The organism is Burkholderia sp. HI2500, assembly GCF_002223055.1.
GTDB lineage: Bacteria > Pseudomonadota > Gammaproteobacteria > Burkholderiales > Burkholderiaceae > Burkholderia.
On sequence record NZ_NKFL01000006.1, the window covers coordinates 630,051 to 685,872 of the forward strand.

General features: G+C 67.0%; 52 protein-coding genes and 1 pseudogene (2 of these 53 only partly in view). 25 read left to right on the plus strand and 28 right to left on the minus strand.

Translation table 11 applies throughout. The annotated features are described in order from the left end of the window. A protein-coding gene (locus CFB45_RS20580; protein ID WP_089427122.1) for an ABC transporter permease crosses the window boundary here: on the plus strand, positions 1-651 show its 3' end. Its footprint begins 1,104 nt before the window's first position; the window shows 651 of its 1,755 coding nt (coding positions 1,105-1,755); its start codon lies beyond the left edge, outside the window; the stop codon is at positions 649-651. Between the two features lie 11 nt (positions 652-662). Continuing rightward, positions 663-2,009, plus strand: a complete 1,347-nt coding sequence (locus tag CFB45_RS20585; protein ID WP_089427123.1) for an ABC transporter ATP-binding protein — start codon at positions 663-665, stop codon at positions 2,007-2,009. A gap of 50 nt (positions 2,010-2,059) precedes the next feature. On the opposite strand, the gene CFB45_RS20590 is transcribed toward CFB45_RS20585, so the two are convergent. Continuing rightward, complete coding sequence (locus CFB45_RS20590; protein ID WP_089427124.1) at positions 2,060-3,043, minus strand: ImpA family type VI secretion system protein; 984 nt, start codon at positions 3,041-3,043, stop codon at positions 2,060-2,062. A gap of 9 nt (positions 3,044-3,052) precedes the next feature. Between CFB45_RS20590 and CFB45_RS38515 the strand changes: the two genes are divergently transcribed. Continuing rightward, on the plus strand, positions 3,053-3,757 hold the full coding sequence (locus CFB45_RS38515) for a hypothetical protein (RefSeq protein WP_144025215.1): 705 nt from the start codon (positions 3,053-3,055) through the stop codon (positions 3,755-3,757). Here the strand turns inward: CFB45_RS38515 and CFB45_RS20595 are convergent. Beyond that, positions 3,736-4,614, minus strand: a complete 879-nt coding sequence (locus tag CFB45_RS20595; RefSeq protein WP_089427125.1) for a MurR/RpiR family transcriptional regulator — start codon at positions 4,612-4,614, stop codon at positions 3,736-3,738. The genes CFB45_RS38515 and CFB45_RS20595 overlap by 22 nt on opposite strands. Before the next feature lie 362 nt (positions 4,615-4,976). Between CFB45_RS20595 and ggt the strand changes: the two genes are divergently transcribed. Further along, positions 4,977-6,728, plus strand: a complete 1,752-nt coding sequence (gene ggt, locus CFB45_RS20600; protein ID WP_089427126.1) for a gamma-glutamyltransferase — start codon at positions 4,977-4,979, stop codon at positions 6,726-6,728. A 234-nt stretch (positions 6,729-6,962) separates the two neighbouring features. After that, complete coding sequence (locus tag CFB45_RS20605) at positions 6,963-8,291, plus strand: dicarboxylate/amino acid:cation symporter (protein WP_089427127.1); 1,329 nt, start codon at positions 6,963-6,965, stop codon at positions 8,289-8,291. A 29-nt stretch (positions 8,292-8,320) separates the two neighbouring features. On the opposite strand, the gene CFB45_RS20610 is transcribed toward CFB45_RS20605, so the two are convergent. Beyond that, complete coding sequence (locus CFB45_RS20610; protein WP_089427128.1) at positions 8,321-8,719, minus strand: DUF3331 domain-containing protein; 399 nt, start codon at positions 8,717-8,719, stop codon at positions 8,321-8,323. A 44-nt stretch (positions 8,720-8,763) separates the two neighbouring features. Continuing rightward, positions 8,764-10,056, minus strand: a complete 1,293-nt coding sequence (locus tag CFB45_RS20615) for an NAD(P)/FAD-dependent oxidoreductase (RefSeq protein WP_089427129.1) — start codon at positions 10,054-10,056, stop codon at positions 8,764-8,766. Between the two features lie 149 nt (positions 10,057-10,205). On the opposite strand from CFB45_RS20615, the gene CFB45_RS20620 reads away from it, so the two are divergent. Then, entirely contained in the window at positions 10,206-10,859 is a 654-nt protein-coding gene (locus CFB45_RS20620) for a TetR/AcrR family transcriptional regulator (RefSeq protein ID WP_089427130.1), read from the plus strand. Positions 10,860-10,881: 22 nt separating this feature from the next. Here CFB45_RS20620 and CFB45_RS20625 read toward each other — a convergent pair whose 3' ends face one another. After that, the gene (locus tag CFB45_RS20625) at positions 10,882-11,793 is read right to left on the minus strand and encodes a LysR family transcriptional regulator (protein WP_089427131.1); all 912 of its coding nucleotides are present in this window, start codon (positions 11,791-11,793) and stop codon (positions 10,882-10,884) included. 108 nt (positions 11,794-11,901) lie between these two features. Between CFB45_RS20625 and CFB45_RS20630 the strand changes: the two genes are divergently transcribed. After that, positions 11,902-12,663, plus strand: coding sequence for an SDR family NAD(P)-dependent oxidoreductase (locus CFB45_RS20630; RefSeq protein ID WP_089427132.1), 762 nt, complete (start codon positions 11,902-11,904; stop codon positions 12,661-12,663). Positions 12,664-12,721: 58 nt separating this feature from the next. Here CFB45_RS20630 and soxR read toward each other — a convergent pair whose 3' ends face one another. Beyond that, positions 12,722-13,201, minus strand: coding sequence for a redox-sensitive transcriptional activator SoxR (gene soxR, locus CFB45_RS20635; RefSeq protein ID WP_089427133.1), 480 nt, complete (start codon positions 13,199-13,201; stop codon positions 12,722-12,724). Between the two features lie 80 nt (positions 13,202-13,281). Here soxR and CFB45_RS20640 point away from each other — a divergent pair, with 80 nt between their 5' ends. The 3 genes from CFB45_RS20640 to CFB45_RS20650 are packed head-to-tail and all read left to right on the plus strand — an operon-like array spanning position 13,282 to position 19,212. After that, the gene (locus tag CFB45_RS20640) at positions 13,282-14,508 is read left to right on the plus strand and encodes an efflux RND transporter periplasmic adaptor subunit (RefSeq protein WP_089427134.1); all 1,227 of its coding nucleotides are present in this window, start codon (positions 13,282-13,284) and stop codon (positions 14,506-14,508) included. Positions 14,509-14,521: 13 nt separating this feature from the next. After that, positions 14,522-17,695 carry an efflux RND transporter permease subunit gene (locus CFB45_RS20645; RefSeq protein WP_089427135.1) on the plus strand — a complete coding sequence of 1,058 codons (3,174 nt, stop codon included), beginning with the start codon at positions 14,522-14,524 and terminating at the stop codon, positions 17,693-17,695. Beyond that, complete coding sequence (locus CFB45_RS20650; protein WP_089427136.1) at positions 17,692-19,212, plus strand: efflux transporter outer membrane subunit; 1,521 nt, start codon at positions 17,692-17,694, stop codon at positions 19,210-19,212. Before CFB45_RS20645 ends, CFB45_RS20650 begins: the two co-directional genes overlap by 4 nt. Before the next feature lie 59 nt (positions 19,213-19,271). Here CFB45_RS20650 and aceE read toward each other — a convergent pair whose 3' ends face one another. Then, positions 19,272-21,956 (minus strand): pyruvate dehydrogenase (acetyl-transferring), homodimeric type, encoded by a 2,685-nt coding sequence (gene aceE, locus CFB45_RS20655; protein WP_089427137.1) that lies wholly within the window; start codon positions 21,954-21,956, stop codon positions 19,272-19,274. 173 nt (positions 21,957-22,129) lie between these two features. Here aceE and CFB45_RS20660 point away from each other — a divergent pair, with 173 nt between their 5' ends. Next, the gene (locus CFB45_RS20660; RefSeq protein WP_089427138.1) at positions 22,130-22,585 is read left to right on the plus strand and encodes a MarR family winged helix-turn-helix transcriptional regulator; all 456 of its coding nucleotides are present in this window, start codon (positions 22,130-22,132) and stop codon (positions 22,583-22,585) included. Between the two features lie 18 nt (positions 22,586-22,603). On the opposite strand, the gene CFB45_RS20665 is transcribed toward CFB45_RS20660, so the two are convergent. Then, positions 22,604-23,611 (minus strand): transketolase-like TK C-terminal-containing protein, encoded by a 1,008-nt coding sequence (locus CFB45_RS20665; RefSeq protein ID WP_256978294.1) that lies wholly within the window; start codon positions 23,609-23,611, stop codon positions 22,604-22,606. Between the two features lie 217 nt (positions 23,612-23,828). Here CFB45_RS20665 and CFB45_RS20670 point away from each other — a divergent pair, with 217 nt between their 5' ends. Both CFB45_RS20670 and CFB45_RS20675 read left to right on the plus strand, forming a co-directional pair. Continuing rightward, positions 23,829-24,476, plus strand: coding sequence for a glutathione S-transferase family protein (locus CFB45_RS20670; protein ID WP_089427139.1), 648 nt, complete (start codon positions 23,829-23,831; stop codon positions 24,474-24,476). A gap of 202 nt (positions 24,477-24,678) precedes the next feature. Further along, positions 24,679-26,193, plus strand: coding sequence for a purine-cytosine permease family protein (locus CFB45_RS20675; RefSeq protein ID WP_089427140.1), 1,515 nt, complete (start codon positions 24,679-24,681; stop codon positions 26,191-26,193). A 182-nt stretch (positions 26,194-26,375) separates the two neighbouring features. Here the strand turns inward: CFB45_RS20675 and CFB45_RS20680 are convergent, their stop codons facing one another. The 3 genes from CFB45_RS20680 to CFB45_RS20690 form a co-directional block, all read right to left on the minus strand. Then, entirely contained in the window at positions 26,376-27,131 is a 756-nt protein-coding gene (locus CFB45_RS20680) for a glucose 1-dehydrogenase (protein ID WP_089427141.1), read from the minus strand. A 40-nt stretch (positions 27,132-27,171) separates the two neighbouring features. Beyond that, positions 27,172-27,708, minus strand: coding sequence for a VOC family protein (locus CFB45_RS20685; protein ID WP_089427142.1), 537 nt, complete (start codon positions 27,706-27,708; stop codon positions 27,172-27,174). A gap of 207 nt (positions 27,709-27,915) precedes the next feature. Further along, positions 27,916-28,833 (minus strand): LysR family transcriptional regulator, encoded by a 918-nt coding sequence (locus tag CFB45_RS20690; protein ID WP_089427143.1) that lies wholly within the window; start codon positions 28,831-28,833, stop codon positions 27,916-27,918. 337 nt (positions 28,834-29,170) lie between these two features. Between CFB45_RS20690 and CFB45_RS20695 the strand changes: the two genes are divergently transcribed. The 3 genes from CFB45_RS20695 to CFB45_RS20705 all read left to right on the plus strand — a co-directional run bounded on the left by CFB45_RS20695 (position 29,171) and on the right by CFB45_RS20705 (position 32,679). Beyond that, positions 29,171-30,487: an MFS transporter gene (locus CFB45_RS20695; protein WP_089429067.1), complete on the plus strand. Its 1,317-nt coding sequence runs from the start codon at positions 29,171-29,173 to the stop codon at positions 30,485-30,487. 156 nt (positions 30,488-30,643) lie between these two features. After that, entirely contained in the window at positions 30,644-31,894 is a 1,251-nt protein-coding gene (locus tag CFB45_RS20700; RefSeq protein ID WP_089427144.1) for an MFS transporter, read from the plus strand. 173 nt (positions 31,895-32,067) lie between these two features. Continuing rightward, positions 32,068-32,679: a cysteine hydrolase family protein gene (locus CFB45_RS20705; RefSeq protein ID WP_089427145.1), complete on the plus strand. Its 612-nt coding sequence runs from the start codon at positions 32,068-32,070 to the stop codon at positions 32,677-32,679. Between the two features lie 23 nt (positions 32,680-32,702). Here CFB45_RS20705 and CFB45_RS20710 read toward each other — a convergent pair whose 3' ends face one another. From CFB45_RS20710 to CFB45_RS20720, 3 genes are all read right to left on the minus strand, one after another. Then, a complete protein-coding gene (locus CFB45_RS20710; RefSeq protein WP_089427146.1) occupies positions 32,703-34,328 on the minus strand; it encodes an amidohydrolase in 1,626 nt (541 codons plus the stop codon). Between the two features lie 419 nt (positions 34,329-34,747). Continuing rightward, positions 34,748-35,563 (minus strand): helix-turn-helix transcriptional regulator, encoded by an 816-nt coding sequence (locus CFB45_RS20715; RefSeq protein ID WP_089427147.1) that lies wholly within the window; start codon positions 35,561-35,563, stop codon positions 34,748-34,750. A 234-nt stretch (positions 35,564-35,797) separates the two neighbouring features. Then, positions 35,798-36,274, minus strand: a complete 477-nt coding sequence (locus CFB45_RS20720) for a nuclear transport factor 2 family protein (RefSeq protein ID WP_089427148.1) — start codon at positions 36,272-36,274, stop codon at positions 35,798-35,800. Between the two features lie 329 nt (positions 36,275-36,603). Between CFB45_RS20720 and CFB45_RS20725 the strand changes: the two genes are divergently transcribed. Further along, positions 36,604-36,990 carry a winged helix-turn-helix transcriptional regulator gene (locus tag CFB45_RS20725; protein ID WP_089427149.1) on the plus strand — a complete coding sequence of 129 codons (387 nt, stop codon included), beginning with the start codon at positions 36,604-36,606 and terminating at the stop codon, positions 36,988-36,990. A gap of 491 nt (positions 36,991-37,481) precedes the next feature. Here CFB45_RS20725 and CFB45_RS20730 read toward each other — a convergent pair whose 3' ends face one another. After that, positions 37,482-37,856 (minus strand): YXWGXW repeat-containing protein, encoded by a 375-nt coding sequence (locus CFB45_RS20730; RefSeq protein WP_089427150.1) that lies wholly within the window; start codon positions 37,854-37,856, stop codon positions 37,482-37,484. A gap of 588 nt (positions 37,857-38,444) precedes the next feature. Here CFB45_RS20730 and CFB45_RS20735 point away from each other — a divergent pair. Continuing rightward, entirely contained in the window at positions 38,445-39,563 is a 1,119-nt protein-coding gene (locus CFB45_RS20735; protein WP_089427151.1) for a porin, read from the plus strand. 176 nt (positions 39,564-39,739) lie between these two features. Here CFB45_RS20735 and CFB45_RS20740 read toward each other — a convergent pair whose 3' ends face one another. Continuing rightward, positions 39,740-40,138, minus strand: a complete 399-nt coding sequence (locus tag CFB45_RS20740) for a GreA/GreB family elongation factor (RefSeq protein ID WP_059239999.1) — start codon at positions 40,136-40,138, stop codon at positions 39,740-39,742. Between the two features lie 513 nt (positions 40,139-40,651). On the opposite strand from CFB45_RS20740, the gene CFB45_RS20745 reads away from it, so the two are divergent. Beyond that, entirely contained in the window at positions 40,652-40,981 is a 330-nt protein-coding gene (locus CFB45_RS20745) for a DUF4148 domain-containing protein (protein ID WP_089427152.1), read from the plus strand. Positions 40,982-41,134: 153 nt separating this feature from the next. Here CFB45_RS20745 and CFB45_RS20750 read toward each other — a convergent pair whose 3' ends face one another. Next, complete coding sequence (locus CFB45_RS20750; RefSeq protein ID WP_069252006.1) at positions 41,135-41,596, minus strand: CBS domain-containing protein; 462 nt, start codon at positions 41,594-41,596, stop codon at positions 41,135-41,137. Between the two features lie 177 nt (positions 41,597-41,773). Between CFB45_RS20750 and ribA the strand changes: the two genes are divergently transcribed. After that, entirely contained in the window at positions 41,774-42,424 is a 651-nt protein-coding gene (gene ribA, locus CFB45_RS20755; RefSeq protein WP_069260282.1) for a GTP cyclohydrolase II, read from the plus strand. Between the two features lie 147 nt (positions 42,425-42,571). Beyond that, positions 42,572-43,138 (plus strand): GNAT family N-acetyltransferase, encoded by a 567-nt coding sequence (locus tag CFB45_RS20760; protein ID WP_089427153.1) that lies wholly within the window; start codon positions 42,572-42,574, stop codon positions 43,136-43,138. Between the two features lie 21 nt (positions 43,139-43,159). On the opposite strand, the gene CFB45_RS20765 is transcribed toward CFB45_RS20760, so the two are convergent. Continuing rightward, positions 43,160-43,546 carry a VOC family protein gene (locus CFB45_RS20765; RefSeq protein ID WP_089427154.1) on the minus strand — a complete coding sequence of 129 codons (387 nt, stop codon included), beginning with the start codon at positions 43,544-43,546 and terminating at the stop codon, positions 43,160-43,162. A gap of 297 nt (positions 43,547-43,843) precedes the next feature. Between CFB45_RS20765 and CFB45_RS20770 the strand changes: the two genes are divergently transcribed. Continuing rightward, on the plus strand, positions 43,844-44,134 hold the full coding sequence (locus CFB45_RS20770) for a hypothetical protein (RefSeq protein WP_089427155.1): 291 nt from the start codon (positions 43,844-43,846) through the stop codon (positions 44,132-44,134). 173 nt (positions 44,135-44,307) lie between these two features. On the opposite strand, the gene CFB45_RS20775 is transcribed toward CFB45_RS20770, so the two are convergent. From CFB45_RS20775 to CFB45_RS20785, 3 genes are all read right to left on the minus strand, one after another. Then, a complete protein-coding gene (locus CFB45_RS20775) occupies positions 44,308-45,072 on the minus strand; it encodes a hypothetical protein (RefSeq protein ID WP_174972310.1) in 765 nt (254 codons plus the stop codon). Between the two features lie 51 nt (positions 45,073-45,123). Next, positions 45,124-45,732, minus strand: coding sequence for an acyl-homoserine-lactone synthase (locus tag CFB45_RS20780; RefSeq protein WP_089427157.1), 609 nt, complete (start codon positions 45,730-45,732; stop codon positions 45,124-45,126). A 214-nt stretch (positions 45,733-45,946) separates the two neighbouring features. Beyond that, on the minus strand, positions 45,947-46,390 hold the full coding sequence (locus tag CFB45_RS20785) for a DUF4902 domain-containing protein (protein ID WP_089427158.1): 444 nt from the start codon (positions 46,388-46,390) through the stop codon (positions 45,947-45,949). A gap of 72 nt (positions 46,391-46,462) precedes the next feature. Here CFB45_RS20785 and CFB45_RS20790 point away from each other — a divergent pair, with 72 nt between their 5' ends. Next, on the plus strand, positions 46,463-47,182 hold the full coding sequence (locus CFB45_RS20790; protein WP_089427159.1) for an autoinducer binding domain-containing protein: 720 nt from the start codon (positions 46,463-46,465) through the stop codon (positions 47,180-47,182). Between the two features lie 46 nt (positions 47,183-47,228). On the opposite strand, the gene CFB45_RS20795 is transcribed toward CFB45_RS20790, so the two are convergent. The 6 genes from CFB45_RS20795 to CFB45_RS20825 form a co-directional block, all read right to left on the minus strand. Then, the gene (locus tag CFB45_RS20795) at positions 47,229-47,936 is read right to left on the minus strand and encodes an MgtC/SapB family protein (RefSeq protein ID WP_089427160.1); all 708 of its coding nucleotides are present in this window, start codon (positions 47,934-47,936) and stop codon (positions 47,229-47,231) included. Positions 47,937-48,241: 305 nt separating this feature from the next. Then, entirely contained in the window at positions 48,242-49,786 is a 1,545-nt protein-coding gene (locus CFB45_RS20805; RefSeq protein WP_089427161.1) for a TolC family protein, read from the minus strand. Continuing rightward, a complete protein-coding gene (locus CFB45_RS20810; RefSeq protein WP_089427162.1) occupies positions 49,773-51,902 on the minus strand; it encodes an FUSC family protein in 2,130 nt (709 codons plus the stop codon). The genes CFB45_RS20805 and CFB45_RS20810 overlap by 14 nt, the downstream gene beginning before the upstream one ends. After that, positions 51,883-52,932 (minus strand): multidrug transporter subunit MdtN, encoded by a 1,050-nt coding sequence (mdtN, locus tag CFB45_RS20815; protein ID WP_089427163.1) that lies wholly within the window; start codon positions 52,930-52,932, stop codon positions 51,883-51,885. Before mdtN ends, CFB45_RS20810 begins: the two co-directional genes overlap by 20 nt. Further along, complete coding sequence (locus tag CFB45_RS20820; protein ID WP_011354664.1) at positions 52,929-53,222, minus strand: hypothetical protein; 294 nt, start codon at positions 53,220-53,222, stop codon at positions 52,929-52,931. Before CFB45_RS20820 ends, mdtN begins: the two co-directional genes overlap by 4 nt. A gap of 266 nt (positions 53,223-53,488) precedes the next feature. Further along, positions 53,489-53,830 carry a hypothetical protein gene (locus CFB45_RS20825; protein WP_089427164.1) on the minus strand — a complete coding sequence of 114 codons (342 nt, stop codon included), beginning with the start codon at positions 53,828-53,830 and terminating at the stop codon, positions 53,489-53,491. A gap of 234 nt (positions 53,831-54,064) precedes the next feature. Here CFB45_RS20825 and CFB45_RS20830 point away from each other — a divergent pair, with 234 nt between their 5' ends. Next, positions 54,065-55,213, plus strand: a complete 1,149-nt coding sequence (locus CFB45_RS20830; protein ID WP_089427165.1) for a metallophosphoesterase — start codon at positions 54,065-54,067, stop codon at positions 55,211-55,213. 71 nt (positions 55,214-55,284) lie between these two features. On the opposite strand, the pseudogene CFB45_RS20835 reads toward CFB45_RS20830, so the two are convergent. Then, positions 55,285-55,476, minus strand: a pseudogene (locus tag CFB45_RS20835) (malonic semialdehyde reductase); the annotation flags it as partial. 98 nt (positions 55,477-55,574) lie between these two features. Between CFB45_RS20835 and CFB45_RS20840 the strand changes: the two are divergent. Further along, on the plus strand, positions 55,575-55,822 hold the 5' portion of the coding sequence (locus CFB45_RS20840) for an alpha-ketoglutarate-dependent dioxygenase AlkB family protein (protein ID WP_179255085.1). The gene runs 358 nt beyond the window's last position; only the first 248 of its 606 coding nucleotides appear in the window; it begins with the start codon at positions 55,575-55,577; its stop codon lies off the right edge, out of view.

The following is a 55,822-nucleotide window of genomic DNA, read 5'->3' on the forward strand; positions in this document are numbered from 1 at the left end:
ATGGGCGAAGTCGGGCACGTGCTCGTACTCGGTCTCATCACGCTGCTGCGCGTGCTGGTGCTGATCGCGATCGCGTCGGTGATCTGGGTGCCGCTCGGCGTGCTGATCGGGCTGCGCCCCGCGCTGGCCGAGAAGATCCAGCCGCTCGCGCAGTTCCTCGCCGCGTTCCCGGCGAACCTGCTGTTCCCGGTGTTCGTGATCGTGATCGTCCACTTCCACCTGAACGCCGACATCTGGCTGTCGCCGCTGATCGTGCTCGGCACGCAGTGGTACATCCTCTTCAACGTGATCGCCGGCGCGATGTCCTATCCGAACGACTACAAGGAAGCGACGAAGAATTTCCGCATCCGCGGCTGGCAGTGGTGGCGACAGGCGATCCTGCCCGGCATCTTCCCGTACTACGTGACCGGCGCCATCACCGCATCGGGCGGCGCGTGGAACGCGAGCATCGTGTCCGAGTTCGTGCAGTGGGGCGACACGAAGGTCGTGGCTCACGGCCTGGGTTCGTATATCGCGCAGACCACCGCCGCCGGCGATTTTCCGAAGATCATCCTGGGCATCGCCGTGATGTCCCTGTTCGTTACCCTGTTCAACCGTCTGTTGTGGCGTCCGATGTACGCCTATGCGGAATCCCGGCTCCGTCTCGATTGAGAGTAAGCGCGATGCAAAATTCGACCGTTATCAACGCCCCCGCCAAGACGTCCCAGCCGCTGCAGCCGCCGCGCCTCGGTGACGAAATCCTGCGCGTCGAGCACGTGAACCGCGGCTTCAACAAGTCGCAGGGCGAATTGCTCGTGCTCGACGATGCGAACCTGTCGCTGCGCGAAGGCGAGATCGTCGGGCTGCTCGGCCGTTCCGGCTCGGGCAAGTCGACGCTGCTGCGCATCATCGCCGGGCTGATCGAACCGACCGGCGGCGAAGTGACCTATCTCGGCCAGCCGCTGCGCGGCCCGGCCGAAGGCGTTGCGATGGTGTTCCAGACCTTCGCGCTGTTCCCGTGGCTCACCGTGCTGCAGAACGTGGAAGCCGGCCTCGAGGCGCTCGGCGTCGGCGCCCGCGAGCGGCGTGAGCGTGCGCTGGCCGCGATCGACCTGATCGGTCTCGACGGCTTCGAGAACGCATACCCGCGCGAGCTGTCGGGCGGCATGCGCCAGCGCGTGGGCTTTGCGCGCGCGCTCGTCGTCGATCCGACGATCCTGCTGATGGACGAGCCGTTCTCCGCGCTCGACGTGCTGACGGCCGAGACGCTGCGTACGGACCTGCTCGATCTGTGGACACAGGGCCGGATGCCGATCAAGTCGGTGCTGATCGTCACGCACAACATCGAGGAAGCGGTGTTCATGTGCGACCGGATCCTCGTGCTGTCGTCGAACCCGGGCCGTGTGATTGCCGAGATCAAGGTGCCGTTCAAGCATCCGCGCAACCGGCTCGACCCGGCGTTCCGCAAGCTCGTCGACGACATCTACGCGAAGATGACGGCCCGCCAGACCGGCGAGGCGACGAAGAAGGGGCTCGAGCTCGGCAGCTGGCTGCCGCAGGTATCGACCAACCTGATGGCCGGCCTGATCGAGACGCTCGCGATGGCGCCGTACCACGGCCGCGCGGACATGCCGGAAATCGCGCGCACGCTGCATCTGGAAGTCGACGACCTGTTCCCGATCGCCGAAGTGCTGCAGTACCTCGGCTTCGCGGACGTGCGGGAAGGGGACGTGTTCCTCACGCCGCCTGCACGTGTTTTCGCGGAATTTGGCACGCAGGAGCGCAAGCTGATGTTCGCCGATCACCTGCTGAAGCACGTGCCGCTTGCTGCGCGTATTCGGAAGGTGTTGAACGAGCGCCCGGGCCATCGCGCGCCGCGCGTGCGGTTCGAGCAGGAACTGGAGGATTTCCTGTCGGACGAAGCGGCTGAGGAAACGCTCGATGCAGTGATCGACTGGGGGCGTTACGGGGAAGTGTTCTCGTATAACGACAAGACCGAGGTGTTCAGTCTCGAGGATGTCGAGAGCTGATCGTCGAGCACGCATGGCATCCCGTCACGCACGACCGTGACGGGATGCCATCATGAGCCGTCTGCCTCTTCCCACTGAGCGAGAAGCTCCGGCGGAATGGCCCTGACGACATCGACGTAGCGCTTTCCGACGAATTGTTCGGCGCGTTTGAGCAGCACGGGGATGGGGCTGCTCGGTTCGTTGATTTCGAACCACTTGCGTGCCGCGCAGATCAGCGCCAACGCTGCCTGCCGGTCCGTTGGCGCAAGCGGGGCGAGCGCGGCAACGGACGTCGGGGTTGGCACAGCCTCCTCCTCGCCGTCCGGACCTGCCGGCGCTGTGGCCGTTTCGTCGAGCGCCGCCAACACCGGCGTATCGCGTGCCTCGTGTTCGACCGCACGCAAGGAGCCGGATCGGCCATCGACCTGCGGTTCGCTTGCCTGAAAGAGCTTGAGCAGGCGGACCAACGGGGAAAAATCCGGCAGATACGTCTCGAGGTGCGTCGAGCACCACGAATCGATAGCGGAGAGGCTCGAGATCGCGTCGTCGAAGGCCTTCATCGACGACGGCTGCTGTTCCCGCAGGTTCTGCAATTGCAGGGCGACCGAATCGGGCGCGAGCGCGTCGGCGGGACGCGGATGCGCGAACGCGCGCTCGACGTCACGAACCTGCAACCGGGTGGCAGTCGATCGTGTCAATACGATTTCCCGCACATCGGCCAGCAACCCTTCCGGATCCGACAGCGCTTGCAGCGCGTTCATGCGCATCTCCAGCGCGGCATGGCGATCGTTGTCGGCATCGGCCTGTGGATGGACCTGCTCCGGAAAGGCCTGCAACCACGCCGCCAGTAACCGCATGCCTTCCGACAGGCCTGCGACGCCGCCCAGGCGCGTGCGGCAGCGCGTATGCAGCACGGCAACGCGTATGTCCTTCGTGCGCGTCATCAGCCGCCGGCAGTCCCGCTCGGTCTCGCTCCAGTTCAGCGGTTCGGGCGAACCGACGAATGTGCCGTACTGCACATCCTGTCTGGGTGCGGTGCCGGCAAACAGCACCACGAAATCGAGTTGGCGATCGTTTTGATTGCGTTGTTTGTTTTGATGGCCGCTTCAGCCATTGTCATGACGCGCGAGGGAATCAAGGCAGGGGCGTGGTTTCACGTCGATGAGATTGGTCTTTGGTATGGCACTGGAAAGTTATCGGATAGCAACGCGCTGTCTGCGGGAAGACGCATCCACTGGGATGAGATAGTCGGGAAACCGGATGCCGGGTGTGACGTGCGAACCGAATACCAGACATCCAGGTCATTCACGAAGAGCTTCGTGTTCTGGCGCCGCATGGCGACCGGTGAAATCGTCGAGCAACGAATTCCGATGAGGCTCACGTCCAATGCTATGCGATGCATACGGTTCAGGAATCGCGATGCACTGATTGTTGCGATACTACGCGGCCTTGCTGGTCGTGGTTTGCGGTTTGACCTTGATGTATTCGTCGATGCGGGTGTGCATCCTGAAACTTGGAGGCCGATGAAGCGGCCGCGGCGGATGCTGCATTTGCTGTACGCGGCGAGCAGTTTGCTGAGCGCGTGGTTTGTCATGCAATGTGTATTGACATGGCCCGTTTGGGCCACAATTGGCGGGATGGTTGTGGTATTTTCCGCCGCTATTTTCCTAGGATATGCGCTGTGGGTAAGCTGCTATCGTGACTTGACGGGTATCGTTCGCTTTGAAGCTCATGCTTCAACCACCCCTCACTCCGGCAAATCCCGCTGACCGATATCCGGCTCGCTCCCCCCGGAATTCAGAAGCTCGATCTTCTCCATCCGCTGCCTTGCCAGCTCCGGCAGTTGGTTCGTCACACCGATCACGAGCGCTTCGGCGAGCGCGAGCGCCGGGACGTTCGTCTGAAGCATCGCAAACGGCTGCCCGCGGATGCGCAGCACGATCTCCGCGAACTCGCCGATCGGCGAATGCCATTCGTCCGTAATCAGCAGCACGCGTGTGCCAAGTTGGTGAGCGGCTTGCGCGAACCGAATACTGTCCCGTTGATAACGGCGAAAATCGAAAATAACGAGCACGTCACCGGCCCCCATGTCCGCCAGCGCGACCGACGCGAGGTTCACATTCGGTTCGACATATTGAACATGTGGCCGCGCGTAGGCGAGGGTGAACGAAAACAGCGACGCGAGCGGCGCCGTATAACGCCCGCCGCCGCAAAAGACACGCACATCCGGATTCGCCAGCAGCGCCACCGCGGCGCCGAACGCCGCCGCATCGAGCCCTTCGATCGTGGTCGCCAGCGACTCCGACAGCCGCTGGAAAATTGCCGAATGACTGTCGCGCATGCCCGCTGCCGAGTGGAACGCATCCATCCGCGCGAGCGGCGAATTCATTGCCGTGTCGATCTCGCCGTACAGCGCCTGCTGGAATGACGAGTAATTCGGAAAGCCGATCCGGACGACGAAGCGAAACACGGTCGGATCGCTCACTTCCGCCTGTTTGGCAAAGCTCGCAATCGGCCCGAGCCCGAGACTCGGGTAGCGATCCAGCAACGCCTGCGCGACCTTCTGTTCCGACGGCGTGAAGCTATCCATCTGGGATAGCAGCAACGCCCTGATGCTCGTCCCCATCGGGCACTCCAACTCTCGTATCTGAATGACAAACGGCAGACGGGTGTCTGCCGGCGACTCCACGCATGTTAGCCGATCGACGTCAGGCGGGCCGTGCACGCTCCGAAATTAGAGGGACGCATCGCACGGTGGACCGGCTCATTCACCATTGTAATAAAACAAACATTGGCAAATGACCCATTCGGCGGATATTCGTTCGTTGTTCAGTGATAACCCTAGGTTTTGGCGCAAAAAAGCGAGTGCTATGATCGCGGCCTCGCTGGAATGTATTGTTTATTACAAGCGCGATTGACGCGTCGACAACCCCGATGCGGCGTCGCGTTCCGGCATGCCACGGTTTTATTTGTCTGGAGGATCCCGTCATGAGGCGGCTCGTAGTACTCACCCTGTTGTCGGCCATGAGCGTGTGCGCGTTCGCCGCATCGGACCCCGCGGTCGAAGCGAAGAACGGCATGGTCGTTTCGTCGCAGCACTTCGCGTCGCAAATCGGCGTCGACATCCTGAAGGAAGGCGGCAACGCGGTGGACGCCGCGGTGGCGGTCGGTTACGCGCAGGCCGTGACCAATCCGTGCTGCGGCAACATCGGCGGCGGCGGTTTCATGACCGTCCACCTGGCCGACGGCCGTGACCGCTTCATCAATTTCCGCGAAACCGCACCGGCTGCGGCTTCCGCGAACATGTATCTCGATGCGAAGGGCAACGTCATTCCGGACGACAGCCTGTACGGCTATCGTGCGGTGGGCGTGCCGGGCACGGTTGCGGGCCTCGATCTCGCGCAGCGCAAGTACGGCAAGCTGACGCGCAAGCAGGTCATGGCGCCGGCGATCCGCCTCGCGCGCGACGGCTTCGTGCTGACGCGTGGCGATACGGACATCCTCGACACGACGATCGACCGCTTCAAGAAGGATCCGGAAGCGGCCCGCATCTTCCTGCGTCCGGACGGCACGCCGCTGCAGCCGGGCGATCGCCTGGTGCAGAAGGACCTGGCCCGCACGCTCGAGCGTATCGCGGAGCAGGGCCCCGACGCGTTCTATCACGGCGAGATCCCGAAGATCGTCGAGGCGGCGGCCAGGAAGGGTGGCGGCCTGATCACGGCGGCGGATTTCGCGTCGTACCGTGCGCAGGACATGGCGCCGCTGACGTGCACGTATCGCGGCTACGAGTTCGTGTCGGCTCCGCCGCCGAGCTCGGGTGGCGTGACGATGTGCGAGACGCTGAACATCCTCGAAGGGTATGACATGCGCAAGCTTGGCTACCATTCGGCCGCGGCGGTGCACTACATGACCGAAGCGATGCGTCACGCATACGAAGATCGCAACACGCTGCTCGGCGACCCGAACTTCATCGACAACCCGGTCGCGAAGCTGACGAGCAAGGACTACGCGGCGCAGATCCGCAAGAGCATCCATTCGGATACGGCGACGCCGTCGGTCGACGTGCAGCCGGGCGTCGGCGTGCACGAGAAGCCGGAGACGACCCACTATTCGATCATCGACCACGACGGCAACGCGGTGTCGACGACCTATACGGTCAACGGCCGCTTCGGCGCCGTGGTCATCGCGCCGGGCACGGGCTTCTTCCTGAACGACGAGATGGACGACTTCACCGTGAAGGTCGGCGCGCAGAACCTGTTCGGTCTCGTGCAGGGCACGCGCAACTCGATCGCGCCGGGCAAGCGTCCGCTGTCGTCGATGGCGCCGACCATCGTGAAGAAGGACGGCAAGGTGTTCATGGTGGTCGGCTCGCCGGGCGGCTCGCGCATCATCACGATCACGCTGCAGACCGTGCTGAACGTGATCGACTACGGGATGACGCCGCAGGACGCGGTCACCGCGCCGCGCATTCACCACCAGTGGCTGCCCGACGAGGTCTATTACGAAACCTACGGCCTGTCGCCCGACACGCTCGCGATCCTGCGCAACATGGGCTACAAGATGGTCGAGCAGACGCCGTGGGGCGCCGCCGAGCTGATCATGGTCGGCCTGGCGGGCACCGAAGCGGCGAGCCGCCAGAGTTCCGGGAACGATTCGTCCGTGTCCGGGAACGTGCGCGTCGGCTTCATCTACGGCTACAACGATCCGCGCCGTCCGGCCGGTTCGGCAATCGGTTACTGACCTGATCCGGCCTGATCGCTTCATGCTGAATCGCTGCTCCGCAACGGCGTTCGCCTTCGCGCGAATGCCGTTGCGGCGGCAGCACGTCGTTCGCGGAGATCCGCGAGCGCGACCGGCGCCGGCGACCGTGCCCGATACACCGGGCACGACCGGCTCGCCACGCGCGCACCCTGGCACGGCACAGGAATGCGCGCCTTTCATCCGTCAACTTCTTCCCGTGCGTCGAATTCCGATATGAACAAACGAATGTCCGCGGCAGGCTGGATCCTGCTCGCGATGGCGGCCGGCATCCTGATCGGCTACATGATCTATACGCAGCTGCCGGACAAACAGTCGGCGGCGGAAATCGCCGGCTACATCTCGCTGGTGTCCGACGTGTTCCTGCGGCTGATCAAGATGGTGATCGGCCCGCTGGTGTTCTCGACGCTGGTCGTCGGCATCGCGCACATGGGCGACGCGTCGTCGGTGGGCCGCGTGTTCGTGAAGGCGCTCGGCTGGTTCTTCACCGCGTCGCTGATCTCGCTGCTGCTCGGCCTGCTGATGGCGAACCTGCTGCGCCCGGGCGAGAACCTCGGTTTGCCGCTGCCGGATATCGGCGCGTCCGCGCATCTGGCGACGTCCAAGTTCACGCTGAAGGATTTCGTCGGCCACATGGTGCCGAAATCGATCGCCGAGGCGATGGCGAACAACGAGATCCTGCAGATCGTCGTGTTCTCGATGTTCTTCGGCGTGGCGCTCGCGTCGCTCGGCGAACGCGGCAAGATTCTCGTCGCAGCGATCGACCAGCTCGCGCACGTGATGCTGAAGATTACCGGCTACGTGATGAAGCTCGCGCCGCTCGCGGTGCTGGCGGCGATGGCGTCGACCGTCGCGATCAACGGCCTGTCGATCCTGCTGAAGTTCGCGGTGTTCATGGGCGACTTCTACCTGAGCCTGTTCCTGCTGTGGGGCACGCTCGTCGCGGCCGGCCTGCTGTTCCTCGGCCGCCGCGTGTTCAAGCTGCTGGCGCTGATCAAGGAAGCGTTCATGCTGTCGTTCGCGACCGCGAGCTCGGAAGCCGCGTATCCGAAGATCCTCGATGCGCTCGACCGTTTCGGCGTGCGTCGCAAGATCTCGAGCTTCGTGATGCCGATGGGGTATTCGTTCAACCTCGACGGCTCGATGATGTACTGCACGTTCGCGTCGCTGTTCATCGCGCAGGCCTACGGCATTCACCTGTCGCTCGGCACGCAGGTCACGATGCTGCTGATCCTGATGCTCACGTCGAAAGGCATGGCCGGCGTGCCGCGCGCGTCGCTCGTCGTGATCGCCGCGACGCTGCACCAGTTCAACATTCCGGAAGCCGGGCTGCTGCTGATTCTGGGCGTCGATACGTTCCTCGACATGGGCCGTTCGGCCACGAACGCGGTGGGCAACTCGATCGCCAGCGCGGTGGTCGCGAAATGGGAAGGCGAGCTGATGCCGGAAGCAGAAGCCGAAGCGAATGCGGCGCGGCTGGATGCGGAAGCCGAAGCACGCATGAACGAGGCGGTTCGCGATACGGATCGCGTCACCTCTGGCTGAAGCGGGGCCCCGGGTCGAATCCCGGGCTGTCAGGCCGCCTCGGCGGGGCGGGCCGCGTCGAGGCACGCGGCCAGCACCATCGCGGCGGCGTTGCCCGGCGTCGAGCCGAGCAATTGCGGCGCATAGACACTGTCGCCGATCTCGATGGGCTGCCCCGACAGCGCGCACACGCCGCGCTTGCGCGTGGTGAACAGCCGCCACTTCTGATAACCGTAGTGCCCGGTGCATGCGTCGCGCCATGAAATCATCACGGTGTCGGCCGTGGGCCGCTCGAGCACGCTGATGGACGGCTTGCTCGTCGCGTCCCACGACGGCAGCCGGTCGCGCGTGACGCTGCGCCGCCGCGGCGCGCCCCACGAGAGGGACGGCATGTCGAAGCTGCTGATCGCGGCAACGGTCATGAGCCAGGGCGCTAAACGGTTGTTCATGTCGGTTTTCCTCGAAACGTTATGCAACACCGCCACGTGCGGTATCACGACAGGCGGATGCGCGGCTGCACGCAGCCGTTGATCCGTTCGGCGATCCACAGCAGGGTCGCCTTGGAGAAGCCGTGCAGCGCCTGCTGGTGCCGCCGGTAGAGCATCAGGTGGCTGAATTGCGCGAAACGCCCCTGGATGAAGCCGCCGCGAAAGAACCCGAACTGCCCGAGCGTGCCGAACGCGTCGTAGTCGCTGATCGACACGAGCGCGCCGAAATCGTGGAACGCGAACGGCGGAATCGGCGTGCCGTCGAGCCACGCGGGCAGGTGCTTCGCGAGATGCTCGGCCTGCTGCGTCGCGACTTGCGCGGTGGGCGGCAGCGGCCGTTCCTGGCCGTCGGGCAGCAGGCTCGCGCAGTCGCCGATCGCGAACACGTGCTCGTCGCCGGTGGCCTGCAGCGTCGGCCCGACGACGATCTGGTTCGCGCGATTCGTGTCGAGCCCGTCGAGCGCCTGCATGAAATCGGGCGCCTTCACGCCGGCCGCCCACACCATCAGGTCCGCTTCCGCGAACGAACCGTCGCCGTAGTGAAAGCCGTTTGCGTCGGCCGACGTGACGCGGGTGGACGTCAGCACATGAAAGCCGATCTGTTCGAGCCGCCGCTGCGCCGACGCGGAAATCCGCGGCGGAAACGCGGTGAGGATGCGCGGGCCGCTCTCGAGCAGCGTGAGCTGCAGCCGCTCGCGCACCGTCGCGTCACCGTACGCCTGTGCCACTTCCAGCAAGCGGCTCAGCTCCGCCGCGAGTTCCACGCCGGTCGCGCCCGCGCCGACGATCGCGACGCGAAACGGCTCGTCGCGCGCGATGCTGCGAAATACGCGCATCCGCAACGCTTCGTTGAAAGTCTCGGCCTGCTTCTGGCTGTCGATGAAATAGCAGTGCTCGCGCACGCCCGGCACGCCGAAATCATTGGCCTGGCTGCCAAGCGCGAAGATCAGCACGTCGTATTCGAGTTCGCGTGCGTCGAGCACGAGTTCGCCGTCCTGCGAGCGGATCTCGCCGAGCTGCACGCGGCGGCGCGCGCGATCGAGCCCCGTCAGTTCGCCGGGCTGGTATGTGTAACCGTGATCACGTGCATGGGCGAGGAAGATCACCTGCTGCTGCTGCACGTCGCGCGTACCGGCCGCGATCGTGTGCAGCATCGGCTTCCAGATGTGGGTCGGGCTGCGGTCGACGACGGTCACCTGGGCGCGCCCGGACCGGCCGAGGCGCTCGCCCAGGCGGGTGGCGAGCTGCAGGCCGGCGATCCCGCCGCCGACGATGACGATGCGTGTAGGGGTTGTCATGGATAAATCATCACGTGATGAATAAGGTATGATCCTAGCGCTTCCCGGCTTCGCGTGTCAACGGAGCGGGGCAGGTCACCCGGTGTTCGGCGTCGTTCGAGCGGGGCCGGAACACGGGTATTCGAATCATTCAAGGAGAGCAGGAAGACGTGGCTGAAGTCACTGAGCGCGCGCCGGCCAAGCGGCGTATGCGAGGGCGGCCGCTGGCCGGGGCGTCCGTGGGGCCGGACGTGATATTGCGGGCCGCGCGCCGCACGTTCGCGAAGCGTGGCTACGATGCCACGAGCGTGCGCGAAGTCGCGCGCGAGCTGGGTGTCGATGCGGCGCTGATCGCGCACCATTTCGGGACGAAGGAAACGTTGTGGCTGGCGGTCGTCGAGCAGATCGCCGAGCTGGCCGAGCCGATGTTCGACGCGCTGCGCGCGTTGCGCACGTCGCCGCTGCCGCAACGCGACCGTGTACGGCGCGCGATCGAGCTGTGTGTCGACCACGAGTTCGACGAGCCCGACCTGGGCATGTTCTTCTCGACGGCGGCGACCGAAGTGGGCGCGCGGCTCGACCGGCTGCAGGCGCGGCTCGTGCGCCCGTATTACGACGTGATGTTTCCGCTGCTGTCGGAGGCGGTAGAGGCCGGTGTGATCCGCCCGGTCGATCCGGCGGTGCTGTTCTTCATGATCGCGAGCGCGATCGGCACGACTGTGTCATACAGTCACATGATGCTGGAGTACACGTCGCTGCCCACGCGGCAGGACGCGTTCCGGCAGGCCGTGGTGGACATTGCGTTCAACGTCGTCGGCGGCTGAGCGCCGCGCGTGACGTGCGCGGTCACGCCGCCAGCACCCACCCCAGTTCGCGCACCGCGCTTCGCGCGGTCTCGCGCAACGCATCGACGAGCGGCGAGGGCGTCCGGTACGCGATCGCCAGCTCGTATGCGAGCGGGCTTCCCGCACCCGTCAGTTCGCAGAACGTGATGCCTGGCGGTTGCATCGGCACGAACAGGCGCGGCATCAGCGCGACGCCGATGCCGCCCGCGACGAGCCCGGCCGTCGTCTGCATCTGGCGCGGCTGCTGGACGATGCGCGGCGCGAAGCCGGCCTGCGCGCATGCGGTCACGATCAGCGCGTGCATGCCGGGCCCGTGGTGCGCGGCAAACATGACCCACGGTTCGTCAGCCAGTTCGGCAAGCGCAATGCGCCGGCGGTGTGCGAGCCGGTGACCGTCGGGCAGCGCGGCGACCATCCGGTCGCGCAGCAGCGGCTCGACGCGCACGTCGCCCGCATCGGCTACCGGCAGCACGACGAGGCCGACGTCCGTGCGGTCCTGGCGCAGCGCGAGCACCTGCTCGGCGGTCGTGCCTTCCTCGAGCTGGAAATCGACGTCCGGATGGCGCTCCTGGAACGCGCGGAGGATCAGCGGCAGCAGCGCGTTGACCGTGCTGTCGACGAAACGCAACCGTAGCGTGCCGCCGAGGCCGGCGCCCGCGCGGCGGGCCACGGCCACCGCGCGCTCGGCCTGTTCGAGCGCGCGCCGTGCTTCGAGCAGGAACGCGTCGCCGGCCGGCGTGAGCGCCGTGCCGCGGTTGTCGCGCTCGAACAGCACGACGCCCAGCTCGTCCTCGAGCTTGCGGATCGCCGCGCTGAGCGGCGGTTGCGCCATGTGCAGCCGCTCGGCCGCACGCCGGAAACTGAGCGTCTCGGCGACCGCGATGAATTGCCTGAACTGGCGTAGATCGATCATGCGATACCTTTTGCGTATCAGTGGATCATCGAATTCGTATTTTACCTATCACACTGTGCTGCCCAGAATGGCCTTGTCATCAACGGTCGACATTCGGGAGGGCAGGTCATGACAGGGATCGAACAGCAGCGAACGGCAATCGTCACGGGCGGGTCGAGCGGGATCGGCTTCGCAATCGCGCGCCGGCTGGTGGAGGACGGGTATCGGGTCGCGATCGTCGGGCGCGACGCGGCGCGGCTGGAAGCGGCAGTTGCGCGTCTCGGCGGCATGGCGATCGGGCGGGCGGCCGATCTGAGCGTGCGGTGCGAAGCGGAGGCGGCGGTTGCCGCGATCGTCGCGCAGTGCCGTTGCATCGACGTACTGGTCAACAACGCGGGGGCGACCGGCCGCGTCGGCGCGGATACGGAGGCAGGCGAGGCCGAGCGCGTGTGGGACGCCGTGCTCGACGCGAACCTGAAAAGCCTGTTCGTGACGACCATGGCTGTGCTGCCGCACCTGGCCGAGCGCGCCGCGAGGATCGTCAACATCGGTTCGATCGCGGCGCGCGCCGGCAGCCTGCTGCCGGGTGGCCTGGCGTACGCGGCGGCGAAGGCCGGCGTCGAAGGGTTCACCGTCGCGCTCGCGCGCGAACTCGGGCCGCGCGGCGCCACGGTCAATACGGTCGCGCCCGGCTATATCGCCGACACGCGCTTCTTCGGCGAAAGCGGCGTCGCGCCGGCCATTGCGGCGACGATCCGCGAACAGACGCCGGCCGGCCGCGCCGGGCATCCGGACGATATCGCGGACGCGGTTGCGTGGCTCGCCGGGCCGCGTGCGTCGTTCGTCACCGGTGCGACGATCGCGGTGAACGGCGGCTGGCGGGTCGGGTGACGCAATCTACCCAGGTGGCCGGATGCGGCGGCATCGCGCGCCACATCCGGCCCGCCGGTCATGCGATATCCGTGGGCGGCTTGTCGCCGAGCCAGCGCCGCGCGCCGGGCCCGTTGCGGCCCGCGCGATCCTCCGGGTTCGTCAGCTTGCAGCGCTTCAGCGACAGGCAGCCGCAGCCGATGCATTCGTCGAGGTTGATGTACAGGCGCTGCAACTCCTCGATCCGGCTCGCGACGCGCTGCTTCCAGCCGCGCGACAGCCGCTGCCAGTCCTTGTTGCTCGGCGCGGTGTCCTCGGGGAGGCTGACGAGCTGCTCGGCGATCTCGTCGAGCGAATAGCCGATCTTCTGCGCGAACACGATGAACGCGATCAGCCGCAGCACCGCGCGCGAATAGTGGCGATGGCTCGAGCCGTTGCGATGCGACTTGATGAGCCCGCGCGTCTCGTAGAACCGTAGTGTCGACGCCGGCACGCCGCTGCGCGCGGCCACTTCGCGGATCGACATCAGCGGCCATTGCGGTGTTTCCTGGATACCCATGTTGCCCCTCCGGGAAAACTTGACTTGAAGTTAACTTCAACTTTTATGCTACGCGGCAGTTTAACCCGTCGCGAGGCATCATGCTCTCCTTATCCCTACGCAGGACGTCGCCTTTGGGCGCGGCCTGTGCACTGCTGCTGGCGTTGTCGGGCTGTCACGACGGCAAAGGCGCATCGTCGGCCCAATCCCTTCCCGAAGTCGGCGTCGCCACCATCGCACCCCGCACGATCCGCCTCGCGGACGAATTCAACGGACGCGTCGAAGCGGTCGACGCGGTCGAACTGCGGCCGCGCGTAAGCGGCTATCTGCAGCGCGTCGCTTACAAGGAAGGCGACCTGGTCGCGCAGGGCGCGCTGCTGTTCGAGATCGACCCGCGCCCTTACCGGATCGCGCTCGATCGCGCCAATGCGCAGCTGCAGCGGGCCCGTGCGGCCGCGAGCCTCGCGAACGTGCAGCTCAAGCGCGTGCAGACGCTGATCGATGCGCATGCGACGTCGCAGGAAGAACTCGACAACGCGCGCGCCACGGCCGAGCAGGCGCGTGCGGACCTGCAGGCGGCCGACGCGGCCGTCGCGGATGCGAAGCTCAATCTCGGTTTCACCGAAGTGCGTGCGCCGATCGCGGGCCGCGTCGGCCGCGCAGTCGCCACCGTCGGCAACCTGGCGCGCGCGGACGACACGCTGCTGACGACCGTCGTGTCGCAGAACCCCGTCTACGTGTATTTCGACTGCGACGAACAGAGCTACCTGCGCTACAACGCGCGGCGCGCCGATCCGAAACATCGCGCGATCGGCGCCGATCCGGTGCGCGTGGGCCTCGCGAACGAGACGGGCTTCCCGCATGCGGGCACCGTCGACTTCCTCGACAACCGGCTCGACCCGCAAACGGGCACGATCCGCGCGCGCGTGCGGCTGCCGAATGAGGACCATACGTTTACGCCGGGCCTGTATGCGCGCGTGCAGCTCGTCAGCGGCCGCGACCAGGATGCGCTGCTCGTCGACGACAAGGCCGTGCTCACCGACCAGGATCGCAAGTACGTGTATGTGATCGGGCCCGGCGACAAGGCGCTGCGCCGCGACGTGACGATCGGCCGCGGGGTGGAGGGCGAGCGGATCATCGAGAAGGGGATCCAGGCGGGCGACCGCGTGGTTGTCGACGGCATGCAGCGGATCTACTATCCGGGCGCGCAGGTGAAGCCGAAGACGCTGCCCGCACGCGCCGATGCCGGTGCAGGCAATGGCGCGGGCAACGGGCCGGTCAACGGCACGCAGGCCGTCGCCGATGCCGGCGCGCCGGCCGCGCAGTAACGGGAGACAGCCAATGGATTTCTCCCGATTCTTCATCGACCGGCCGATCTTCGCGGTCGTGCTGTCGATCGTCATCTTCGCGATCGGCCTGATCTCGATCCCGATGCTGCCCGCCGGCGAATACCCGGAAGTCGTGCCGCCGAGCGTCGTCGTGCGCGCGACGTACCCGGGCGCGAACCCGAAGGAAATCGCCGAATCGGTTGCCGAACCGCTGGAAGAGGCGATCAACGGCGTCGAAGGCATCATGTACATGAAGTCGGTCGCCGGTTCCGACGGCAGCCTGCAGGTGGTCGTCACGTTCCTGCAGGGCGTCGATCCCGACACGGCCGCCGTGCGCGTGCAGAACCGCGTGAGCCAAGCGCTGTCGCGCCTGCCCGACGAGGTGCGCCAGTACGGCGTGACCACGCAGAAGCAGTCGCCCACGCCGCTGATGTACGTGAGCCTCTATTCGCCGGACAACAGCCGCGATTCGCTGTACCTGCGCAACTACCTGACGCTGCACGTGAAGGACGAGCTGTCGCGGCTCACGGGTGTCGGCGACGTCGGCCTGTCCGGTTCCGGCGACTACGCGATGCGGCTGTGGCTCGACCCGAACCGGCTCGCGTCGCGCGGGCTGACCGCGAGCGACGTGATTGCCGCCGTGCGCGAGCAGAACGTGCAGGTGTCGGCCGGCCAGCTCGGCGCGGAGCCGTCGCCGAAGAAGAACGACTTCCTGCTGTCGATCAACGTGCGCGGCCGGCTGCGCACGGTGCAGGAGTTCGGCGACATCGTGCTGCGCACCGGCGACGACGGGCAGGTCGTGAAGCTGTCCGACGTCGCGCGCGTCGAACTCGGCGCGGGCGACTACACGCTGCGCTCGTATTTCAACGACAAGCCATCGGCGGTGGTCGGCATCTTCCTGTCGCCGGGTGCGAACGCGCTCGAGGTCGCGAAGGCCGTGTATGCGAAGTTCGACGAACTGTCTAAGCGCTTCCCGCCCGGCGTCGCGTACCGGCCCGTGTGGGATCCGACGGTGTTCGTGCGCGAATCGATCCGCGCGGTGCAGCACACGCTGATCGAGGCCGTGGTGCTGGTCGTGCTCGTCGTGATCCTGTTCCTGCAGACGTGGCGCGCGTCGATCATCCCGCTCGTCGCGGTGCCCGTGTCGGTGGTCGGCACGTTCGCGTGGCTCTATCTGCTCGGTTATTCGATCAACACGTTGACGCTGTTCGGGCTCGTGCTCGCGATCGGGATCGTCGTCGACGATGCGATCGTGGTCGTCGAGAACGTCGAGCGCAACATCGCGCAGGGCCTGAGCCCGCGCGACGCCGCGCACCAGGCGATGCGCGAGGTGTCGGGGCCGATCGTCGCGATCGCGCTCGTGCTGTGCGCGGTGTTCGTGCCGATGGCGTTCATGTCCGGCGTCACGGGCCAGTTCTACCGGCAGTTCGCGGTGACGATCGCGATTTCGACGGTGATCTCCGCGATCAACTCGCTGACGCTGTCGCCCGCGCTCGCCGCGAAGCTGCTGCGTCCGCACGATGCGCCGAAGGATGCGCTCACGCGTGGGCTCGACCGTGCGTTCGGCTGGCTGTTCCAGCCGTTCAACCGCTTCTTCGACCGCAGCTCCGATCGCTATCACGGCTTCGTCGGCCGCACGCTGAAGCGGCGCGGCGTGGTGTTCGCGGTCTATGCGGCGCTGCTCGCGGCCACCGCGCTGCTGCTCAACGCGGTGCCGGGCGGCTTCATCCCGGTGCAGGACAAGCTGTACCTGTTCGCGGGCGCGAAGCTGCCGGAAGGCGCGTCGCTCGCGCGCACCAGCGAGGTGACCGAGCAGATGACGAAGATCGCGCTCGGCACCGACGGTGTCGAGATGATGCCGGCGTTTGCCGGGCTGAATGCGCTGCAGGGCGTGAACACGCCGAACATCACGAACTCGTACGTGATCCTGAAGCCGTTCGACCAGCGCCACCGCAGCGCCGCGCAGATCAACGCGGACCTGAACGCGCGCTTCGCGGCCATCGGCGGTGGTATTACCTACGCGCTGATGCCGCCGCCGATCCAGGGCCTCGGCAACGGCTCGGGCTATTCGCTGTACCTGGAGGATCGCGGCGGGCTCGGCTACGGGGCCTTGCAGAATGCGCTCACCGCGTTCCAGGGCGCGGTCGCGAAGACGCCGGGGATGAGCTATCCGGTCAGTTCGTACCAGGCGAACATCCCGCAGCTCGAGGTGAAGGTCGACCGGTTGAAGGCGAAGGCGCAGGGCGTCGCGTTGACCGACCTGTTCAGCACGCTGCAGGTCTATCTCGGCTCGATGTACGTGAACGACTTCAACCTGTTCGGCCGCGTGTACCGCGTGATGGCGCAGGCGGATGCCGGGCACCGGCAGACGGCCGCCGACATCGCGAACCTGCGCACGCGCAACGCGAAGGGCGAGATGGTGCCGATCGGCTCGATGGTGACGGTGGCGCCCGCGTATGGGCCCGACCCGGTCGTTCGCTACAACGGCTATCCGGCCGCGAACCTGATCGGCGATGCCGATCCGAAGGTGATGTCGTCGTCGCAGGCGATCGAGAAGCTCCAACAGATCGCGAAGGACGTGCTGCCGCCGGGCATCACGCTCGAATGGACCGACCTCAGCTACCAGCAGGTCACGCAGAGCAACGCGGCGATCGTCGTGTTCCCGCTCGCGGTGATGCTCGTGTTCCTCGTGCTCGCGTCGCTGTACGAGAGCTGGACGCTGCCGCTCGCGGTGATCCTGATCGTGCCCGTGTGCATCTGCGCCGCGCTGTTCGGCGTGTGGCTGTCGGGGGGCGACAACAACGTGTTCGTGCAGGTCGGTCTCGTCGTGCTGATGGGGCTGGCGTGCAAGAACGCGATCCTGATCGTCGAGTTCGCGCGCGAGCTCGAAATCCAGGGCAAGGGCGTGATCGACGCCGCGCTCGAAGCGTGCAAGCTGCGGCTGCGCCCGATCGTGATGACGTCGGTCGCGTTCATCGCGGGCTCGGTGCCGCTGCTGATCGGCGGCGGCGCGGGCAGCGAAGTGCGCGCGGCCACCGGCATCACCGTGTTTGCGGGGATGCTGGGCGTCACGCTGTTCGGGCTGTTCCTGACGCCCGTGTTCTATGTGGCGATCCGCAAGCTCGCGGGCGGCACGCCGGCCGTGTGGAGCGAACACCACGGCACCCTCGAAGGAGAAAACCGATGAGCGCCGCTTTCCGTCTTTCCGCGCTCGCGATGTCGGTGACGCTCGCCGCGTGCGCGGTCGGCCCCGATTTCAAGCGGCCCGACACGGCCACGGCCGCGCGATTCGCGCGCGATGCGCATCCGGCGGCGCCGTCCGGTACGACGCCGGAGATGCCGCCCGACGCATCGGCCGATGCCGATGCCGCGTTCTGGCGGGGCTTCGGCGATCCGGTGCTGACGCAGCTGATCGACACGGCGCTCGCGGCTAACCAGGACCTGCAGGTCGCCGTGTCGCGCTACGACGCATCGAATGCGCTGCTGTCACAGGCGACGTTCGATCGTTACCCGACGATCACCGCGAGCGGGCAGATCGGCCATCAGCTGATGAGCAAGGACCAGGCATTCGGCGCGCCGCGTAGCCAGCGCGATACGCCGACGTCCAGCGTCGGGATCAATGCGGCGTGGGAGCTCGACCTGTTCGGCCGCGTGCGTCGTTCGATCGAGTCGCAGCGTGCGGAAACGGCCGCCAGCGCGGCGGACGTGCGTGCGGTGCGCGTCGCGATCGCCGGCGAGGTGGCGAGCACATACGTCGATCTGCGCGGCTCGCAGGAGCGGCTGCGGATTGCCCGCGAGAACGCCGACAACCAGAAGCAGACGCTCGCGCTGATCAATGCGCGCGTCGGCGCGGGGAGAGGCTCTGAACTCGATGCGGCGCGGGCGCGCGCGCAATACGAATCGACGACGTCGCGGATCGCCGTGTACGAAGCGGCGATCGGCGTCGACGAGCACCGGCTCGCGGTGCTGACCGGACAGACGCCGGACGCGCTGATCGGCCGCTTCGATCTCCCGAAGGCAGCCGCGTCGGCGGGCACGCCCGTGCCGCTGCCGGCGCTGGCCGCCGACATCGATCCCGGCACGCCGGGCGACCTGCTGCGGCGGCGGCCCGACGTCGCGGCCGCCGAGGCACGGCTGCACGCGGCGACCGCACGCGTCGGCGTCGCGACGGCCGACCTGTTTCCGCGCTTCACGCTGTCGGGGCTGCTCGGCAGTGCGACGAGCAGCTACGGGTTCTTCCGCGCGGGCAGCGACACGAACCTGATCGCGCTCGGCATCGACTGGTCGTTCCTCGACGTCGGCCGCGTGCGTGCGCGGATCGCCGCGAGCGACGCGGAAGCGGCCGGGCAGCTCGCGCAGTACCGGCAGACCGTGCTCGGGGCGCTGGAGGAAACGGAGAACGCGCTGCTGCGCACCGCCCGCACGCGTGACGAGACGAATCATCTCGTACGGGCCGCGACCGACAGCGCGCGCGCCGCACAGTTGGCGCAGGCGCGGTTTTCGGCGGGCGCGATCGACTACTACGAAGTGCTCGACGCGCAACGCACGCTGCTGCAGGCGCAGGATGCGGCGGCCGACGGGCAGATGCGCAGCGCGGCGTCGACGGTGGCGTTGTACAAGGCGCTGGCGGGCGGCTGGCCGCAGGGAACGGGGCAGGGCCCGCAGCAAGGCCCGCTCGCGCAGGCGGAGCAGTCAGCGCAGTAGCGTGGACAGGGCGGTGGCGCGGCAGGCCGGGCAATCCCGCCTGCCGCGCCGCCGCTTGATTACACGCTGGCCGGATCGACCTTGTCGATGTCGATGCCGTAGCGCCGGATGGCTTCGCCGACGCGTGCACGCGGAATCGCGCCGTCGTCGGCGAGCGCCTTCAACGCTGCGATCACGATGAAGTGCCGGTCGACCTCGAAGAACGTGCGCAGCGCGTCGCGCGTATCCGAGCGGCCGAAGCCGTCGGTGCCGAGCGACACGAAGCGCCGGCCGTCGACGAACCCGCGGATCTGGTCGCCGACGATCTTCATGTAGTCGGTCGCCACCACCACCGGCCCCGTGCGGCCGTCGAGGCATTGCTGCACGTACGGCACGCGCGGCGCCTGCTCGGGATGCAGCAGGTTCCAGCGTTCCGCGGCAAGCCCGTCGCGGCGCAACTCGTTCAGGCTCGTCGCGCTCCACACGTCGCTCGACACGCCGAAGTCCTGCGCGAGCAGGTCGCTCGCGGCGATCACTTCGCGCAGGATCGCACCGCTGCCCATCAACTGCACATGCGGCGCTTCGACCGTGTGCGACGTGCCTTCGCGCAGCAGGTAAAGCCCCTTGAGAATGCCGGCTTCCGCGCCGTCCGGCAGTGCCGGATGCGGATAGTTCTCGTTGAGCAGCGTGATGTAGTAGTACACATCCTCCTGTTCCGCGAACATCCGCCGCAGGCCGTCGCGCACGATCACCGCGAGTTCGTACGCATAGGTCGGGTCATACGACACGCAGTTCGGAATCACCGACGACAGCACGTGGCTGTGCCCGTCATCGTGCTGCAACCCTTCGCCCATCAGCGTCGTGCGGCCCGACGTCGCGCCGAGCAGGAAGCCGCGCGTACGTGCGTCGCCGGCTGCCCACGCGAGGTCGCCGACGCGTTGCAGCCCGAACATCGAATAGAAGATGTAGAACGGAATCGTCGGCAGGCCGTGGTTGCTGTATGCGGTGCCGGCCGCGATCCACGACGCGATCGCGCCCGATTCGTTGATGCCTTCCTGCAGGATCTGCCCGTCCTTCGCTTCCTTGTAGTAGCTGAGCTGGCCGGCGTCCTGCGGCGTATAGAGCTGGCCGAGATGCGAGTGGATGCCGATCTGGCGGAACAGGCCCTCCATCCCGAACGTGCGCGACTCGTCCGGCACGATCGGCACGACGAGCTTGCCGAGTGCCGGATCCTTCAGCAGCGTGCCGAGGATGCGCACGAAGGCCATCGTGGTCGACAGCCCGCGCTCGCCGCTGTCCTTGAGCTGACCGTCGAACGCGGCGAGCGGCGGCACCGGCAGCGGCGCCACACTGCTGAAGCGGGCCGGCACGTGGCCGCCGAGTGCGGCACGGCGTTCGGCGAAGTAGCGTGCCTCGGCGCTGCCCGGCTCCGGCTTCAGATAGGGCAGTTCGTCGAGCTGCGCATCGCTCACCGGCAACGCGAAGCGGTCGCGAAACGCGCGTACGGCATCCGCGCTCATCTTCTTCAACTGGTGGTTCACGTTCTGGCCTTCGCCGGCTTCGCCCATCCCGAAGCCCTTGACCGTCTTCGCGAGCACGACGGTCGGCCGTCCGTCCGCGCGCATCGCCTGCGCATAGGCCGCATGCACCTTTTCCGGATCGTGGCCGCCGCGCGCCAGTTTCCAGATGTCGTCGTCGGACAGGTCCGCGACGAGCTCAAGCAGTTCCGGATACTTGCCGAAGAAATGCTCGCGCACGTACGCGCCGCTCTGCGACTTGAAGGTCTGGTAGTCGCCGTCGACGCATTCCATCATGCGCTGGCGCAGCAGGCCCGTCGTGTCGCGTTCGAGCAGGCGATCCCACCCGGCGCCCCAGATCACCTTGATGACGTTCCAGCCCGCCGCGCGGAACGTGCCTTCGAGTTCCTGGATGACCTTGCCGTTGCCGCGCACGGGGCCGTCAAGGCGCTGCAGGTTGCAGTTGACGACGAAGATCAGGTTGTCGAGCCGTTCGCGCCCGGCGAGCGAGATCGCGGCGAGCGATTCCGGCTGATCCATTTCACCGTCGCCGAGGAAGGCCCAGACCTTGCGGCCCTGATGCGCTTTCAGCCCGCGATATTCGAGGTAGCGCATGAAGCGCGCCTGATACGCGGCGGTGAGCGGCCCGAGCCCCATCGACACGGTGGGGAACTGCCAGAAATCCGGCATCAGCCGCGGATGCGGATACGACGACAGCCCGTCGCGTCCCGCTTCGCGGCCGGTCTCGCGGCGGAAGTTGTCGAGTTGCGCGTCCGTGATGCGGCCTTCCAGGTACGCGCGGCCATAGATGCCGGGCGCCGAATGGCCCTGGATGTAGACCATGTCGCCGTCGAAGGTATCGGTGCGGCCGCGGAAGAAGTGATCGAAGCCGACGTCGTACAGCACCGCGGCCGACTGGTAGGTCGCGATGTGCCCGCCGACGTTCGAAAGCCGGCCAGCGCGCAACACCATTACCATCGCGTTCCAGCGGATCATCGCGTTCAGGCGCCGTTCGAGCGCGAGATCGCCCGGGTAGGCCGGCTGCCGTTCACGCGGCACCGTGTTCACGTACGCGGTCGTCACGCGGCCGTGCAGGTCGCCGTGGCGTGCCGCGTCGAGATCGGAAAGCCGGTCGAGCAGGTAGTGCGCGCGCGGGCGGCCTTCGAGCGCGATCACGGATTCGAGCGCATCGAGCCATTCGCGGGTTTCCTGCGGGTCGATGTCGGGTAGCGCGAGAGGTGCGGTCATGCAATGTCTCCAGAAGCATAAGGCTGCGCGGCGCGACGGTCGTGGCGCCGCGACGCGGGACGGAACGCCCGCCGATCGGCGGGCAGATGGTTGCAATTGCAATCGTACGAGGGCAATTGTTATCGAGGTAAAATTTAATTGCAACTGCAATTCAACGAGAGGAACGACCTGACATGAGCGCACCCGAACCCGATCTGTGGTTCTCGTTCGTCCGCGCACACCGGACGATGATTCGCGAGATCGAGCGCCGCCTTGCGGCGGCCGGCCTGCCGGCCTATGCGTGGTACGACGCGTTGTGGGGGCTCGAAAGCGGGCCCGACGGCACGCGTCGCATGCACGAGCTGGCCGACGTGCTCGCGATCGAGCGCTACAACCTCACGCGGCTCGTCGACCGGCTCGAACAGGAGGGGCTCGTCACGCGCGTCCGTTCGGCGGACGATGGCCGCGCCGCGTATGCGAGCATCACCGACAAGGGGCGGACGCTGCGCAAGAAGATGTGGAAGGTGTACCAGTCGACGGTCTCGGAACTCTTTCTCGATCAGTTCGGCGGCAAGGAGCAGGCGGCGATGGCCGCCGCGCTCGACCGTGCGACCGCCGCGGCGCGCGACGCGGGAGCCGACGCGAAGTAGCGTCAGCCGGCACGCACGTCAGCCGCTCGCATAGCGGCGCATCGCTTGCGCGGCCCAGTCGGCCGGCACGCGGCCGTCGTCGGCCAGCAGCCGAAGCGCGACCGCGGCGATCCAGCGTGCATTCGGCGCGCGCGCGCCGGGGCCCGGGCCGGCCAGATCCGCGCCGAGCGCCGCGAAGCGGGCCGGGACGAACGCCCCGATCTGCGCGGCGACGTGCCCCGCGTAGCCTGTCACCGCAAGCACCGGCGTGCGGCTGTCGCCGATGCATCGGCGCACATGTGCGATCCGCGGTTCGTCGTGCGGATGCAGCAGGTTCCACCGTTCGGCTGCATGACCGTCGCGGGCGAGTTGCGTGTAGCTCGGGCAGCTCCAGATCGTCGAATCGATGCGCCATTCGTCGTGCAGCAGGTCGGCCGCCTCCAGCACCTGCGCGAGCGTGCTGCCCGCGCCGCACAGCCGGATCTGCGCAGCCGCGCCGGCCGCCGTGCGCCGGCCGGCCCGCACCATGCCGCTGAACGCATCGCGGGCCGCGGTGGCCGACAGCGGTTTCGCATCGGGTACGAGGTCGTCGTGGCTCGCGAGGTAACAGAATCCCGGCTGGCCGGCGACATAGAGCGTGCGCAGCGCGTGGCGCAGGATCGCGATCGCCTCATGGCCCGACGCCGGGTCGTACGGCGTGCACGCGGGGTTCGCGGCCAGCCAGTGCGGGACATCGGGCGTCACGCCTTTCGGCCAGGACGACGCGACCGTTTCGGCATCGTTGACGAAGATCCCGCGATCGATGGTTTCGATCGACGCCAGCCGCAGCCGGTCGGTCGCGCGCGCATGCAGCAGGTACAGCAGCGGCTTCTCGAACCGCTTGCGCGCATCGAGAAACCGTAGCGGCCATGCACTGATGCGGCGATGCGCTCCCGCATCTGCGGACGGCTCCCGCGCATCGGCTCGGACGACCCAGACGCGTTCCGCTGTCGCCGCATCGCGTTCGAGGCAATCGGCGGCCGCGCGCATCGCGCCGAGCGGCGACACCGCACGGCCACGCGGCGCGAGCCGCTGCGTGATCAGCCTGTCGAGGCAGGCTGATCACGCAGCGGCGGGTGTCGGGTGTCCGCACGGGCGGACCGGATCGCGCAGTCTGCATGTCCCTCCTCCGAGTACTGGCATGCCGCCGGGGCTATCGGTTCCGGCATAGGATTGCAATTGCAACGATTGTAGTTGCAACGACAACCGGAAGACAAGGACCACCATGATCTCGACGCATCCCCTCACGTTTTATACGGCCAACACGCCGAACGGGCACAAGGTCGCCATTTACCTGGAAGAGGCCGGGCTCGCCTACGACCGCGTGCACGTGAACCTGTCCGCCGGCGAGCAGCGTAGCCCGGCGTTTCTCGCGATCAACCCGAACGGCAAGATCCCGGCCATCGTCGACCACGACGCCGGGCTGACCGTGTTCGAATCCGGCGCGATCCTCAGCTATCTCGCCGCGAAGACGGGCGTTCTGCATCCCGACACGCTGGCCGAGCGCACGGCCGTCCAGCAATGGCTGCACTTCCAGATCGGCGGAATCGGGCCGATGCTCGGCCAGCTCTGGTGGTTCCTGCATGCATCGAAGACGGTCAATGCGCAAGCGCTCGAGCGCTACCGGAACGAGGCGCGGCGTCTCTATGGGGTCGTGAACGGCCGCTTGGCGGAATCGGCGTATCTCGCGTCGCCGCGCTACTCGATCGCCGACATCGCCGCGTTTCCGTGGCTGCGCACGGCGCCCGAACTCGATCTCGATCTGGCCGACTACCCGCACGTCGAGCGGTGGCTCGCCGGCATCGAGGCGCGGCAAGCCGTTCAGCGGGGCCTGATCGCATGCCGCGCGCCGGCGGAGGAGGGCGCGCACTGACCTCGCATCGCCCGCGCCGGACGGATGGCGCGGGCGCCGGTTGCCGGCCTGCCGGGAAACATTGTTCTCCTTCGTCGTAAACGTCTCGAATGCGTGATATTTGCGCCGCGCGATCCGGTTTAGAGTGGCCGCGAATCGATGACGATGTGTCGTATCGCCGCAGTTGCGGGCGCTACAGACGCACCAGAGGAGCAGGAGACAAATGAGTGAAGGCAGGATTACGCAGGTCGAGTCGTTCGGTTTCGAGCGCATTCCCGATGCATCGCGCTATGCGCGGCCGATCGATCTGTTCAGGTTGCTGTTCGGCGGCTGCAATACCTTTTCCACGTCGGTGCTCGGCAGTTTTCCCGTGCTGGTCGGGCTGTCGTTCAAGGCGGGTGTCTGCGCGATCGTGCTCGGCGTACTCGCCGGCACCTGCATCCTCGCGCCGATGAGCCTGTTCGGCCCGCGCAACGGGACGAGCGACCCGGTGTCGTCCGGCGCGCATTTCGGCATCCACGGCCGGATCGTCGGCTCGTTCCTCGCGCTGCTCACGTCGATTGCGTTCTTCTCGCTCGCGGTGTGGAGCTCGGGCGACGCGCTCGTCGGCGGCGCGCACAACATGGTCGGCGTGCCGGTCAACGGCTTCACGCTCGGCGCGGCGTACATGGTGTTCGCGGTGCTCGTGCTGATCGTCTGCATCTACGGCTTCCGCTTCATGCTGTGGGTCAACAAGATCGCCGTGTGGGCCGCGAGCGTGCTGTTCGTCGCGGGCCTGTTCGCGTTCGCCGGCCTGTTCGACGTGAGCTATGCCGGCACGGTGCAGCAGGGCAGCGCGGGCTTCTGGGCCGCGTTCGTCGGCGCGGTGCTGGTGGCGCTGAGCAACCCGGTATCGTTCGCGTCGACGCTCGGCGACTGGGCGCGCTACATCCCGCAGCGCACGCCGAAGCATCGCGTGATGGGGGCCGTGTTCGCCGCGCAGATCGCGACCTTCGTGCCGTTCTTCTTCGGCCTCGCGACCGCGACGATCATCGCGACGAAGGCACCCGCGTTCATCGCGTCGAACGACTACGTCGGTGGGCTGCTCGCGATCTCGCCGCGCTGGTTCCTGCTGCCGATGTGCCTGATCGCGATCATCGGCGGGATGTCGACCGGCACGACCGCGCTGTACGGCACCGGCCTCGACGTGTCGAGCATGTTCCCGCGCCTGCTGAACCGCGTGCGTGCGACGCTGCTGATCGGCACGATCGCGATCGCGTTCATCTTCGTCGGCCGCTTCTGGTTCAACCTCGTCGAAAGCGTCGCGACGTTCTCGACGCTGATCGATACGTTCAGTTGCCCATGGATGGCGATCATGGTGATCGGCTACGTGACGCGGCGCGGCTACTATCTCGCGGACGACCTGCAGGTGTTCAACCGCGGGCTGCGCGGCGGCCATTACTGGTTCACGCATGGGTGGAACGTGCGCGCGATGGGCGCGTGGCTGCCGGCCGCGTTCGTCGGGTTGTCGTTCGTGAACCTGCCGGGGCAGTTCGTCGGGCCGCTCGGCAACCTCGCGGGCGGGCTCGATCTGAGCGTGCCGGTGTCGCTGGTGGTGGGCGGCGTGCTGTATTTCGTGCTGCTGATGCTGTATCCGGAACCGGATGGCGTGTACGGTCCGCACGGGCGACGCTTCGTGCGTGGCGGTGGGCAGTCGGCGCGCGGTAATGGCGCGCCGGTGATCCAGCCGAAGGGGTAAGCGCGGCGCGTGGTGTGTTGCGCCGCAAATGACGATGCCGCCGCGCGGGAGAGCTGCCGGCGGCATCGTCGTTTTTGGGCGGGTGGTTGCCAGAGGGGCGGCTTTACGCTCCACGCAGTGCCTCGAAAGTGCAAACGAAAACGCCCACCAGGTTCGTGGGCGCGCGTCGACCTGGATGCGGTTCAGTGGAACGAACTGCCCGCGAGCATCCCGCCGTCGATGATGAATTCCGACCCGGTGCAATACGCGGATTCGTCGGACGCGAGGAACAGCACGAGATTGGCCACCTCATCGGGCTTGCCGATGCGCGCGATCGGCAGGCCGCTGTAGATCGACGACGGATCGAAGTCCGCGAACTCGGGCGGGCGCGCCATCACCGTATCGATGCCACCGGGGTGCACCGAGTTCACGCGAATGCCGTAGCGGCCGAATTCGAGCGCGGCGGCCTTCGTCATTCCGCGCACCGCGAACTTGCTCGATACGTATGCGCTGCCGCCCGCGACGCCTTCCATCCCGGCCGTCGACGATACATTGACGATCGAGCCGCCACCCGCCGCCTTCAGCGCGCCCAGCGCCGATTTCATGCCGAGCCAGCAGCCGACCTGGTTCACGTCGATCACCTTGCGATAGTCGTCGAGCGAGCACGCTTCGATCGGCACGAGCTTCAGGATCGCCGCGTTGTTCACGAGGATGTCGAGCCGGCCGAACTGCGCGAGCGTCGCATCGACGGCAGCCTGCCAGTCGGCTTCGTTCGTCACGTCGAGATGCTGGAAACGTGCGGCGTCGCCGAGTTCGGCCGCGACGCGCCGGCCGGCTTCGTCCAGCACGTCGGCGATCACCACGCGTGCGCCTTCGGCGACGAACCTGCGCGCTTCCGCTTCGCCCTGGCCGCGGGCACCGCCCGTGACCAGCGCCACCTTGCCTTCGAGTCGTTTCAAGTTGCTTGCTCCTGTGAGTGAGAGGGACGCGCGGGACCGCTTACGCGGAGGCGGCCGCCGCGTCGACGATGCGAACCGGATCGGCGCCGTCCCATGCGCGGGCCTCGGTGATGCCGCGCGCGATCATGTCGCGCATGCCGGCGCCTTCGATCACTTCGACGCGCACGCCGGGATCGTCGGTGTCGTCGAGATAGGCGACGCGCGTGGCCGGGTTGCGTGCGTCGAACACGACACGCAGGCCGCGGGATGTGAGCCGTGCGAGCGCGGCATCGAGATCGTCGACGACCCACGCGACGTGATGCAGCCCGACGAGCGGCTGCCCGTGCGTATCGCGGTACGGCGAGCGCGCCTCGTTCGTCACGTGAATCAGTTCGATCTGCAGATCGCCGCGATACGCGAGCCCGACGTCCATCGCGACCGTGACGGGTTCGCCGAGATGGAAGCCGTCAAGGCGCACGTTGCGGAATACGGTCCACGGCCCGACGTCATGGCGTTTACGCCAGCGCGCGATACTGCGGTCGAGATCCGCGACCACGTAGCCGATCTGGTCGATGGGGCCGAGCATGGGATCGTTCATGGCGTCTCCTTGGCGGACACACGTGGGCGTGCCGCGCGATGATTGACGGTCATGATCGCAACAAAGCGCGCGCGGCGTGCCGTCCAAACGGATGACCTCGCACGCTTCGTCGTGGCGTGGCGGGCGAGTGGGTGCGCCGGGGGCGCGACGATGCCGGAATGCGAAGCGGAACGGAGAAGACGCGCTTCCGGCCGGGCGATCCGCGCGTTACCGCGCGTTCGGCCCCTTGACCGTCAGCCGGCACACGGTTGCCAACGCAAGCAGGTTCGGGTCGCGTTCGCGCCGGTGCAGGAAGCTCAGGCCGATCGTCTGGCGGATCGTCGGCCCGGCGAGCGGCACGAGCGCGATCTTGTGCGCGAACAGGTCGCGCACGCGCCCGGGCAGCAGCGAGCAACCGACGCCGCCCGACACGAAGTTGATCAGCGAGAAGATGTCGCCCACCCGCATCACGACGTTCGGCGTGACGCCGGCCGAACGAAACGCTTCCGTGAAGCCGTGATGCGTCGCGAAGCCTTCGCCGAGCGACACGAACGGCGCGTCGCCGCACGAGCACAGATCGATGGCATCGTGCCGCGCGTACGGCGAGTCGATCGGCGCGGCGAAGAACATCTCGTCCTCGAACAGCGCGATCGATTCGATCTCGGCATCCGGTTCGGGCAGCGCCATCAGCGTCGCGTCGATCGCGCCTTGCCGCAGCTTGTCGAGCAGGTCGGCGTTCGAGCCGAGCACGAGCTCGGTCTGCAGCTCGGGGCGGCGCTCCTTCAACGCGATCACGACTTCGGGCACGGTGCGGATCGTTAGCGAGTAGAGCGAACCGATCTTCAACTGGCCGGCGCCGTAGCCGGCCGCCTCGCGCGTCGAGCGGATTCCGTCCGTCATCGTCTTGAGCACTTCGCCCGCGACTTCGGCGAGCACCTGCGCGGCGTCGGTTGGAATGAGGTTCCGCCCCTCGTGGCGAAACAGCGCGCAGTGCATCCCTTCCTCGAGCGTGTGCAGCGCCCGGTGCACGCTGACCGTGCTGACGCCCAGCGCCTCGGCGGCCTTCGCGAGGCTGCCCGCTTCCATGAAGGCGAGCAGCACCTCGAGCTTGCGGAACGTGATCTCTTCGTTGATGCGGTTGCGCATGGTGCGGGCGACGGGAAGGGCGGCCGACGATTCTGCCGCAGAACCGGGGCTGCAACAATGCGCGGATTTCCGGGGTTTTCGCAGGGCGGCGCCCGGCGGGGCAACATTTAATCTCCGGCTAATCATCTGCCGCGGGTATTAATTGATGCGGGTTTTCGGCGTCCCTATGATCGTTGCACGCTGGTCGTACGGGCAGGCCGTGAGGTTCCGATGGCGCGGGCCTGTGCCCGCGCCAGCACCTTTCCTGCCGGCGATACGAACAGCCGGTTCGCCCATGCGTGCCACGCAACACGGCACGCATGCGGCGCGGCGCCATGAGACTGCAGGAGAGAAAAGCATGCGCGACTCACGTCGGAACTCGCGGCATCGGCAGGTGGTTGCCGCTGTCGTCGGCAATACCCTCGAGTGGTACGACTTCATCGTTTACGGTTTCTTCTCCGGGATCATCGCGCGGCTATTCTTTCCCGCCGAGAGCCAGTACGCGTCGCTGCTGATGTCGCTCGCGACCTTCGGCGTCGGCTTCTTCATGCGCCCGGTGGGCGGCATCCTGCTCGGGCTCTATGCGGACCGCAAGGGCCGCAAGGCCGCGATGCAGCTCATCATCTTCCTGATGACGCTGTCGATCGCACTGATCACGTTCGCGCCGTCGTACGCCGTGATCGGCCCGGCGGCGCCCATCCTGATCGTCGTCGCGCGGTTGCTGCAGGGTTTCGCGACGGGCGGCGAATACGCGAGCGCGACCGCGTTTCTCGTGGAAAGCGCGCCGGAGAACCGGCGCGGGCTGTACGGATCGTGGCAACTGATCGGCCAGTGTCTCGCGGTGTTCTCGGGCGCCGCGATGGGCGCGTGGGCCACGCAATCGCTGTCGGACGCGGCGCTGCATAGCTGGGGCTGGCGCGTGCCGTTCGCGCTCGGGCTGCTGATCGGGCCGGTCGGCCTGTGGATCCGCCGGCACATGGAGGAGACCGAGGCGTTCGTCGCCGCGAGCAAGTTGACCGTCGAGCCGCCGGCGAGCGTGTCGGGCGTGCTGCGCGACAACCTGCGCGGCGTGCTCGTGTCGATGGGGCAGACGATCACCGGCACGGCCGTGTTCTACGTGATGCTCGTCAACATGCCGACGTTCGTGCACAAGACCTTCGGGCTGCCGCTCGACCAGGTCTTCAAGGTGCAGATGGCGGCGGTTGCGCTGCTGACGGTGACGATCCCGTTCGCGGCGCTCGTGTCCGACCGCATCGGCCGGCGTCCCGTGCTGATCGCCGGTTCGCTGGCGCTGCTGACGGTCACGTATCCGCTGTTCACGTGGCTGGCCGCCGCGCCGGGCATCGGGCGCCTGCTCGTGATGCAGCTCGTGATCTGCACGATCATCGGCATCTGCTACGGGCCCGCGCCGACCACGCTCGCCGAGCAGTTCGCGACGCGTTCGCGCTCCACGGGCATCGCGCTCGCGTACAACGTCGCGGTGATGGTGTTCGGCGGCTTCGCGCCGTTCATCGTCACGTGGCTGACGCACGCGAGCGGGTCGTCTGTCGCGCCCGCATGGTACGTGCTCTTCGCGGCGTCGTTCGGGCTGCTTGCGAGCGTGTTCATGCACGACGGCGCGCCGTGCGTGCTCGCGCGCCGGCGGTTTCAGGGCGAGCCGTTGAGCGCCAAGTAGCGGCCGTGGCCTGCCGCCCGCGCCGGCGAGCCGTCGGCGCAGGCGGCAGGCAGGGTAGCGGTCCTGCCGATGCTTAGCATCACGGGCGGCGGCCTACCGCGGCCGCCGCCCCATCGTTACGCTTGGGCGATCATCCACTCTGTCCGGAAGGTCGCCATGTCCCGACTCGACTACACGCTGCTCGGCCCCTGCCTGCTCGCCATCGCGATCGACGCGATGGGCTTCGGGCTCGTCTATCCGATGATGTCCGCGATCTTCAGCGATCCGCACGCGGGCATCCTGCCGGCCGACGCCGGCGCGCATGCGCGCAATTTCTACCTCGGTCTCGGCTACGGGATCTACCCGTTGTGCATGTTCTTCGGCTCGTCGCTGATGGGCGACCTGTCCGATCGCTACGGCCGCCGCAGGATCCTGCTGCTGTGCGTGCTCGGCCTCGCGGCCGGCTACGGGATGATGGCGGCCGGCGCGTGGCACGCGAGCGTCGCGCTGCTGCTGGCGGGCCGCGGGCTCACCGGGCTGCTGGCCGGCTGCCAGGGCATCGCGCAGGCGGCGATCACCGACCTGAGCACGCCGGAGAACAAGGCGTACAACATGAGCATCATGTCGCTCGCGTTCAGCGCGGGCGTGATCGTCGGCCCTGTGCTCGGCGGCGTGACGTCCGATCGCACGATTTCGCCGCTGTTCGACTACGGCACGCCGTTCGTGCTGGTCGCCGCGCTGTCGGTGGCCTGCGCGTGCTGGACCTGGGCGTCGTATCGCGACTCTGCCGCACCGCGCGGCGACACGCGCATCGATCCGCTGCTGCCGCTGCGGATCATCGGGGAGGCCGCGCGCCAGCGCAACGTCGCGTTCCTGTCGGTGGTGTTCTTCCTGATGCAGGTCGGCTACGGGCTCTACCTGCAGACCATCATGCTGCTGCTGCAGGCGAGATTCGGCTACACGAGCGCGCGGCTCGGGCTGTTCAGCGGCGTGATCGGGCTCTGCTTCGTGTTCGGGCTGCTGTTCGTCGTGCGGCGGATGCTGCGCGTGTGGCGTGTGGTCGACATCGCGAAGACGGGCCTGCTCGTCGCGGGCGTCGGCCAGGTCCTGTCCGCGCTGTTCCCGCACGAGCTCGTGCTGTGGGCGCTCGCGATGGTCGTCGGCTGCTTCGACATGGTTGCGTACACGACGATGTATACGGCGTTCTCCGACGCGGTCAGCGAGGACCGGCAAGGCTGGGCGCTCGGCGTCGCGGGCTCGGTGATGGCCGTCGCGTGGGTCGTGACGGGCGCGCTCACGAACCTGCTGCCGGTGTTCGGCGAGATCGGCCTGCTGCTGATCGGTGGCGCGGGCTTCCTGCTCAGCTTCGCGATGATGGTTGTGTATGGCCGTACGCAGCCGGGTGCGCGAACAGCCGCGCTGTCGTAGGCGGTTTGCACGTTGGCCCGATTCTGTCGGACGTTGTCCCGCGCACCGCTGTCGCGCGTGGCCGTGCGGCCTGACACTGGCGCCTCGCGTCCCGGGAACATCCGGGCCGCGTCCGGCGGCGCCGGCTGGCCCGGCGCGCCGTTCCTTCGACATGCCAACCGAGAGAGTGACCCATGCAACATCCGACCATCCGTACCCTGGCGGGCGCGAGCGCGCCGACATCGATCGCCGCCGCCCGCACCGCGCTGCTGGTGATCGATTTCCAGAATGAATACTTCAGCGGCCGCCTGCCGATTCCGGAGGGGCCGCGCGCGCTGGGCAACGCGCAGCGCGTGATCGCGTTCGCCGACCGCGCGGGCATGCCGGTGTTTCACGTCCAGCACGTCGATGCGGCCGACGGCCCGATCTTCGCCGACGGCAGCGACGGCTTCCGCTTTCACGCGGACCTGCAGCCGGCGCCGCATCACACGGTCGTGAAGAAGACGTCGGTGAGCGTGTTCCCGACGACGGACATCGATGCGCGCCTGAAGGCGGCCGGTGTCGACACGCTGATCGTCACGGGCCTGATGACGCATGCATGCGTCGCCGGCGCGGCACGCGACGCGGTGCCGCTCGGCTACGCGGTGCTCGTCGTCGACGACGCATGCGCGACGCGCGACCTCGATCTCGCGGATGGCGGCACGGTATCGCACCGCGACCTCCACCGCGCGACGCTGGCCGCGCTGTCGGACACGTTCGGCGACGTGCTGACGACCGAGCAGGTGCTGGCGCTGGCCGTCGCCTGACGGCACGCCGCCGGATGCGTGCTTCAGCCCGCCCAGCCCGGCGCGGCGTATACGACTTCGCCGCGGAAGCACGTCTCGATCACACGGGTTTGCGCGAACGTCTCGACCGGGTGTGCGAACGGATTGCGGTCGAGGATCGCGAAGCTCGCGTCCTTGCCCGCTTCGAGCGAACCTGTACAGTCGTCGAAGCGCAGCGCATACGCGGTGTTCACCGTATAGGCCTCGAGCATCGTGAGCAGGTCGAGGCGTTCGTGCGGATTCCACGGCGGGCTGTCGGACTGGTCGATCAGCAGGTGCGTGACGCCCGTCTGGATGATCTGCATCGGGTCCATCGTGCTGACCGACCAGTCGGAGCCAGCCGCGAGCATCGCACCCGCATTGCGCAGGCTGCGGAACGGATAATTGCGCGCGGTGCGTTCCGCGCCGAGCAGGTCGCGATAGAGCTGCTGCTGTTCCTCGCGCGCGGCCGTCCACAGCGTCTGCACGCTGGCGATCGCGCCGAGCCGGTTGAAGCGGCTCATGTCGGCCGGATCGACGAGCTGCAGGTGCGCGAGCTGCGCGCGCCGGTCGCGCATGCCGTTGCGGATCTGGACGTATTCGAGTGCGTCGAGCGTCATGCGCACCGCGCGGTCGGCGAGCGTGTGGAAGTGCAGGTCGAAGCCGGCCGTATCCGCGAGCAGGCAGATCTCGTTCAGCGCGTCCTGGCTCCACAGCGCGAGGCCGCAGTCGTCGGTGCCGGCGTACGGCTCGAGCAGCGCGGCGGTTTTCGATTCGGGCACGCCGTCGACGAAGATCTTCACCGTATGCAGGCGCAGGTTGTCGCATTCGTATTCGCGACGCCATCTGGCGAAGCGCTCGATCTGCTCGCGCGGATCGCGGCGCGGGTTCGCATAGAGGCCTGCGCTCATGTACACCTTCAGCGTGCCCGCGCGCTGCGCGTCGGCGTAAGCCTTGAGTTCGGCCTCCTCGACGCGCGCGTCGAACCAGCCGGTGAGACCGTAACCGTGCGCCATCGCGTGCGCTTTCGCGAGCGACTTCGGGTAGCCGGCCGGGCTCAGTTGCGGAATGATCGGGCACACGCGGTAGAACGCCGCTTCGTGCACGACGCCATTCGGCGCGCCGGACGCATCGCGCTCGTACACGCCGCCGGCCGGGTCGGGCGTGTCAGCGTGGATGCCGGCCGCTTCGAGCCCTTTCGTGTTGAGGCAGCCGCTGTGCACGTCGAAGCCGACCACGAGCAGTGGCCGGTCGGGCACGATCCGGTCGAGCAGCTCGCGGGTCGGATACGCGCCGAATGCGGCCAGGTTGGCGCCGCCGAGATAGACCCACGGTTCGTTCGGCGTCGCATCGGCGCATGCGCGAATGCGCTGCAGGATCGTGTCGGGATCGTTGATGCCGGACAGGTCGAAGTCACCGAGGATCTGGTGGCCTTCGAGCGGGTGCACGTGGCCGTCGATGAGGCCCGGCAGCATCAGCCTGCCGGCCAGGTCGACGATGCGCGTCGCGGGGCCGGCCAGCGGGCGGATGTCGTCGTCGCGGCCGACGGCGATGATCTTGCCGCCCTGGGTGGCCAACGCCTGAGCGAAGCGGCGCTGCGCATCGCCCGTGTAAAGCAGGCCGTTCAGATAGACGGTATCGGCGTGTTGCATGTGTCTCCTCCGGATGAGGGAAGGTTCGACGGGCGCACGTGTCCTGCGGGCGGGCCGTGTGGCTCGTCCTGTCGCGTGAACCCGGTCGGGTTGGAATGAGATGCGGGGCTGCTAGGTGCCGGTGTTGCGTGGCAGGCGCGGCGATGCGCCGTGGTGAAGGCCGGCCGCCGCCGGAGCGTCACGCCGATCGCGCCGCCAGGTCTGGATCGGCGAATCGATGGGCGACGCGCGCGCGGCCGTGCGGGCCGGCGTCCATCCGGTATTCGGCATGCCGTGTCTCCGTGATATCCGACGCGTTCCGGTCGTCGGGTGAGTCAGATACTAGGAGCGGGGCGGCCGGCTGTCTGTCATCGTTTTGAGGACAAGACGCGACAAAGAAGGCGGGGGCGAGTGGGCGTGCAGCGATGCGGAGGTGTCAGCTATTGACCGCGGTCCCCCGGTGGTTCTTCCTCGGTCACGCACCACGCGAACAGCCCGGCCCGGTTCGCCACGCCGAGCTTCGCGAGCGAGCGCCCGAGATAGGTGCGCACGCTGCTGGGCTTGAGTGCGAGGGTGTCGGCGATCTGCGGGACAGGCTGGCCTTGCAACACCGCGCGGCATACGAGCCGTTCGCGCTGCGACAGCGCCGCGCCGCTGGCCGCCAGGCGCTGTTCGAACCGCTGCAGCAACGCGCCGTCATCCGAACGCGGCGTCAGGCGGGCGAGCCGTGCATGCTGGATCAGGAGCGGCAGCACGAAATCGCCGAGCTGCCGCAGCAGCGCCAGTTCGGCCAGCGTATAGGACGGCTGGCCGCGCCGGCGGAACAACGAGAACGCATAGACATAGTCGCGCTCGCTGCCGAGCAGCGTGCAGTCTTCGCCGAGTTCGCCGAGCGCGAAATGGCGGCCGTATTCGGTTGCCGTATCGATGTCCTCGTTGCACGAGAACACGAGCTGCGAATCGGTGGCGCGCTCGATATGCGGGAGCAGCGTGTCGGTGCGCCAGTCGCCCTGGGTATAGAGATCGAGCGCGTGGCGTGTGCCGTCGGGATCGTCGCCGCCCGCGAAGAACAGCACGTCGACACTGTCGACCGACTGCGACGGCGTATCGCGGCGGTAGCGCGTCGCGACGCTGTAGTGGGACTGCGGGTCGACGGTTTCGCGCAGCCACGCCCAGAGCCGGGCGGGAAACTGCGGACTGCCGAGGCTGGCGACCAGGTCGCCGGCATTGCTGAGGGAAATATGGGCGGGGCTCATCGTTGACACCGTCTTCGCGAACGGCCGCCCGGGCCGGCCGTGCTTCGCTTGCGACGGCGCGCCGGCGGCGCGGCGGCCGGCGGTGCGGTCATGCGGAACGGGGGCCGGCGCGGCGGCGAAGCTCGATTGTAGGGGAGTTCGCCGCCGCGGGGCATTCTCGCTTGCCCGGCGGGCGGCCGATCTCCCTTGGACGGGTGGTGCGCATCGTGGCGCACCACGTGCCGGCCCCGCGCGTCAGAACATCGTGTTCGCGTTCGCGGACTTTTCCGGTACCGACTGGATCACGTCCCAGTGTTCGACGATCTTGCCGTCTTTCACGCGGAAGATGTCGACGACCGCTTCGCCGCGGTCGCCCGGACGCTCGGTCGCATGCACGTGCAGGTAGACGAGGTCGCCGTCGGTTGCGCTGCGCACGATGCGCGCGCGCGATGCCGGGTTCTTCTGGAACGCGCCGACGAAGTACGACACGAACGGCTTCTTGCCGTCCGGCACGTTCGGGTTGTGCTGCTTGTAGTCGTCCGCGACGACGGCGGCGGCTTCGACGGCTTCGTGCTTGTTGAAGAAGCGGTCGTAGAACGTCAGCACGAGCTGGCGGTTGGTTTCCTCGGCGGCCAGGTCGCGCGTGGCCGGGCCGGCGGCCAGCGCGGCCGTCGATGCGGCCAGCAGGACGAGCGCGGCAACGGCGCGAACGGGGGAGCGGAGCGATGACATGTAGCGGGTTCCTTGTCTGACGAAGCGTGGGTGGGTGCGCGATGGGCGACGGCGGGTCGAGCCTGCCGCGGCGATCGGCGGGCGGCGGTGCAGGGTTGCGGATACACGCGCCTTGCCGCTGCGAGGGGTTTTCCGCCCGGCCCGTATCGTGACGACACGGGCCGGTAACGGCCGCGCGCCGTCGTCATGCTTCGTTGAACTGGCGAATCCGCGCGGCTGTCGGGCCGATCGAATGGTACAGTTGCCGCGAACCCCTCACAAGAAGTCAGCGCGGTGTGAACAGGTCACACCGCGCTGACCATGCGTTGCCCGTGAAAGAGAATCCAGTCATGCCGTTTTCGCCCGCCGACGAATCCGTCGAACTCGATCAGCCATGCCCGATTCGCGATGTGCTCGACCGCATCGGCGACCAGTGGAGCCTGCTCGTGCTCGAAGCGTTGTCCGGCGGGACGATGCGTTTCAACGAACTCGGCCGGACGATCGGCGATGTGTCGAACCAGATGCTGTCGCGCACGCTCAAGCGGCTCGAGCAGGACGGCTTCGTCAGTCGCACGCTGTACGCAGAAGTGCCGCCGCGTGTCGAATATGCGCTGACCGACCTCGGGCGTTCGTTCCTGACGCCGATGCAGGCGATGATCCGGTGGGCCGACGAACATCATCGCGCGATCTGCGCTGCGCGACGTCGTGCGCGGGAAATGGAAGGCGGCGGGCGCTGAGCGGGGCGCTTGCGCCGCCTTGTCGCTGGGCGTTGTGCTGCGTTCGGGTGCGATGCGACGAGGCGTAGCGTGGTTGCCGGTGCATCGCCATTGCATGAGTTCGTTATCCGAATGATTTCGTCGAGTTGAGCGAGGGCGCTGATGCAGCGGTGTGTTCCATTCGGCCCGAATGCGGCAATGCGCTGGCGGTGCTCCGCTTACAAGGGCAGGTCCGGGGCGATCGAGACGGTGGCCTTTCCCCGCATCGCGTACGAAGGGTGCGGCAGGGTCCGGTCGAGGCGGGATGGTGCGCCGTAGACCGGCGAGCACGTCGATGGGCGAGGTTGCGTGACCGGAAGCATTCCCCCGGTTAGCGCGCCGGCATCGGGCCGGGGGCAGGATTCGTTGGGGCGCCTGCCGGGCATCATGATGTTGATGTCGGGGCGGAGCGGCACGGGTTCGCCCGCGCCGCCCGCCCCGAGCCTGCTACTGGTCAGGCGCCCGGTGGCTGCCTATCGCCACGTACCGTCGACGTAGATCCACACCTGTCCCTGGCGTCGCCAGTAGCCGGGCACCCACCGACGCCCGGGGCGCCGTGCGACCCAGCGCCCCGGCACCCATATATAGCGGCCACGCTGCCAGCGCCAGTAGCCGTCGGTCCATATATAGCCATGCGGCCGTGGCGGCGGCGGGCGGCGGTCGTGCCGGGCGGCCGGCGGTGCGAAGCCCGGGCGGTCCGGATAGGGCGGGCCGCCGGGCACGCGATTCGGGCCGGACGGCCGGTACACGGGCGGCGCGGGCTGGGCCGAGGCGGCGCGGAGCCAGCCGCCGGTGCCGACGAAGGCGGCGGTCAATCCGATGGCGCGTAACAACGAGCGTCGATTCATGGCGTGTCCTGTTCTGTATTCGAGGCTGCCTTACATTAGCCTGCCAGTCGGCCGGCCGGGTTACGCGAGCGGTTAACGCTGTTACCGTGTGTCACGGCAGGTGGGTGCTGGCCTTTCTATATGGATGGCTGCCGGGGGTGTGACCCGCTGAACGACTGTCGAGCCCTGTTTACTGGCCGACGGATGCGTTTTAGGTGTCCGAGGCCAGAAATTCGAGATCAAGTTGGGTAAAATTTGCCGATTTCGGGGTGTCGCGCCGAATCCGTTTGTTGTTTCTATGCAACCGTCAAGACGATGACATGTAAGAATGGTGCGATGAAAGGCTCCAAAAAGCCCCCGTCAAGAAGTCAAAAACAAACGTCAAAACAAATACTTATAACTCGTCCCTACTTTCATTATTTCTAGTTCTGGAAAAGCTTATTTCTTTATTTGCGGATCGCTCCCCTAGGGTACACCCCTAAACTCACGGTTCCCAAACGGGCAACTATCCGGGCGCGGCCAGCAGGATCGATGGCGCTCCCGGGCGGTTGCAGACCGTTTATGAACAAGGTCGCGAGACCTGCCTCTTTTTAGAAGGGAGCTCCACGAATGAACAAGACTCTGATCGTTGCAGCAGCTGCAGCATCGTTTGCTACCGTCGCTCACGCACAAAGCAGCGTCACGCTGTACGGCGTGCTGGACGCAGGCATCACCTACACGAGCAACGTCCAGCCGGCACTCGGCCAAGCTGGCAAGTCGCGTTGGGCGATGGGTTCGGGCATTGACCAGAGCCGTTTCGGCCTGCGTGGCTCGGAAGACCTGGGTGGCGGCCTGAAGGCAATCTTCACGTTGGAAAGCGGCTTCAACATCGGTAACGGCAAGTTCGCGAACAGCAACGGCATGTTCAACCGCCAAGCTTTCGTCGGCCTGTCGAGCCAGTACGGCACGGTCACGCTGGGTAAGCAGTATGACGCAACGCAAGACTACCTGGCGCCGCTGACGGCAACGGGCTCGTGGGGCGGCACGTACTTCGCGCACCCGCTGAACCTCGACCGTCTGAGCACGAACGGTGATGTCGCTCAGAACAACACGATCAAGTTCACGAGCGCTAACTACGCTGGCCTGCAATTCGGCGGCACGTACTCGTTCTCGAACAACACGAACTTCGGTAACAACCGTGCGTACAGCGCAGGCGTTGCATACCAGTTCCAAGGCCTGAAGCTGGCGGGTGCATACTCGCAAGCGAACCTGGGTGACGGTACGAACGCAAACGGCGCAACGTCGTCGGCAATCGGTGGCATCGCTAGCCAAGGCCGCGTCCGCACGTACGGTGCTGCTGCTGGCTACGCATTCGGCCCGGCACAAGTCGGCGCTGCATGGACGCAAGCTCGCCTCGACAACAACGCAGTCGGTCTGGGCACGCTGCGCACCGACAACTACGAAGTCAACGCAAAGTACAACCTGACGCCGGCTCTCGGCCTGGGCGCTGCTTACACGTACACGAACGCGAAGATCAACAACGGCAGCACGCACTGGAACCAGTTCGGCCTGCAAGCTGACTACGCTCTGTCGAAGCGCACGGACGTGTACGCACAAGCTGTGTACCAGCGTGCAGCGAAGAACGGCATCGGCGCGTCGATCTACAACGGCAGCAACTTCAGCGACAACCTGCCGAGCTCGTCGATCAACCAAACCGCAGCAACGGTTGGTCTGCGTCACCGCTTCTAAGCGTGACGGCGGGGTAACCCGCTACGCAGCATCGAAAAAGGCGCCTTCGGGCGCCTTTTTTTTCGTCTGCGGAATGTGATGTCGACGATTCGCGTCGTCCGGATGCAAAAAAGCGAGGCCTGTGCCTCGCTTTTTTCGTTGCGCGCCACTACGGCGCAGTGCCGACGGCAGGGTGCTCAGCGCGTGTATTCGCCGTTAGCTTCCGGCTGGAACACGATCGCGGCGACCTTCATCTGCTTTTCGGCGCCGCTCGGCTGCGTCACCTTGACCATCTGGCCGCGCTGGGTGCCCAGCAATGCCATGCCGACGGGTGAGAAGACGTTCAGGCGGCCGAGCTCGAGATTGGCGGCGTCCGGATAAACAATCGTCCAGGTGGCCTGTTCCTGGGTCGCCTCGTCGAGCAGCGTGATCTGCGAGTTCATCGTGACGACGTTCGCCTTGATGGCGTCGGGCTGGACGATGTCGGCGCGCTCAAGAAGCGTATCGAGCATCGTCTGAAAGCGCGGGTTGTGTTCGGCGTGCTTCTCGAGGCGAGCAACGTCGAGTTCGGTCAACTGGTAAAGGCGTTGTTTCATGGCAGTTCTCCAAATGATCGGCAAGGGCAGGCGTGGCGTGCCTATGGGGATCGCCCGGAGCCTGTCTGACCTGGCTCCGGGAGGAGACCGAGCCGTCAGATCAGGCGCCGGGCAGGGGCGAGCGGCGCCTGGGCCGTGCGTCGAGCGAGGGGATGCGCCGGATAACCGGCGCGCGCGCGCACGCCGGCCGGGCCGGACGGCGAAACCGAAAGGGGCGTGAGCGCGTACATAGTGGATGGAAGATCGACTGACGAATATAACCTTACGATTCTACAACACAACCTTCGGGATATGTGATTCGGCTGTCGGGATTTTGTCAGCGATTGTTGTGCGAGTGAAGCAAGTTGCTGCGATATCGTCCGTGATGTGCCCGCGATTTTTGTCAAAATCGCAACGCTGTATGTTCAAACTAAGGGTTTCCCCTTGGGTTGGCGAGAACTACACTGCATTCAATCGCTTCAGACAGTCCCTGCCGAGGCGACGCCAAAAGAGAACATATACCGGAGGTAAATCATGAAGTCGGTCATCTACGCAGCTATCGCCGCATCCGTCCTTGCCACCCCGATCGCATCGTTTGCACAGTCCGAGCAGGGGCTGACGCGCGACCAGGTCAAGGCCGAGCTCGTGCAACTCGAACAGAACGGCTACAAGCCGCTGGCGAGCGATTCGCAGTATCCGGACAACATCCAGGCCGCGGAACAACGCATTCAACCGAACCAGCCGATGCTCGCGCAAGCCGATACGAGCGGCTACGGTGCCGTGGCGACCAGTGCGGGCCAAGCCGGCCGTCGCATGACGCGCGAAGCACCGAATCCCGTGAACTCGGTCTATTTCGGCAACTGAACGTCCCCGGGTCTGCCCGAGCGCACCGCTTAATCGACGAGACGCGCACCCGTTGTGCGCGTCATTCGCCCGCAGGAGCAGAACCTCCGTCGCCGCATTCCGGCGGCTTTCCGCCCAGACGCTCGCGCGTTTGGGCCTTTTTTGCTGGGCGGGTCAGGCGGACGTGACCGCGGGCGTGCCGTGGATATAGTGTTCGAGCTGGCTGATCGTGAACTGCTGATCGGCAATCACGCTCTTGACGAGGTCGCCGATCGAGATGAGGCCGACCAGCTTGCCGCCGTCGAGGACGGGCAGGTGGCGCATCCGGTGCTCGGTCATCAGCGCCATGCACTCGTCGGTGGATTGCGACGGTTCGACGTAGCGTACCTTCGCCGTCATGATTTCCTCGACGCGGGTGGCTTTCGACGAGCGGTCCTGCAGGACCACCTTGCGCGCGTAGTCGCGCTCGGTGACGATGCCCGCGATGTCGTCGCCGTCCACGACCAGTAGCGCGCCGATGCCTTTTTCGGCCATCAGCTTGATGGCGTCGTAGACGAGGTCGCTCTTCGTGACGGTGTAGATGGTGCGGCCCGAATCCGGCTTGGCCTTGAGAAGTTGCGCGACAGTCGTACTCATTCGCTTTCTCCGTGTGCAGGTCGATGCTGGGCAGGCAGGGTGTGATGCTTGTCACCCGATGAGCCCAGTATAGCCGCGCAGGTGGCGGCAGTCGCGTGACGATTCCAGATTAGCGGTAAACTCCGGTCACGCACTATCCACACAACTCCTACATTCCTGAACGTTTCGATTGAATTCATGATGTCTTCGCGTCCCCAATCGCCCACGCCGGGCAATGGCCAGGCCGACGAGTGCGTGACGCTCGTCGCTACCGCGTCGCTGCCCACGCGTTACGGTACGTTCACGTCGTACGCTTTCCGCGTATCGGGCAGCGATGCCGAACATCTCGCGCTCGTGATGGGCGACGTCGCCGGCGAGCAGTCCGTGCTGACGCGCCTTCATTCCGAGTGCCTGACCGGCGATGTATTCGGCTCGTACCGCTGCGACTGCGGCGAGCAGCTCGATCTCGCATTGCGTTACATCGCGGCGGAAGACCGCGGCGTGCTGCTGTATCTGCGCGGCCACGAAGGGCGCGGGATCGGCCTGAGCAACAAGATCCGCGCTTACGCGCTGCAGGAGCAGGGGCGCGACACCGTCGAGGCGAACCTCGACCTCGGCCTGCCTGACGACGCCCGCGAATACGACTCGGCCGCCGCGATTCTCCGGATCCTCGGCGTGACGTCGGTGCGGTTGATGAGCAACAACCCGGCGAAGTTCGATACGCTCGCGAAGCACGGTATTCCGGTTTGCGAACGCGTGGCGCTTGCGGTGCCCGTGCGCGAGGAAAACGAGCGTTATATCCGTACGAAGCAGACGAAGTTTGGGCACTACTTCGAAGAAAACGAGTAACCGCCGCGGGCGCACCGGCGCCCGTTTCTCGTCATCTGTTCCCTGGATCGTCGCCGGCAAAGGCGACGATTTTCATTTCCCTCCATCCGTTCCGCTTTCAGGTTTGTGACGGCGCTCGCGTTATGCCGCCTGAACGATCCATCTCCCATGTCAACACCGTCGAAGATCGAAACCGAGCGCTTGACGCTGCGTCGCTGGCGGCCGACGGATGCGGGCGCGCTGTCGGCGATGCATCAGGATCCGGACGTGACCGCGTGGCTCGCGCGCGGCCCGATGTCCGTTGACGAGGCGAGCGACGTCATCGCGCGCTTCGACGCGCATTTCGAGGCATACGGTTTCGGCCCGTGGGCCATCGAGCGCCGTGCCGACGCGATGCTGATCGGGGTGTGCGGCCTGTCGCACGAAGCGCGTGCAACGCATCCGATGGCGCCGTGCGTCGAGATCATGTGGCGGCAGGCGCGTCACGCCTGGGGGCATGGCTACGTTGTCGAAGCGGCAGCCGCCGCATTGGCCGACGGGTTCGACCGGATCGGGCTCGGCGAGATCTTCGCGTGGACGGCCAACACCAACCTGCGATCACGGCACGTGATGCAGCGGCTCGGCATGCAGCATCGGCCCGCGCGTGATTTCGACCATCCTGCGTTGCCGGACGGGCACGCGCTGCGTCGGCACGTCGTGTATGCCGCTCGCGCCGCCGGCCTGGCCGGCGCGTAACGGTTCACGCGTGTTCGCCTGTCAGCGCCATGTGCCGTTCTGCAGCACGATCCGGTAGCCGTCGGCATCCTCGAAGGTCTGGCCGGATATTTCCCAGTACGGATTGAACGACGTCACCGGCATGAAGCCATGTTCCGTCGCGCGCGCGCATGCCGCCTCCCATTCCGGCCGATCGGGCAGGTAGAACACGATCAGGTCTTCGGGCGTCGGTGACGGCGCGATCGGATGGTCGGGGCAATGCGTGAATTCGAAGTGATAGTCGAGGCCGTCGCGCCCGAGCATCACGCCGGAAAACCCGTCGTGATCTTCAAAGCGCGCGAGAACGGACAACTCGAGGGCGTCGCGATACATGCGCTCGGTGCGGGCGAGGTTGCTGACCGGGCGGGCAATGCGCAGATGGGCGTGCAAGATGGCCTCGGGGGCGAGTGGCGGGCCGGTCAATGATAAGCCGGCCCATCCGGATTGCGTGTGACGAACGGAGCGCGCTTCGGCGCAGGCCCATCGTATCGAACGATATGGGCTCCTTGCGGCCAAACGAATCGAACCGCCGAACCTCGTCTCGTGAAAGAAAAAACATGACGCTTCCGATCAAATGCGCGCACCCCTTTGCAGCCGGTGCTTGTCAGGACAACCTTCGACGTCCTGTTTTCGGGTCAGTCTGTCGATCGATGAGCCGACGTGCCGATCCCGGGCGAGTGCGCGTAAATGAGTAAGCCCGATCTCCGTCGGCCGGTTACCGGCCTTTATCGCCAGTCGCGATGGGCGGGCGCGTTGGAGGTTGCCTTTGGATGGGTGGCCAAGGGAACGATGGTGCTGGTCGGACTCGGCATGGTCGCGCTGGCGGCCCTGACGGGCGACGTGAGTGCGCTGGTGGATCTGCCAACGACCAAAAAGGGCTGGTTCTACCTGCTGCTGGTCGTGATCGGGGTGGTGGCGCTGATATTTGCGGTGCACCACTACTGGCCGTGGCCGTCTGGTGTGCGCCCGGCAGGTTAGGTGGGGCGGAAGGAGATCTGTCCCCGTAATTCGCGCAGGCAAGAAAAAGCCCGCTACATTGAGCGGGCTGAATCCATGTTTGGAGACATGGAGGAGACAGACGTAAATTTAAGGGAAAACCCGAGGCATGGCAAGCCCTAGTTGTATCGATACAACTTCTTGTTGCATCGCACTTACATGCCGCCTGCCCGGGCGTGCGCCGCAAACGCGCTGAAACGCTCCTGCGCGACCGGTAACGCGTACTTGTCGCGCATCTCCGTCTCGATCCATGCGCAGGCCTCGCGCGCGCAGTCGGTCAGCGCATGCCGCGTCGCATGGCCATCGATGTCGTAGACGAAGCGCACGCCGACCTCGTCGTCGGCCACCTGCCGCTCGAGCTGGTTGAGCTGCAGTTGCGGCCCATGCTGTTGCGACAGCGCACGGAGTTCGTCGAAGTGATATTCGAGCCAGTCGGCAAAGAACAGCGCGTCGCTGTGGCACGGCAGCCGGAAGGCCGCGCTGCGCGACGGGCGCGGCGCGGCTTCGCCGGCCGACGCGTGCGGGTCGCCGTCAGTGGCGATGGACGCGTCGACGGGCGCAAGCGGCTGCTGAATCTGGCGGTAGGGCTCGCGATCACGCAACGCGTGCCACAGCAATTCGTCGCCGGCGGCGCCGGATGGCTGCATCGTCAGGTCATGCCGGCCTTCGCCGGCCGGCGCGATGTCGCGGATCACGAGGCGCAGCGAGCAGAGCGGCTCGTCCGCGACCAGCAGCGTCGCCGCGCGCGGCAACCCGCAGACGAGCGGCGCGGCGCCGGCAGCACGGAACACGAGCCCGCGGCGGTCGAGCCGCACGAGCGGCAGCGGCCGGGGAAACGACGGGTAGGCGACCGCGATGCGGGCGCCGTTGGCGCTCGTCAACCCGGGCATCATCGCGCGAAAGACCTGAGACTGGTCCACGTTGATTCTCCTTCGTTACGATACCGCCCGGACAGAAACGCGCGTTCCGGTTCAGGCGGCGATGGCTTGCCGGGCGGATTGCCCCGGCTCGATTCCTAGTGCGGCAAACGTTTGCGGATCGATGTCGATCCAACACGCGACCACCAGACGTCCGTCAACCTGCTTCGGCGGGCCTGCGCGGTGCGCGTGTATGCCGATCCGGCGGAACAGCCGTTCCATGCTCGCGAACGTCACGCCGATCAACTGCCGCGCGCCAAGCTGCGCCGCGCATTCGACGACGGCTGCGAGCATCGGGCGCACGGCCCATTCGGCATTGCCCGGCCCGCCTTCGTCGTCGGTTGCCGCAAACCGGGACAACTCCCAGACGGCGGCCGATTGCGGCAGCGGCATGTCTTCGGCGATCAGGTCGGCGAACAGCGACTTCAGCAGATACGGGCGCGTCGTCGGCAGCAGGCGCGCACATCCGCACATGTCGCCGCCGGCGTTCCGCGCGAACACGTACACGGTATCGTCGCGATCGAACTGGTCGCGCTCGAAGCTTTCGTTCGCCGACGGGAGTGCCCAGCCGAGCTGCTCGACGAACACACGGCGCCGGTAGCGCCCTAGATCCGCCGCAAGTTCGTGTGGCAACCGCCCTTCCTCGTGAACGAAGGTCCGCATGGTGTCCTCGGATCTGTGCTTTTGTATGCATGCATTACATCGCGCAGCACGAGGGGGCTGTAACTGGTAACTCTTACAGGATCGCGTCGGAAAGACGCTGTTTAGGACGTGGTAACGGTTTCTTGATCAACGGGATTGAAAACCGTGGCGCTTTTGCTTATAAAGAGCGCCAGCATGGCGGAAATTGTCAGAGGAATAGAGGCGCAGCCAGTTGTCACTGGAGCGTCGGACCGGCATGATAGGCGTCGTTGTGCCCGAGCAGGGCCGACGCGACCGCGGCGGGCCAGTCGATGCATGCGAGCCGTGCGGCGAGCGCGGCGGCCGTGCGGACCATGCCGATGTCGGCGCCCGTGGCGTCGGTGACCATCACGTTGCTGCGGACGTCGCCGCCTGCGATCACGAACGCGCCCGTCGCGCGTTCGAGGTACCAGTCCCAGCCGATCGTCACGTAAGCGACGCCGGCACTGGCCGGGCGATGCCATTCGGTGTAGCCGGCGAGGCGTGCGTCGATGGTGCTGTCGCGCAATTCCTCGAGCAGCGATGCGTCGAGGCCGCTTGCGACATGGTCGAGCGCAAGCACGGCCAGTGCGCTTTCTGACAGGCGTACGTAGCCGTCCGGGGACGGGCCGGGGACCGAGTGCAGCAAAGGTGAAGTCATGCGCGGAATGTATCAGCCTCGAACGGGTCTGGAACCTGACAAGTATGACAGCGTGACGTTGTCGGAGAATGAATGGAACTGCGCTGGCAGGATGCCTATCAACAATTCAGCGCCGCGGAAGACGAGCAGCAGCTCTTCCAGCGGATCGCCGCCTATTCCAAGCGGCTGGGGTTCGAATACTGCTGTTACGGCATTCGCGTCCCGCTGCCCGTTTCGAAGCCCGCGGTCGCGATCTTCGATACCTATCCGAACGGCTGGATGGCGCACTACCAGGCGCAGAACTACATCGAGATCGACTCGACGGTTCGCGACGGCGCGCTCAGCACCAACATGATCGTCTGGCCGGATGTCGACCGGATCGAACCATGTCCGCTGTGGCAGGACGCACGTGATTTCGGGTTGTCGGTGGGTGTCGCGCAGTCGAGCTGGGCTCCCCGCGGTGCGTTCGGCCTGCTGAGCATCGCCCGCCATGCCGACCGGCTGACGCCGGCCGAGATCAACATGCTGACGTTGCAGACCAACTGGCTCGCGAACCTGTCGCATTCGCTGATGAGCCGCTTCATGGTGCCGAAGCTGGCGCCTGCGGCGGCCGTCACGCTGACCGCGCGCGAGCGCGAGGTGCTGTGCTGGACGGCCGAGGGCAAGACCGCGTGCGAAATCGGCCAGATCCTCAGCATCTCGGAGCGGACGGTCAACTTCCACGTCAACAACATCCTCGAGAAGCTGGGCGCGACGAACAAGGTCCAGGCGGTCGTCAAGGCCATCTCGGCCGGGCTGATCGAGACGCCCTGACAGGGCGTGAAGGCGGCAGCGCAATATGCAGCTGCCGCCGGGCCGCTCACTCCATCATCGGCTCCGCTTCCTTCGCGGTCCAGCTCACGCTGGAAATGCTCTTCTCCATGCTCATCCGGCTCGCGATCTGCTCGAGCTTCTGCTGATCCTTCGGATGCAGCTTCAGTGTCGCAGTCACCTTCAGCCGGTCCGGCTGGTCGGGCACGTCCTCGCTCGTGAGGCTCTGGAACGACAGCGGCTTCGCATACATCGAGTTCGACAGCAGCGTGCGGATGTGCACTTCATCGGAGGCCAGGCAGATCACGGTGATCTGGTATTCGCGCACGAGATCGGCGTTCGATACCGGCGTCGCGTTGATCGCCTGGCTGACGCTGCGCAACAGCGTATTGGTGACCAGCACGACGCCGGTGCCGGCGAGCGCCGGCACGTAATGACCGGAGCCGGACAGCACGCCGACGGCCGCCGAGCACCACAGCGTCGCGGCGGTGTTGATGCCCTGGATCGAGCCCTTGTCGCGCATGATCACGCCGCCGCCGAGGAAGCCGACGCCCGACACGACGTAGGCGGCGATCTGCGTGACGCCCGCGACGCCGTTGCCGGTCAGCACGCCGAGCGTGACGAACAGGCACGCGCCGCTCGCGACGAGCGTGATCGTGCGCAGGCCGGCCGTGCGCTGGCGCATCTGGCGCTCGAGGCCGATGGCGACGCCGCAGGCGAACGCGGTGAAAAGACGAAGTGCGAAATCGAAAGTCATGGTTGTCCTGCCGTGCAAGAAGCGCGTGCCGTTTCGCGTCGCTGCGGCGCAAGGCCGAAGGCGGCACGAAGATAGCCGTCATCGCGCGGTACTGTACCGCGCGAATGCGTCATTCAGTGTGAAACGGGAGGCGTGCGGCTCGCGGAACGCGAGCCGGGCAGGAGAACTGCGTCGGACAGGCGTTCAGGCGGCAAGCGGCGCACGCAACGGAGTGCTGCAACTGTCCACGATGGTTCCTGAAGGAAGAATGGGCGGCATTCTAGTGGGCGGCGAGCGCAGGCGTCAACCGCCTCGCGGCGGCCGCGCTACTGCGCCGAGCCGATCGTTCCCGTCGCAAGCGCGAGCGCGGCGGCGGCCGACAGTGCACCGGCATAGCTGTCGACCTCCGCGTTGCGGGCGGCGAGCAACTGGCTTTGCGCAATCGTCGCATCGGTGACCGAACCGACGCCGTTCCGGTACGCGGTCAGCGCCGCGTCGTAACTCGTCTGCGCGGCGTCGACGAGCGCCTTCGCGGCGTTGTGCGACGCCAGGCTCGTCTGTACCGCATTCTGCGCGGCGACCACCTGGCGGACCGCTTCCTCCTTGGTCCGCGTGAGGCGCGCGGAGGCGCTTTCCGCGTCGTTGCGCGCCTGCATCAGCACCGCCGAGCGCAGCCCGCCGTCGTACAGCGGAATCGTCACGCCGAGGAACACGCCGCCGCCGTAGCGGCTGCCGTTCAGGTTGACGGTCGGCGCCTGGTCGCCGATCGCGGGCAGCGCGGAGATGGACGTGCCGCCGCTCGCGTACGACGTCGACGCGGACAGGAAGATCTTCGGCATGAACGCGGCTTCCGCGGCCTTGATCTTCGCGCGATTGGCCTTTTCGAGCGCGAACGCGCCCTGCAGGTCGGGGCGGCGCGCGATCGCATCCGACACGATCGCGTCGACCGACGAGCCGAGCGAGGGCGGCAGCGGCCGCTTCGGCAGCGCGGCGACGGTTGGCTTCGACAGCGGCGAGATGCCGAGCGCGGAGACGAGGGCGAGGTAGCCGTCGCTCTCCGTGCCGTTGGCCTGCACGAGCGCGAGGTTGGCCTGTGCGCGGTTCTGCGTCGCCTGTGCGAGTTCGACGACCGTGCCGACGCCGTGCTTGAGCCGCGCGCGGGAGGCCGCGAGGATCGCGTCCGCGTTCGCGAGGCCCTGCTGGGCGCTGAGCGCGCGCGAGCGTGCGGCTTCGTAGCGGTAGTACGCGACGGTCACGTCGTGGATCACCTGCTGGTGAACGGCCGTGAACGCGACGTTCGACGCGATCGACGCCTGTTCGGCCGCTTCGACGCGTGCCGCGCGGCCGCCGAAATCGAACAGCAGCCATTGCAGCGACAGCGCCGAGATGGTGCCGTGCACGGTGGAGTTGCTCGACGAGTCGCCGAGGAACGACGACGTCGACCCGTGGTTTGCCTGGTACCCGCCCATGGCCGTCGCGGACAGCTTCGGCAGGTAGGCGGTCTTGGCCAGGCCGACCGCGAGCGCGGCGTTGCGCGCGTCGTTCCATGCGATACGGGTCAACGGGTTCGCCGATTCGGCGAGATCGATCAGCTCGGGCAGCGTGTACGCGTGCGCGGCATCGAGCGCGGCCGGCGGCGAGACCGACGCGAGCGCCGGCGACGCGGGCAGCGTGTAGTCGTGCGAACCTGGCGCGGACGTGCGCGGCGGGCCCGGCACGATGTCGCCTGCGGCGGACGTTTGCGGCTGCCACGGGCGGTCGGACGCCTCCGGCGCCAGATCGATCGACGACGTCGCGCAGCCGGCCAGCGCGACGGCGGTCGCGAGGGCGGCGGCGGCGATCGAGGCGGCCGGCGGTTCAGGTAGGCGCATGGGGGGCAGACTCCTTCGGTGTGGCTTGACGGGCGGCATCGGCGATGTGCGCGAGCCGCGCGTCGATCAGGTTCAGCAGCGCGTCGCGTGCGGGGTCGGTGGGGGCTGCGCGCGGAGGCATGGCCGGCGGCGTGGAGGGTTCTTGATCGGGCGCGGCGGCGTCGTCGCGCGGTTCGGTCACGCGGGCGAGCTGCGCGCCGATCGCCGCGTCGCCGGGCTTGCGTTCGGCGAGCAGGAACAGCGGCCCTTCGAGCGCACCGAGCTCCGCGAGCGCGCGGCGTCGCGTGGCGAGCCACGACGCGGCCGGCCGTACCCACGACGGTTCGTAGTGGACCAGCCCGAGCTCCTGCGTGATCGCGCCGTGGCGGGCGAACGCCTCGGCCGCGAGCGCGCGCCGCTCGGCCGGCTGCGCGACCTGCACGAGGCGCCGCCACTGTTCGATCAGCGCGGTGAGCCCGGCGTCGATCTGCTTGCCGATGCTGACAGGCCAGATGCGCGTGAACACGAGATACACGACGACGTTGCCGAGCAGGATGCCGATCGTGCGATCGCGCGCGATCGTCAGGTCGAAGCCGGGGCCGGCGCCCTGGATCACGCACAGGAAAAACGCGAACGCGATCTGGAAGCCGGCATACGCGATGCGCGGCGAGCCGAACGCGACCCACGCGGCGAGCCACCCGCCGGCGAACACCAGCGCCATCAGGTGGCCGACCGACGATAGCGACGGCACGACGAAGACGAGTGCCGCCGTGCCGAGCAGCGCGCCGACGATGCAGCCGAAGATCCGCAGCGTGAGCTTCTCGACCGTTTCGGCCGTCGAGCCGAGCGACACGATGTAGCAGGTGACGACGCAGGTATGGATACCCGACCAGTCGAGCTGTGAATACAGCAGGTAGCAGAAGATCGCCGCGGCGGTCGTCTTCAGCGCGTAGCGGATGTGGTCGGGATTGGTGCGCGCGTCGGGCAGGAAGAAGCCGCCGCGCGGGGCGGCTGCGGGGGCGTCGGGCGCAGTCGCCGAAGCCGTCGAAGCCGTCGAAGCCGTCGAAGCCGTCGAAGCCGTCGAAGCCGTCGAAGCCGTCGAAGCCGTCGAAGCCGTCGAAGCCGTCGAAGCCGTCGAAGCCGTCGAAGCGACATCGGTCGTTGCGGCCGGTTCCGCGAAATGCGTGATCGCCGCATGGAGATCCGTCGCAGCAACACGTGCGAGCGGCGGCAGCGTGCCGGTCGGCGGTAGCGCGAGCGTCACGTCGACCGGGTAGCCGCCCTGGTCGAGGATGTCGGCCATCTCGTCGAGCGTCGCGGCGATCGGGGTGGCGTATGCGTCGGGCAGCCGTGCATCCGGTTCGCGATCGGCCAGCGCGACGCCGACGAGCAGCGCGGTGCTCGATGTCACGGCCTGCCGCAACGCCGCGAAGTCGGCGGCGGACGACGAGCCTTCGAGTTTCGACAGCTTGAGCCACGTGAGCAGCTGCTTGTCGCCTTCGTGCAGGCTGGCATTGAATGCGTCGCGCGCGGCATCGTCACCGCGCAGCCGCTGCGCGGCGAGCCGCAAGCGCTTCGCGAGTTGCGCATGCGCGAGCTTGCGCGGCGACGGCGCGATCAGCAGGTTGACGACGATCGCGACTCCCACCGGGATCGCGATCGTCAGCCAGATGTACAGCAGCGCGCGCGTTGCAGCTTCACCGAACGGCGCAAGGCCGAGCTGGTCGAGCCCGAAGCCGACGATCATCGCGAGGATCGCGCCAACCGGGCGCAGCTTGCTGGCCGACGTCAGATAGAGGAGGCCGACCGACAGCACGGCCATGCACGCGACCCGCAGGATCGAATAGTCGATGCTGAAGATCGCGATGCCGAGCACGAGCCCGATCACGATCGTGACGATCACCAGCAGCGCGGCCGCGAGCACGACGCTCGTCACGCGGTCGGCTCGGATCATGAAGAACACGACGTACGCGGACAGCGCGGCTTCGGGCGTGCCGTAGGCGGCCGTCACGAGCGCGGTCAGCGCGCAGATCAGCGCAACCCGCACGGCAATCGACGTGCGCCCCGGAAACGGCGCGAGCAGTCGCAGGACTTCGCGCGGGCCCGGCGAGCGAACCTCAGCGGCAGGCAGTGCCATGCCGGACCTCGACGATCGCGCTGGCGCCGACGCGCACGAGCTTGCCGTCGGGTTCGTCGAGCTTCACGCGCACGGGGAAGCGCTGCGCGACGTGCACCCAGTTCACCGAGTTCTGCACGATCGGCAGCGTGCGCGGCAGGTTGATGCGGGCGCTGTCGGCAATGCCTGCGCCGACGCCGACGACCTTGCCGGTCAGCGGGCGGCTGCGGTCGATCATCGAATAGACGGTTGCGCAGTCGCCGACCTCGATGCGGCTCAGCGACGTCTCGCGGAAGTTGCCGACGGCGAACCATTCGCTCGCGTCGATCAGCGTGAAGATCGACTGGTTCGGCGCAAGGGTTTCGCCGGCGAGCACGCTCAGGCCCGTGACGAGACCATCGTGCGGCGCGCGCACGACGGTGTCTTCGAGCGCATGCTGCGCGCGGGCCAGCGCGGCCTCGCGCGCATGCAGCGTCGCGATCGCGTCGGCGTCGTCGCCGATCGTCTGTGACGACGCGCGCTGCTGTTCCTGCGCCTGCGCGAGCGACACGGCCGCGTCGCGCTGGCGGACCTTCGCCTGGTCGAACTGCTGCGCGCTGACGTAGCCCTGTGCGGCGAGCGGCGCGAGCCGGTTCACGTCGCGCGTGGCAAGGTCGTTGTTCTGGGTCGCGCGCTTGACCTGCTCGGCGGCCACGGCCGCGTTCGAGCGTTCGCCGATCAGCGAGCGGCGGCGCGTGTCGAGCGATGCGCGCGCGAGTTCGAGGTCGGCCTGCGCCTGCGCAACCGTCAGCCGGTACGGCACGGGATCGATGACGTACAGCAGGTCGCCTTTCGCGACGCGCTGGTTTTCATGTACCGCGAGTTGCACGATGCGGCCGCCGACCGGCGACGCGACGTGCACGACGTCCGCGTCGATCGATGCGTCGTCGGTGGACGGGTAGGCCGTCGTGCGGTAGTACGCGTACACGAGTGCCGCGATGCCGAGCGCGACGATCGCCAGGGCGATCACGCGGCCTTTGACGGAGGGGCGAGCGATGCCGGCGGCCTTCATGCGAACGGCCCCGTGCCGGTGAGCCACACGATCACCGCGACCACGAGCCCGATCGCGGTGCAGACGGCCAGCTGGTAGGGCACCGTCGCGGCCCAGCCGGTCGCGACGAATACGCGGTGCGCGACGATCGCGCCGATGACGCCGACGATCGCGCTGACGAGCCAAAGCGGGAAATACGCGCCGAACAGGACGTACGACGGTGCGCCGCGCGATGCGCAGCCCGCGAGCGGCAGGGCTGGCGCCAGGACGGCGGCGACGCGCAAGGGCGCGCGCGGCGTTGTTTTTCTCATGGTGTGACGAGCTCGACGTTGGGGGTGGATGCCGGGCGCGGCGCAATGCGAATCGCCGCCGCGACGACGATTCCGGGATACGGAGCCGATAATAAATCAGCGCGATGCGGACCGCCAGCCACCCGCCCCCGTGCACCGTGGGGGGTATTACCGGTCGGGGGGGCGTGTCCGCCCGTTCGGCACCGCGTTTCTGCAATGATGGTCGGACCGTCGCGATTCTGCCAGCGCACGCTCGCGTAGGGTTGCTAACGGACTGTAAAGGATCGTCAGACGAACGAAGGGCGGCCGATTTGTCCTGTCGACAGCGCGGAATCGGGGCGGAAACGGCCGATTGCCGTTCGAACGCTGGGGAATGTGGTCGATTCGGCGGATCGGGGGGCGATGTTGACGAGTGGGTCGACCGGATTGCGGGTAAAGCGCGGCGGCGTGTCGCGATCGGTGACGCAGATCTGCGGCAGGCGTTCGGCCTGAGCGGTCTGCTCGTTTGCTCGCCCGCGAGAGCGACGACGCGCAGTGCCTTCGGGCAAGACGCGGAAGTTCGCATCGATCATCCGGCCGCCGTTCTCGAAGTGGCTGACCGGGATGGTCAAGCGCAGCGTGCGCTGCATGTCGGTAACGACGGGCTTCGGGAAAGCGTCAACGTCGCTCGCGTCGGGCGGGCCGATGAAGTCGCGGTCGAGCGGTGCGCCGGGCGGCGTCGAAGCCCGGCCGGCGACCGGTCGTCACAGCCGCGATCTGTGTACCATCGTACGTATGGCGCGACGCGCGGCACGGAGCCTCACGGCCTCGTGCAACACGCAACGCGGAAGCGGTATCGGTATCGCAACGAAGGTGAGTGTTCCATGCGAAGTTTCTTTGTCCGGTTCATTGCAATCGGCATGCTGTTCCATCTCTACGTCGGGATTCGGATCATTCCCGATGCATTCACGTCGCCGGTCGCGCGCACGATCGCGGCGCTCGTGCTGGCGAGCTTCGTCGTGCTGATCCCGGTCGGCATGTTCTCGCGCCGCTTCGACGAAGGTTGGGCCGCGACGCTGGCCGGCTGGGCCGGCTCGCTCGTGATGGGCTTCTTCTCGTCGCTGCTCCTGCTGACGTTCCTTCGCGAATTCGTGTTGCTCGGCGTGTCCGGATGGCGTCATCTCGGGCACGACGGTGCGTGGCCCGGCGCGGCGACCGACACGGCGATCGGCGTGCTGGCCGGTGCGGTGTTCGTCACCGTGATCGGGTTCGTCGGTGCGCGCCGCACGGCGGCGGTCAAGCGCGTATCGATCCCGGTCGCGGGGCTGCCGGCCGGGCTCGACGGGCTGACGATCGTGCAGCTGTCCGATATTCACGTCGGGCCGACGATCAAGCGGCCCTACGTCGAACGGATCGTGCGCGCGGTCAACGCGCTCGATGCCGACCTCGTCGTCGTGACGGGCGACGTGGTCGACGGCTCGGTCAAGCGCCTGCGCGACCACACGGCGCCGCTCGGCCGCATGCAGTCGCGGCACGGCAGCTTCCTGGTGACGGGCAACCACGAGTATTACGCGGGCGCGCATGCGTGGATCGACGAGTTCCGCCGCATCGGGATCACGGTGCTGCTCAACGAGCACGTGCTGATTGAACATGACGGTGCGCACGCAGTGCTCGCGGGCGTCACCGATTTCACGGCGGGCGGGTTCGATCCCGCTCATCGCAGCGACCCCGTGCAGGCGCTGGCGGGGGCGCCGCGCGACGTCGGCACGAAGATCCTGCTCGCGCACCAGCCGCGCAGCGCGGAAGCGGCGAACCGGGCCGGCTTTACCGTGCAGTTGTCGGGGCATACGCACGGCGGCCAGTTTCTGCCATGGCCACCGTTCGTGCGGCTGCAGCAGCCGGTGATCGGCGGGCTGAGCCGCTTCGGCGATCTGTGGCTCTATACGAGCCGCGGCACCGGATACTGGGGGCCGCCGAATCGTTTCGGCGTGCCGTCCGAGATCACGCTGATCCGGCTGACGCGCGGCGGGTAGGGCACGTTTCCTCGTTTGGAAAAGGCCGGCGCCGGCCCGTCACCAGCGGCACCAGCCCTGGCTAGCGGCTTTCACTCGATGCGGGCAATGTCGTCGAAATCGAAGCGCGGGCTGCGCGGGAACAAGCCGGCCGGATCGCCATAGCCGAGATTCACTAGGAAGTTGCGTTTGATCGCGGTGCCCGCGAAGCACGCGGCATCGACTTTCGCGCCGTCGAAGCCGGAGATCGGGCCTGCGTCGACGCCGAGTGCGCGCGCGGCCACCTTGTATCCGCGAATGACAGCGCATGGCAGTGTGCGACGCCGTTGGCTAGTATGCAGGCATGCACCGTTCGCTCCGTTCTTCGACCGTTTCTTCCGACATGTCGACACCCGATTTCTTCGCTGACACGCCCGCACCCGACGTGGACTGGTACCCGGACTGGCTGGCGCCGTCCGATGCCGATCGCGCGCTGGCCGTGTTGATCAACGAGGTCGCGTGGCAGCAGGACACGATCCGCACGCCGCGCGGGCGCATTCCGTTGCCGCGGCTGACCGCATGGCAGGGCGAGCCGGACGCCGTCTACGTGTATTCGGGGATCCGCAACGTGCCGGCGCCGTGGACGCCGGC

Bases quoted from the DNA above. Each gene is read 5' to 3' on its own strand.
- CFB45_RS20585 (WP_089427123.1), top strand. From the start codon at position 663: ATGCAAAATTCGACCGTTATCAACGCCCCCGCCAAGACGTCCCAGCCG.
- CFB45_RS20595 (WP_089427125.1), bottom strand. From the start codon at position 4,614: ATGGGGACGAGCATCAGGGCGTTGCTGCTATCCCAGATGGATAGCTTC.
- ggt (WP_089427126.1), top strand. From the start codon at position 4,977: ATGAGGCGGCTCGTAGTACTCACCCTGTTGTCGGCCATGAGCGTGTGC.
- CFB45_RS20605 (WP_089427127.1), top strand. From the start codon at position 6,963: ATGAACAAACGAATGTCCGCGGCAGGCTGGATCCTGCTCGCGATGGCG.
- CFB45_RS20610 (WP_089427128.1), bottom strand. From the start codon at position 8,719: ATGAACAACCGTTTAGCGCCCTGGCTCATGACCGTTGCCGCGATCAGC.
- CFB45_RS20615 (WP_089427129.1), bottom strand. From the start codon at position 10,056: ATGACAACCCCTACACGCATCGTCATCGTCGGCGGCGGGATCGCCGGC.
- CFB45_RS20625 (WP_089427131.1), bottom strand. From the start codon at position 11,793: ATGATCGATCTACGCCAGTTCAGGCAATTCATCGCGGTCGCCGAGACG.
- CFB45_RS20630 (WP_089427132.1), top strand. From the start codon at position 11,902: ATGACAGGGATCGAACAGCAGCGAACGGCAATCGTCACGGGCGGGTCG.
- soxR (WP_089427133.1), bottom strand. From the start codon at position 13,201: ATGGGTATCCAGGAAACACCGCAATGGCCGCTGATGTCGATCCGCGAA.
- CFB45_RS20640 (WP_089427134.1), top strand. From the start codon at position 13,282: ATGCTCTCCTTATCCCTACGCAGGACGTCGCCTTTGGGCGCGGCCTGT.
- CFB45_RS20645 (WP_089427135.1), top strand. From the start codon at position 14,522: ATGGATTTCTCCCGATTCTTCATCGACCGGCCGATCTTCGCGGTCGTG.
- CFB45_RS20650 (WP_089427136.1), top strand. From the start codon at position 17,692: ATGAGCGCCGCTTTCCGTCTTTCCGCGCTCGCGATGTCGGTGACGCTC.
- aceE (WP_089427137.1), bottom strand. From the start codon at position 21,956: ATGACCGCACCTCTCGCGCTACCCGACATCGACCCGCAGGAAACCCGC.
- CFB45_RS20660 (WP_089427138.1), top strand. From the start codon at position 22,130: ATGAGCGCACCCGAACCCGATCTGTGGTTCTCGTTCGTCCGCGCACAC.
- CFB45_RS20670 (WP_089427139.1), top strand. From the start codon at position 23,829: ATGATCTCGACGCATCCCCTCACGTTTTATACGGCCAACACGCCGAAC.
- CFB45_RS20675 (WP_089427140.1), top strand. From the start codon at position 24,679: ATGAGTGAAGGCAGGATTACGCAGGTCGAGTCGTTCGGTTTCGAGCGC.
- CFB45_RS20685 (WP_089427142.1), bottom strand. From the start codon at position 27,708: ATGAACGATCCCATGCTCGGCCCCATCGACCAGATCGGCTACGTGGTC.
- CFB45_RS20690 (WP_089427143.1), bottom strand. From the start codon at position 28,833: ATGCGCAACCGCATCAACGAAGAGATCACGTTCCGCAAGCTCGAGGTG.
- CFB45_RS20695 (WP_089429067.1), top strand. From the start codon at position 29,171: ATGCGCGACTCACGTCGGAACTCGCGGCATCGGCAGGTGGTTGCCGCT.
- CFB45_RS20700 (WP_089427144.1), top strand. From the start codon at position 30,644: ATGTCCCGACTCGACTACACGCTGCTCGGCCCCTGCCTGCTCGCCATC.
- CFB45_RS20705 (WP_089427145.1), top strand. From the start codon at position 32,068: ATGCAACATCCGACCATCCGTACCCTGGCGGGCGCGAGCGCGCCGACA.
- CFB45_RS20710 (WP_089427146.1), bottom strand. From the start codon at position 34,328: ATGCAACACGCCGATACCGTCTATCTGAACGGCCTGCTTTACACGGGC.
- CFB45_RS20715 (WP_089427147.1), bottom strand. From the start codon at position 35,563: ATGAGCCCCGCCCATATTTCCCTCAGCAATGCCGGCGACCTGGTCGCC.
- CFB45_RS20720 (WP_089427148.1), bottom strand. From the start codon at position 36,274: ATGTCATCGCTCCGCTCCCCCGTTCGCGCCGTTGCCGCGCTCGTCCTG.
- CFB45_RS20725 (WP_089427149.1), top strand. From the start codon at position 36,604: ATGCCGTTTTCGCCCGCCGACGAATCCGTCGAACTCGATCAGCCATGC.
- CFB45_RS20730 (WP_089427150.1), bottom strand. From the start codon at position 37,856: ATGAATCGACGCTCGTTGTTACGCGCCATCGGATTGACCGCCGCCTTC.
- CFB45_RS20735 (WP_089427151.1), top strand. From the start codon at position 38,445: ATGAACAAGACTCTGATCGTTGCAGCAGCTGCAGCATCGTTTGCTACC.
- CFB45_RS20740 (WP_059239999.1), bottom strand. From the start codon at position 40,138: ATGAAACAACGCCTTTACCAGTTGACCGAACTCGACGTTGCTCGCCTC.
- CFB45_RS20745 (WP_089427152.1), top strand. From the start codon at position 40,652: ATGAAGTCGGTCATCTACGCAGCTATCGCCGCATCCGTCCTTGCCACC.
- CFB45_RS20750 (WP_069252006.1), bottom strand. From the start codon at position 41,596: ATGAGTACGACTGTCGCGCAACTTCTCAAGGCCAAGCCGGATTCGGGC.
- ribA (WP_069260282.1), top strand. From the start codon at position 41,774: ATGATGTCTTCGCGTCCCCAATCGCCCACGCCGGGCAATGGCCAGGCC.
- CFB45_RS20760 (WP_089427153.1), top strand. From the start codon at position 42,572: ATGTCAACACCGTCGAAGATCGAAACCGAGCGCTTGACGCTGCGTCGC.
- CFB45_RS20770 (WP_089427155.1), top strand. From the start codon at position 43,844: ATGAGTAAGCCCGATCTCCGTCGGCCGGTTACCGGCCTTTATCGCCAG.
- CFB45_RS20780 (WP_089427157.1), bottom strand. From the start codon at position 45,732: ATGCGGACCTTCGTTCACGAGGAAGGGCGGTTGCCACACGAACTTGCG.
- CFB45_RS20785 (WP_089427158.1), bottom strand. From the start codon at position 46,390: ATGACTTCACCTTTGCTGCACTCGGTCCCCGGCCCGTCCCCGGACGGC.
- CFB45_RS20790 (WP_089427159.1), top strand. From the start codon at position 46,463: ATGGAACTGCGCTGGCAGGATGCCTATCAACAATTCAGCGCCGCGGAA.
- CFB45_RS20795 (WP_089427160.1), bottom strand. From the start codon at position 47,936: ATGACTTTCGATTTCGCACTTCGTCTTTTCACCGCGTTCGCCTGCGGC.
- CFB45_RS20805 (WP_089427161.1), bottom strand. From the start codon at position 49,786: ATGCGCCTACCTGAACCGCCGGCCGCCTCGATCGCCGCCGCCGCCCTC.
- CFB45_RS20810 (WP_089427162.1), bottom strand. From the start codon at position 51,902: ATGGCACTGCCTGCCGCTGAGGTTCGCTCGCCGGGCCCGCGCGAAGTC.
- mdtN (WP_089427163.1), bottom strand. From the start codon at position 52,932: ATGAAGGCCGCCGGCATCGCTCGCCCCTCCGTCAAAGGCCGCGTGATC.
- CFB45_RS20820 (WP_011354664.1), bottom strand. From the start codon at position 53,222: ATGAGAAAAACAACGCCGCGCGCGCCCTTGCGCGTCGCCGCCGTCCTG.
- CFB45_RS20825 (WP_089427164.1), bottom strand. From the start codon at position 53,830: ATGCAGCGCACGCTGCGCTTGACCATCCCGGTCAGCCACTTCGAGAAC.
- CFB45_RS20830 (WP_089427165.1), top strand. From the start codon at position 54,065: ATGCGAAGTTTCTTTGTCCGGTTCATTGCAATCGGCATGCTGTTCCAT.